The organism is Aminobacter sp. MET-1, assembly GCF_026521175.1.
In the GTDB taxonomy this organism is placed as follows: domain Bacteria; phylum Pseudomonadota; class Alphaproteobacteria; order Rhizobiales; family Rhizobiaceae; genus Aminobacter.
In genome coordinates this window covers 115,343-170,993 of record NZ_JAMSHL010000011.1, presented here as the reverse complement: position 1 = coordinate 170,993, position 55,651 = coordinate 115,343, and the positions used below count along the sequence as shown (strand labels likewise).

Here is a 55,651-nt window from a genome sequence, read left to right as displayed (position 1 = left end):
TGGCCGCGATTCGACGCAACCACCCCAGCTCGTGAACTGTTTGGTCTGGGTCTTGCCGGAGTTGGCGTAGACCTGCATGTCTTCATACAGCGAAAATCGGGTGAATGGCGCGCCATTGGCGGCGCCCCAGCCAGTGCCGACTTTCTTGAGCGTGGAACCGACGAGCTTGATCTCTTTTGTCGCTGAAAGCGTGATGGTGTTGGCGACGTCGAAGTTTTCGTAATGGACCGGCGATACGCCGTTTTGGTCCAGCCATGTTTCTTTGACATTGGCCGGGCCGACGTTCACCGACGCTGCAAATGGCACGATAGCGAACTGAACCGGTTTTTCGATCTGCTTCATTTGCTCGGCCTGCTTGGACATGTTGTCCACGAGCTGCGTCGCCGCCTGCTGAAGCAGGGCCATGCGCTTCTTGCCGGTGCCCGTGCCGGTGTAGTCCATCGAACCGGAGTTATCGAGAACGAGCGCGACCTCCAGGGTGTTCTTGAGGCGAATCTCCGACATAGCTGTAAAATTCAGCTGTGAGGAGGCGCTTTCCTTTCCGATCAGCGCGGCCGCTGCGGGGAGGAAATACGGGTCGTATTTCAGATTGGCTTCAAGCTTGAGCGTACCGCCGCCAGCACTGTTGTTTGGTAGCGTCACGGTGAGTGTGGTCTTGTTTGGGTCGATGCCGTTCAGGTTGATCTTGAAAAAATCGAGCGCATAAGCCTTGAGCTGATCGTCAGTCGCCCCGCCGATCAGTTGTCGCGCGGTTGCGATGCCCGCGGCATCGAGCGCGTTGCGCGTGATCTCACGCTGTCGCGACATCTCCGCATAGTCGATGGCGAGCGCCAGCGCTCCCATGATCGGCACCATGGCAGCAACGGTCATGATCGCGTAGTTGCCACGCGTGTCCTTCAGGAATTTGCGGATCATCAGATAGTCCCCAAGCACAAGCTCCGGACAATTCCATGGAAACGTTAAATTTGCGGTTCCTTAAATGACGCAAAATGCGGCGCTTGGATTAGCATGGCGATAACCAATCGATGCCAGGACCTGCGAGCCGTTATGCCACTGATGCCCAGACCGGCCGTAGCAAGATGCGGGCGAAAGCTCGTGACAGGCGCGCAGGGTTCGGATAATTCCGGGCTGCCCGGTCGCTCGACCTGGCTTTCCCTAGGGGATGGATCGAAGGACTGGCCATGGCGGGTATGCCGCAATCAATCGCGTCGCTTGAGGCACTCACTGGCGGCTACAGAGCCTTGCTCTGCGACGTCTGGGGCGTGATCCACAATGGCGTCAGCGCCTTCCCGGAGGCGGCCGCCGCCCTTGCTGCGGCCCGAGACAAGGGCGTGGCCGTGATCCTGATCACCAACGCTCCGCGTCCGCGCGACGGCGTGATCGCACAGCTTGCCAATCTCGGTGTTCCTGAAACAGCCTGGGACAGGGTCGTGACATCGGGTGACGTGACCCGTGACCTGATACGTTCCGGCCCGCGTAAGGTGTTCCATATCGGCCCCGAGCGCGATTATGCGCTCTATGACGGACTCGACGTCGAATTGGTCGAGGAATTCGAGGCGTCTGCGGTGGTCTGCACCGGCCTGTTCGACGACGAGATCGAGACGCCTGACGACTATGCGGAAATGCTGCGCCGCCTGCGCGCCCGCGATCTGCCTTTCATCTGCGCCAACCCCGATATCGTCGTCGAGCGCGGCCATCAGCTGATCTGGTGCGCCGGCGCGCTCGCTCGCGATTATGGCCAGCTCGGCGGACGCACGCTTGTCTCCGGCAAGCCGCACCGCCCGATCTACGAAGCAGCACTCCAGGCCGCCGGTGAAGTGCTCGGTCGCGAAGTGGCCAAGGCCGAGGCACTCGCCATCGGCGACGGCATGGTGACCGACGTCAAGGGCGCCGCCGACAATGGTATCGACGTCCTCTACGTGTCAGGCGGTATCCACGCCCGCGACTATGGCGAGCCGCACGATCCCGATCCGGCGCGGCTTGCGGCCTTCCTCGACAAGCACGGCTACGCGCCGGTTGCCACCATTCCGAGGCTTCGTTAGGCAGCAAGATGGCAGAGGCTTTTCTGCGCGTTTCTGGCGAGGAACCGGTCCCGGCACGGCTGCGCGGCGGGGTCGTTGCCATCGGCAATTTCGACGGTATCCACCGCGGCCATCAGGCCGTGTTGGAGCGCGCCCTTGAAGAAGCACGTCGCCGGGGCGTTCCGGCGCTGGTGCTTACCTTCGAGCCGCATCCGCGAAAAGTGTTCCGCCCCAACGTTCCGCTGTTTGTGCTGACGCCGCCGCATGTGAAGGCGCGCCTCATCGAGGCGCTTGGCTTCGACGGCGTCATCGAACGGCCGTTCACGCGCGCGTTTTCGAGCCAGTCGGCCGAGGATTTCGTTACGGCCATATTGCAGGACCAGCTCGGCATCAGCCATGTCGTCACCGGTTTCGATTTCCATTTCGGCAAGAACCGTCAGGGCGGCCCGGCCTTCCTGATGGAATCGGGCGAGCGCCACGGCTTTGGCGTGACGCTGGTCGATGCTTTCCGCGACGAAGGCGCCGAGATCGTTTCTTCGAGCCGCATTCGCGAATTGCTGACCCAAGGCGAGGCGGCGGAGGCTGCGGGCTTGCTCGGCTACCGCTATACGGTCGAGGCCGAGGTGGTTGGCGGCGCGCAGCTCGGCCGCACGCTGGGCTTTCCGACCGCCAACATGCAGCTTTCGCCGGAGACCACGCTGAAAGAGGGCATCTATGCCGTCCGTTTTCGCCGTGCCGACGGCACGCTTCATGACGGCGTGGCGAGCTTCGGCCGCCGTCCCACGGTCGGCGACAATCTCGCGCCACTGCTCGAGACTTTCGTCTTCGATTTCTCGGGGGATCTCTATGGCGAGATCGCCTCGGTGTCGTTCTTCGGTTACCTCAGGGGCGAGATCAAATTCGATGGCCTCGACCCGCTGGTCGCCCAGATGAAGCTGGACGAGGCCGAGGCGAGGGCGCTGTTGTCTGCCGTGCGCCCTCTCTCGGAACTGGATCGGGCCATCGCCTTCTAGGTGCGCCTCAGGCCGAAGCCGAAGCCGATATAGGTCACACCCTGGAAGATCAGGTCGATGGCCAGGAACAGGCCAAGGATCCACAGGCTGTTGACCGGCCAGCCGCTGGCGATGATCAGGCCGGCAAGCACGGTGATGATGCCGCCGGCGATGACCCAGCCCCAGCCCTCGACGCCACGTCCGCTGAAGCCGATCCAGATGCGCACGAGCCCGGATGCAATCAGGCTGATGGCGAGGAAGAGCGTCATGACGCCTGCCGCAAGCACCGGGTTGGCGAAGGCCAGGTAACCGGCAACGACATACAGGATGCCGCTGAGCAGCCACCAGAAGAAGGTGCCCCAGCCCTTCACGCCAAAGGCGTGGACGATCTCGACGATGCCGCCAATGATCATCATCGTTCCGACGAAGAAGATCGAAGCTGCCGTCGCTACCAGAAGGTTGCCGGCGGCAATCACGCCGAGCACCAGGAGTGCAACGCCCAACAGGACGAACCAGCCCCATTTGGAGCGCAACGCAGCGACGTCGCCGCCGGGCATTTGATCGGAAATTGCCATCGGTCCTTCTCCTTCAAAAGTTGCCTGTCATCTATGCATGGCCGCAAGCCACGCATGAACGCTAGTACCGGCAGTTGAGTCCGTCCAGCATTCTCATGCGTTTGCAACCGGCCAAACCTTGCGCCAGATCAAGAATTTAAATCAAATTTTACCGAACTTGCGCCAAACCCGGGGGTGTCCTGACTGATATGTTTCGTGTACGCGGGGTTGTGATGGTTACTTTCGCTCGTATTTCGGCGGCAGCCTCCGTGCTTGCCTTGTCTGCTGTTCCTGCGTCGGCAGGCGAGGGCGGCGCTTTCGGCTGGATGAAGGGCGACTGGTATCTCACTGTCGGCGCCACCGGCATGGTTGCCCCGAGCTTCGAAGGCTCGAAGAAATACATGCTGAGTGCCGTGCCCATCATCTCGCTCGGCAAGGCCGGCAGCGAGACACGTTTCTCCTCGCGCAACGACAACATCTCACTCGCCTTGATCGACGATGGCGGCATCCGCGCCGGCCTGAGCGGTAAGATCATCTTCGGCCGCGACGCCAAGGACGAGTTGCAGGGCCTGCATGACGTCAAGTGGGGCGGTGAGGTCGGCGGTTTCTTCGAATTCTATCCCACCGACTGGATGCGCGCCCGCGCCGAGGTGCGCCACGGGATCCGCTCGCACAACGGCGTCGTTGCCGACATTTCGGTCGACGCCTTCCATGACGTGACACCGGCCATCCGTGTTTCCGGTGGCCCGCGCGCGTCCTTCGCCACGGCGGATTATTTCGACGCCTATTATGGCGTCAATGCGCAGGAAGCAGTCGATTCCGGGCTCAGCGAATACAAGCCTGGCGGCGGCATGAGGTCGGCTGGCGTCGGCGGCGCGATTACCTGGAAAGCGACCGACAACATCACGGCCAGCTTGTTCGGTGAATATGCGCGGCTGATGGGGCCTGCTGCCGATTCTTCCATCGTCAAGGAGCGCGGCTCGCGCGATCAGCTGACCATCGGCGTGTCGACAAGCTACCGCTTCGACTTCAACCTTTGATTTCGGCGAATTAGACGCTTTATTCCGCGCCTCGCCTCCGCTAAAAGCGCGGCCATGAGATTTCTGGCGCCCGTCTTCGCGATTGCCATACGAATTACGGGCCCGGCCTTCCGGGCGCGTTGACGCGTCCGCAAGTCCGGGACGACTTTGCTTGTGCGCCGCATGGCGCCATTTTCCAGATCATGACAGTTTGAGCCCGTGGCAAGATTGCCGGGCAAGGCGATGGCAAGACAGATGACCGATACGTCCGCAAAGATCGACTATTCCAAGACCCTTTACCTGCCGCAGACGGAGTTTCCGATGCGCGCCGGCCTGCCGGAGAAGGAGCCGGTGACGGTCGCCCGCTGGCAGAAAATGGACCTCTACAAGCGCCTGCGCGAGAGCGCGGCCGGCCGTGAGAAGTATGTCCTGCACGATGGCCCGCCCTACGCCAACGGCAACATCCACATCGGCCATGCGCTGAACAAGATCCTCAAGGACGTCATCACCCGCTCGTTCCAGATGCGCGGCTACGACTCGAACTACGTGCCGGGCTGGGACTGCCACGGCCTGCCGATCGAGTGGAAGATCGAGGAGAAGTATCGCGCCGCCGGCAAGAACAAGGACGAGGTCGAGATCAACGAGTTCCGCAAGGAATGTCGTGAATTCGCCGCGGGCTGGATTGGCGTTCAGGCAGCCGAGTTCCAGCGGCTCGGCGTCGTCGGCGATTTCAAGAACCCCTACACGACCATGAACTTCCACGCCGAGGCGCGCATCGCCGGCGAACTGTTGAAGTTCGCCATGTCGGGCCAGCTGTATCGCGGCTCCAAGCCGGTGATGTGGTCGGTGGTCGAGCGCACGGCACTCGCCGAGGCCGAAGTCGAGTATCAGGACTACGAGAGCGACACGATCTGGGTGAAGTTCCCGGTGGCATCTGGCTCGGATGCTCTGGCCGGTGCGAATGTCGTCATCTGGACGACCACGCCCTGGACCATCCCTGGCAACCGTGCGGTCGCCTATTCGACGCGCGTCGCCTACGGTCTCTACGAGGTCACCGCCGCCGAGAACGACTTCGGCCCACAGCCGGGTGAAAAGCTGATCTTTGCCGAAGCGCTTGCCGAAGAAGCTGCGACCAAGGCCAAGGTCACTTTGAATCAGCTTCGCAGTATCTCTGGTGAAGAGCTTGGAAAGCTTGTGCTTTCGCATCCGCTCGAAGGCCTTGGCGGGGGCTATGAATTCCCGGTTCCGATGCTGTCTGGCGGCCATGTCACCGACGACGCCGGCACCGGCTTCGTGCACACCGCGCCCGGCCACGGCCGCGAGGATTTCGATGCGTGGATGGATGCGGTTGCCGAACTCGAGAAGCGCGGCATCGATCCTGCGATCCCCTTCACCGTCGACGATGCCGGCTTCCTGACCAAGGACGCTCCCGGCTTCGGTCCCGATCGCGAAGGTGGGGCAGCCCGCGTCATCGACGACCATGGCAAGAAGGGCGACGCCAACAAGGCGGTGATCGAAGAACTGATCAAGCGCGGAGCGCTGTTTGCGCGTGGCCGTCTCAAACACAGCTATCCGCACAGCTGGCGTTCGAAGAAACCCATCATCTTCCGCAACACGCCGCAGTGGTTCGTCTACATGGACAAGCAATTGGGCGATGGCACGACGCTGCGTAGCCGCGCGCTCCAGGCCATCGACGACACGCGCTTCGTGCCGTCAGCCGGCCAGACCCGTTTGCGCGCGATGATCGAGGATCGCCCCGACTGGGTGCTGTCGCGCCAGCGCGCCTGGGGCGTGCCGATCGCCATCTTTGCGGACGCCGACGGCAAGGTGCTGAAAGACGAGGCGGTCAATGCCCGTATCGTCGAGGCCTTCGAAGCCGAGGGCGCCGACGCCTGGTTCGCCGAGGGCGCGCGCGAGCGCTTCCTGGGTTCGCGCGCCAACGAGCCGTGGACGCAGGTGATGGACATCCTCGACGTCTGGTTCGACTCGGGCTCGACGCATGTGTTCACGCTGGAAGACCGTCCTGACATGAAGTGGCCGGCCGATGTCTACCTTGAGGGCTCGGACCAGCATCGTGGCTGGTTCCACTCGTCGTTGCTCGAAAGCTGCGGCACGCGTGGCCGCGCGCCCTACAACACGGTCGTCACCCATGGCTTCACCATGGACGAGGAAGGCCGCAAAATGTCCAAGTCGCTCGGCAACACGGTCGTGCCGCAGGACGTCATGAAGCAGTCGGGCGCCGACATCCTGCGCCTGTGGGTCATGACCACGGACTATTGGGAAGACCAGCGCCTCGGCAAGAACGTGCTGCAGACCAACATCGACGCCTATCGCAAGCTGCGCAACACCATCCGCTGGATGCTCGGCACGCTCGCCCATGACGACGGCGAGGAGATAGCGCTGGCAGAGATGCCGGAACTGGAGCGGCTGATGCTGCACCGGCTCTCCGAACTCGATGCACTGGTTCGCAAGGGTTATGACGACTTTGAGTTCAAGCGCATCACCCGTGCGCTGATCGACTTCATGGTCGTCGAGCTCTCGGCTTTCTACTTCGACATCCGCAAGGACGTGCTCTATTGCGACGCTCCGTCGAGCGTGCGTCGCAAGGCTGCCGTCCACGTCGTGCGCGAGCTGTTCAACTGCCTGGTCAAATGGCTGGCGCCGATGCTGCCCTTCACCACCGAAGAGGCATGGTTGGAGCGCCATCCTGAGGTCGAGTCTGTGCATCTCGAGCAGTTCCCCGACGTGCCGGCTGCCTGGCGCGACGAGGCGCTGGCAGAGAAGTGGCGCAAGATCCGCCATGTTCGCAGCGTTGTGACAGGCGCCCTGGAGCTCGAGCGTGCCAAGAAGACCATCGGCTCGTCGCTGGAGGCTGTTCCGGTCGTCTACATGAGCGATCCTGCGCTTGAAGAGGCTCTCGCCGGCATCGACCTGGCCGAAATCAGCATCACCAGCGATCTCGTCATCTCGCATGACGACGCACCTGCCGATGCCTTCGCCCTCCGCGAGGTTCCTGGCGTGGCTGTCGTGGTCGAAAAGGCGGAAGGCCGCGGGCTCGTGAAGTGCGCGCGCTCCTGGCGCTATACCGACGATGTCGGTTCGGACGCCGCTTTCGCTGACGTATCGGCGCGTGACGCAGTTGCCCTGCACGAGTTGCAGCGGCTCGGCCGGCTGTAGCCGGTGACGAAAATGCAACGACCGGGTGGTGATCGCCCTCCGGTCGTTGCCCTTGACCGGTCGTTAAGGTAAAAGCGCAAAACTCCGGCAGACAAATTGTCGCCGGAATTCCGTCGGATGAGCAAGACGGATCGGGGACCCGGCATCAGCCGGCATCTAGCGAGAGGCGTTCGAGTGAAAATCAATGGCATGACGGACCGCATCAGCGCGCGCGCAGCTTTGTTTGCGTCGCTCGCCGTTTCCGGCCTGGCGCTGTCGGGCTGCGTGAGCTCGCCGACCTACGGTACTGACAAGAGCGCTACCGAGCAGCTTGCGTCCGACCTGACCAACATCGTGTCGCTGAAGCCGAAGACCAACAACATCGAGTACAAGCCGCGCCCCGATCTGGTGAAGCCGAAAACCGGGACGGCTGCTGCACTGCCGGCACCGCAGGACAATATCGTCACCACTGCAAGTGCCGACTGGCCCGAATCGCCTGAGGCGCGCCGCGCCCGCATTCGCGACGACGCAACCAAGAATCGCGACAATCCGAATTTCGAGCCACAGGTCATCAACGACATGGCGTCGCTGAACGGCCCCGATATGAGCAAGTGGACGCCGGCCCAGCGCAAGATCGAGATCGAGCGTCGTTTGCGTGAGAACAAGCAGGGCAGCACCACGACCCGCAAATATCTCAGCGAGCCGCCGCTGGCCTATCGCCAGGCTGCGGCGACTGCGGCCCAGGACGAGCTCGGTGAAGACGAGATCAAGAAGGAACGCCGCAAGAAGAAGCTCGCCCAGAAGGGCAGCAGCTGGTGGCCGTTCTGATCCGGACTGCATGTGCAGACTGAGCGAACGCCCTGACTGGTTCAGGGCGTTGTCGTTTTTGGAAGGCGACTAGTCCTCGCGCCGGTCCTTGAAGAAGCCCTTAAGCATCTCGGAGGCGCGTGTTTCGCCGATGCCGGCATAGACGTCTGGCGCGTGATGGCAGGTCGGGGAGGTGTAGAAGCGGACGCCGCTGACCACCGCGCCGCCCTTGTCATCAGCCGCGCCGAAATAGAGCCGGCGCAGGCGGGCAAACGAGATCGCGGCGGCGCACATCGTGCAGGGCTCGAGCGTCACGTAAAGGTCCAGCCCGGTGAGCCGCTCCTGGCCGAGCCGCTCACACGCTTCGCGGATCGCCAGTATCTCTGCGTGTGCTGTGGCGTCGTTGAGTTCGCGGGTGCGGTTGCCGGCACGTGCAACAATTTCGGTGCCGCGCACGATCACTGCGCCGATCGGGACCTCGCCGCGCGCGGCTGCTGCCTCGGCTTCGGCGAAGGCCTGCGCCATGAAGTCCGGTCGTTTCACGCCTCAACCATCCTGTTACCCCTCGCTAACCCCTTAGCTTCCTGTTATCTAGCCGCCGAAAAGGGCAAAGGCCACCATGGACGACGATCGAAAGAAATTCCCGCGCAAGGGCGGCTCGAAGCCTGGCGGCGCAGGCAGCCGCGATGCGGGACCCAAGAAATTCGGCAAGCCGCGCAGCGAAGGCGGCGGCAAGCCCTTCGCCAAGAAGCCGTTCGTGAAGCGTGCTGAAGGTGCTGAGGGCGGTGAGCGTCCGAAGCGCGACTTCCGGCCGCGCGACGGCGAGGGACGTCCCGAGCGCTCGTCGGCACAGTTCCGCAAGGGGCCACGCCCCGAGGGCAAGCCCTACGAGAAGCGTGAAGGCGGCGACAGGCCCTATCGTGCGCGTACAGCTGAGGGGGGCGAGCGCCCGCACCGCGAGTTCCGCCCGCGCGACGGCGAAGCTCGCGCTGAGGGCGGCGAGCGCCCGTTCCGCAAGGGCCCGCGTCCCGAGGGCAGGCCCTATGAGAAGCGCGAGGGCGGCCGCTCCTTTGGTGGCGATAAGCCTTATCGTCCGCGTCCGACGGAAGGTGGCGAGCGTCCGCATCGCGAATTCCGTCCGCGCGACGGCGAAGCTCGCGCCGAGGGCGGCGAGCGTCCGTTCCGCAAGGGCCCGCGTCCCGAAGGCAAGCCTTATGAGAAGCGCGAGGGCGGCCGTTCCTTTGGTGGCGACAAGCCTTATCGTCCGCGTCCCGCTGAAGGCGGCGACCGTCCGCACCGCGAATTCCGCCCGCGCGACGGCGAAGCTCGCGCTGAAGGCGGCGACCGTCCGTTCCGCAAGGGGCCGCGCCCCGAGGGCAGGCCCTACGAAAAGCGCGACGGCGAGGCGAGGGCGTTCCGTCCGCGCCCCGATGGCGACCACCGCCCCAAGGCAGATGGATTCAAGCCGCGTTCGCGCGGTGCCGAGGACGCAGCGGAGCCGGGCGAGCGCATTGCCAAGCGCCTGGCGCGCGCCGGCATCGCCTCGCGTCGCGATGCCGAGGAGCTGATCGCCGCCGGCCGCATCAAGGTCAACGGCAAGGTGCTCTCGTCGCCGGCGTTCAACGTGATGCCCGACGATGTCATCTTCCTCGACGGTACCGAGATTCCGCCGATCGAGCGCACCCGGCTGTTCCTGTTCCACAAGCCGGCCGGCGTGGTGACAACCAATCGCGACCCGGAAGGCCGCAAGACCGTCTTCGACGTTCTGCCAGCCGAACTGCCGCGCCTGATGACCATCGGCCGTCTCGACATCAACACCGAGGGCCTGCTGCTGCTCACCAATGACGGCGGGCTGTCGCGCGTGCTCGAGCTGCCGGCAACCGGCTGGCTGCGCCGCTATCGCGTGCGCGTTCACGGCAAGATCGAGCAGAAGCAGCTCGACGAGCTCAAGGATGGCATTGCCATCGATGGCATCTTCTACGGTTCGGTCGAAGCGACGCTCGATCGCGAGCAGGGCTCCAACGCCTGGATCACCATTGGCCTGCGCGAAGGCAAGAACCGCGAGGTCAAGAACATCCTCGGTGCGCTCGGCCTCGAGGTAAACCGCCTCATCCGCATCTCCTACGGCCCCTTCCAGCTCGGCGAGCTGCCGGAAGGCCACGTCCAGGAGATCAAGGGCAAGATGCTGCGAGACCAGCTCGGCGAGCGTCTGATCGAGGAGTCGGGTGCCAATTTCGACGCCGACATCGTCAAGCCTTTCTCCAACAAACCGACGTTCCGCCGCGAGGAACGTCGCGACGACGATGCGCCGCGCGCGCCGCGTGCCGCCCGTCTCGACATCGGCGAGGGCGGCCTGATCAAGAACCGCAAGCGCGATCGCGAGCGTCACCGTGAGGAGGTGCTGGGCCGCCTGTCGACCGAGCGCCCCAGCTTCGGCGACAAGCCTGGATTTGGTGACAAGCCAAGGTTCAGCGACAAGCCCAAGTTTGGTGATAAGCCCAAATTTGGCGACAAGCCCAGCTTTGGCGATCGTCCAAAGTTCGGCGGCAAGAAGGGCGACGAGCGCGAGAAGAAGCCGTTCGAAACCCCCGGCGCACGCAAGGCCAATGTCTGGATGGCGCCGGGCGCACGTCCGCAGAGCGAAAAGGCCAAGGCTGACGCCGCGGCCAGGCCGCGCTCCGACAAGCCGCGCTTTGACAAGCCCAGAGGCGACAGGCCGGCCGGCGGCGTACCGCGTGGCGGCAAGCCTGGTGGTCCGCGCAAGGGCCGCGGCTGATGCGCGTAGTCGGCGGTGAATTGCGCGGCCGGGCTCTGGCCACGCCGCGCGATCACGCCATCCGTCCGACGACCGACAGGGCGCGCGAGGCCGTCTTCAATGTGCTCGCGCACCGTTTCGGCGATCGGCTCGAAGGCGCGCGGGTGCTCGACCTCTTTGCCGGCACAGGTGCGCTCGGCATCGAGGCGCTGTCGCGCGGCGCGTCCTACTGCGTCTTCATCGAGGAAACGGCCGAGGGGCGCGGCCTGATCCGCACCAATGTCGAGACCTTCGGGCTGACAGGCCGCACCAAGATCTTTCGCCGCGATGCAACTGGCCTTGGTGACGCCGGCACGCTGGGGCCGTTCGGCCTCGTCTTTGCCGATCCGCCCTATGGCAAGGGACTTGGCGAACGTGCCCTGCGCTCGGCCCGCGCCGGCGGCTGGCTGGCGCCGCGCGCGCTTTGCGTCGTCGAGGAAACGGCTTCGGTTGCTTTCGAGCCCGGCCCGGGCTTTTCGGTCGTCGACGAACGCTCTTATGGCGAAACCGTGGTTCGCTTCATCGAAGCCGAATAGCCATTGCGCCTGACTTCGGCCTTTTTCGGCGGCGAAGATTACCAACAATTCACTTCCCGCCGCATTTCGACGGAGCCTATAAGGCGAGCGCGTCCATATTCAGAGGCAATCGATGATATTCGGATTCATGCGAGCGAAAGGCTCGCTGCCGGCGGCACTCGCTCTTGGCCTGGCCTGGACAGCGCCGGCGTTGGCGGAGGCGCCCAGCAAGGAATGGGCCGTCTCCAGCTACACTCTTGATAATGGCATGCAGGTCGTGGTCATTCCCGACCATCGCGCTCCGATCGTCACCCACATGGTCTGGTACAAGGTCGGCAGTGCCGACGAAGCGCCCGGCAAGTCCGGCATCGCCCATTTCTTCGAACATCTGATGTTCAAGGGCACGACTAATCACAAGGCGGGCGAGTTCGGCCAGAAGGTGGCCGAGATCGGCGGCAGCGAAAATGCCTTCACCACTTACGATTACACGGCCTATCACCAGACGGTTACGCCTGCCGCGCTCGAAACCATGATGAGCTACGAGGCCGACCGCATGCGCAATCTCGTGCTGACAGACGCGGTGATCGGGCCCGAGCGCGACGTGATCCTCGAGGAGCGCCGTTCGCGCATCGACAGCAATCCCGGCGCGCTGCTCAGCGAGGAGGTCGACGCGACTCTCTTCCAGAACGAGCCCTACCGTTTCCCTGTCATCGGCTGGATGAACGAGATCGAGAAGCTCAACCGCACCGATGCGACCGAGTTTTACAACAAGTACTATGCGCCCAATAACGCGATCCTGATCGTGGCGGGCGATGTCGAGCCGGAAGCGGTCAAGGCGCTGGCCGAGAAGACTTATGGTAAGATCGCTCGCGGACCGGATCTGCCGCCGCGCGTGCGTCCCGCCGAGCCCGAGCAGAACACCAAGCGCACGGTCGAGCTGAAGGACGAGCGCGTGTCGGTGCCGAGCTTCTCGAAGGCGTGGGTCGTGCCGTCCTACCAGACGGCGAAGGACGGCGAGGCCGAGGCGCTTGACGTCCTGTCCGAAATCCTCGGCGGCGGCAACCGCAGCCGGCTTTACCAGAGCCTGGTGGTCAAGGACGGCATAGCCTCATCGGCGGGCGCCTATTTCGAGGGCACGATGGTGGGCGAAACAAGCTTCGGCGTTTTCGGCGCACCGCGCGGCGAGGAGGGGCTCGAACAGGTCGAGGCCGCGATCGATGTTGAAATCCATCGTATCATCAATGACGGCGTCACCAGGGACGAACTGGACAAGGCCAAGGACCGTTTTGTCCGCGCCATGATCTTTGCCCGTGACAATCAGTCGAGCATGGCCAACATCTATGGCAGCACGCTGGCAACCGGTGGCACGGTTGCCGACATTGAGCGCTGGCCAGAGCGCATCCGCGCGGTCACCGCTGAACAGGTCAAGGCGGTTGCCGCAAAGTACCTCAATCCCGACCATTCGGTCGCCGGCTATCTGCTGCCGGCTGATACGGCAGAGAAGTGACCCGATGAGCACGTTCATGGCAATGCGTTTCAGGCTCTTCGTTTCGGCAACGACCTTGACACTGGCGATGGTGTTTCTGGTCCTGCCGGCAGTGGTGGCGGCGCGCGCCGAGGTCCGCATTCAGGAGGTGACATCTGCAAAGGGCATCACCGCCTGGCTGGTGGAAGATTACTCGGTGCCGATCATCGCGATCCGTTTCCGCTTCGACGGTGGCAGTTCGCAGGACCCCGCCGGCAAGGAAGGTCTCGCCAATCTGATGACCGGTCTGTTCGACGAAGGTGCCGGCGACCTCGACAGCAACACCTTCCAGACCAAACTCGACGAAGCCGGCGCGGAAATGAGCTTCAACGAGAGCAACGACGCAGTCGGCGGCGCGATGCGGATGCTCGCAGACCGACAGGACGAAGCCTTCGAGCTTCTGAAGCTGGCGGTGGAGACACCGCGCTTCGACCAGGCGCCGATCGATCGTATCCGCGCCCAGGTCGTCTCCGGTATCGTTGCGAATGCACGAGATCCCGAGACGCAGGCCGCGCGCAAATGGGCCGAGGCGATCTACACCGATCACCCCTATGCCCGCCCGGATATGGGCACCGAGAAGTCGCTGGCGACGATCACTGCCGACGATCTGGTTGCCTTCCACAAGGCCAATTTTGCCCGCGACAATCTCCGTGTTGCCGTCGTCGGCGCCATCGACGCCGACACGCTGAAGAAGAGGCTGGATGAGCTTTTTGGCGACCTGCCCGAAAAGTCAGCGCTCAAGCCGGTCCAGAAGGTCGAACCCAAGCTCGGCCAGCAGATGCATGTCAAGTATCCGTTGCCGCAGACGTCGCTTCAGCTTGTCTATCCGGGCGTTCCGCGCGAGGAGCCTGACTTCATGGCTGCCGCGCTGATGGACCAGATTCTCGGCGGCGGCACATTCTCGTCCCGCCTGTTCGATGAGGTGCGCGAGAAGCGCGGGCTGGCCTACAGCGTCAGCTCGGCCCTGATCAACCAGAAGTACGCGTCATCGCTGGTTGTCTCGACTGCGACCCGCTCGGACCGCTCCGCCGAAACGCTCGGCGTGATGCGCGACGTCATCCGCAAGATGGCGGAGGACGGGCCGACGCAGGCCGAACTCGATGCCGCCAAGAAGTATCTTCTCGGCGCCTACGCCATCAACAATCTGGATTCTTCCAGCGCGATTGCCGGAACCTTGGTCGATCTCCAGGTGGACAAGCTCGGCATCGACTATATGCAGCGCCGTATCGACATCATCAATTCGGTCACGCTCGACCAGGTGAAGGCAGTTGCACGCAAGCTCCTGTCGGTCGATCCTGCGGTGATGATCCTCGGTCCCATGGCTGCGGAGGGCAAGGGTTGAGCAACACTTTCGCACTCGCCTTGGGGGGCGGCGGCGCGCGCGGGCTCGCTCATATCCATGTCATCGAGGCGCTGGATGAACTCGGCATCAAGCCGGTCGCAATAGCCGGGTCGTCGATCGGCGCCATCATGGGTGCCGGCATGGCCGCCGGCATGACCGGCAAGGAGATTCACGAACATTCGCGGCGCGCGCTCGGCAGCGCCTCCGAGTTGGCGTCGCGCATGTGGCGGGCACGTCCCGGCACGCTGTCGGAAATGGTCGAAAGCGGTATCCGGGTCACCCAGTTCAATGTCGAACGTATCGTCAAGGCATTCCTGCCGGAGTCGGTGCCTTCGACATTCGAGGAGCTGAAGATACCGCTCAAGGTCACCGGAACCGACTACTTCGGCCACAGCCTCGCGGTGTTCGACCAGGGCGACCTGTTTTCGGCGCTCGCTGCATCGGCGGCCATTCCTGCGGTCTTCAAGCCGGTGACGCGTGGCAACACGCTCTATATCGACGGCGGCATCTACAATCCGGTGCCGTTCGACCTGCTCGATGGCCTGGCCGACCACATCATCGCCATCGACGTCGTTGGCGCGCCGTTCGAAAACGGCCGCAAGATGCCCAATTCCATCGATCTGATGTTCGGCGCAACGCAGCTGATGATGCAGTCGATCATTGCCAACAAGCTGAGCCAGAGCCAGCCGGACATCTTCCTCAGACCCCCGGTTTCCCGCTTCCGGGCGCTTGATTTCCTCAAGATCGACCAGGTCATGGCCGAGACGGTGGCGCTCAAGGACGAACTCAAGCGCGCCGTGGACGAAATCCTGCAGTAGCGACTACTGCAGGGTCGAGGCCTTGCCTGTGGAGAAGGGCGACTGTGCTGCCGGCGGCGGCGCGGGCACCGGCTCTTCCACATGCATCGGCTCACTGGCGATCGCCCGCACCACGCGGAAGCAGACCAGCATCGACACGACGCCGAAGACCACGGCGCCAAGGCCCCAGCCGGCGATGACGCCGGTCGCGCCCCAGTAATGCGCGCCAACCCAGACGAAGGGCATGACTCCAAGTGTCGAGCGGCCCCAGTTGAAGACGGTCGAATAGGTCGGATAGCCGAGATTGTTGAAGGCAGCACTCGACACGAAGATCGCGCCGTTGAACAGGAAGCTGCCGGCAGCAAAGAGGCAGAAGAACACGACCAGATCGCGCGCCACGCCATGCACGCCGAAGGCGCTGGCAATGGGATGGGCGAAGGCGGCGAGCAATGCCCAGACCACAAGCACGTAGCCGATGGTGAAGAGCAGGCTGTCGCGCATGGTAGATGTCAGGCGATCGAATTTGCGCGCGCCGTAGTTCTGCCCGAGGATCGGCCCGACCGCGCCGGACAGCGCGAAGATGACGCCGAAAGCGACCGGCACCAGCCGGCCGATGATCGCCCAACCGGCCACCGCCTGGTCGCCGAAGGCGGCGATCTCGATTGTCACGAAGGCGTTGCCGACGGGGGTGGCGACCTGCGTCAACATCGCCGGCAGGCCGATGGCGAAGAAGGGCTTCACCGCCGCACGCAGTTCGGTCAGGTCAGGCAGCTTGATCAACTTGTGCACGACGTGGGCGCCATGAAGCCCGATGGCGAGCATCACGCAGCGCGAAAGAGCGGTGGAAATGGCCGCGCCGTCGAGACCGAGATCGAAGCCGAAGATCAGTAGCGGGTCGAAGATCGCCGCGGCGACGCCGGCGCCGAGCGTCACATACATGGCCCGGCGTGCGTCGCCGACGCCACGCAGGATGCCTGTGGCGCACATGCCGAGCGCCATGATCGGGAAAGACGGCATGACGATCTGCAGGAAGCGGGTGGAGAGATCGAGTGTCGCCCCTGTTGCGCCCAGCATCGAAAGCAGCGGGCGCAGGAACGGCATCGTAGCGACCGTGACCAGAAGCGTGGCTAGCCCCATGAACACCATCGAGGCGCCGCCCATGCGCGCGGCTTCGTCGCGCTGGCCGCGCCCGAGGCAGCGGGCAACGAGCGCGCCGCAGGCGATGGTGAAGCCTATCGAAATCGAGACGGTGAAAAACAGCAGTGTCGAAGCAAAACCGACGGCTGCAGCCAATTCCTCGATGCCGAGCATGGAAATGTAGAACAGGTTCAGCGCGTCGACGATGAAGATGGCGATCAGCCCCACCGAACCGGTCGCCGTCATCACGATGACGTGTCGCATGGTCGAACCGGTGGTGAATTTGGCCGGCATTGCGGCCTGCGGCTGACTGGACATGCTGATTTCCCAATGATTTCGACGGCGAGAAGCCGCTGCGAGGCCGTTTGATCACGCGTCCGCCCATTGCACAAGGCGGTCAGGGACAATAGATGGGTGGTACAGGCCGCGCGCCCCGGGTGCCGGAAGAGCCGCAAGCAATCGGAACACGCTCATGAACGATACCAACGACGCCGCGAAATTGGCCGACCGGGTGGCGAGCCTCGTCGAGGCTGCAAAAAGAGCCGGTGCCGACGCAGCCGATGCGGTGGCGGTGCGTGGACGCTCCACCAGTGTTTCGGTGCGTCTCGGCAAGGTCGAGGGCACCGAATCGTCCGAGAGCGAGGATGTTTCGCTCCGCGTCTTCATTGGCAAGCGGGTGGCGAGTGTCTCCGCCAACGCTTCGTCTGACCCGAAGACGTTGGCCGAGCGTGCGGTGGCCATGGCCAGGGTGTCGCCTGAAGATCCTTTCCAGGGACTGGCCGATGCGTCGCAGTTGGCCAAGTCGCAGGTCGATCTCGACCTGTTCGATGCAACTGTGGTTTCCGCCGAGCAGCTCAAGGAAGATGCGCTTGCGGCCGAGGAAGCCGCTCTCGCCGTCAAGGGCGTCACCAATTCGTCCGGAGCGGGCGCGGCCTCCGGACTGGGCGGCATGGTGCTTGCGACGTCGCATGGCTTCGTCGGCCATTATGTCGGCTCGCGCTTTTCACGCTCTGCCAGCGTCATTGCCGGCGAGGGCACGGCCATGGAGCGCGACTATGAATATTCCTCGCGTCCCCATTTTGCCGATCTGGACGCCGCCGATGAAATCGGCCGCAAGGCAGGTGAGCGCGCTGTCAAGCGACTGAACGCGCGCAAGGCGGCCACCGGCCCGGTCGATGTCGTCTTCGATCCGCGCGTTGCCCGTGGCATCGCCGGCCATCTTGCCGGCGCGATCAACGGTGCGTCGGTTGCCCGCAAGACCAGCTTCCTGCGCGACATGATGGGCAAGCAGGTGGCATCTGCCGCAATCACGGCAGTCGACGAACCGCTGAAGCGCCGTGGCCAGGCATCGCGTCCCTTCGACGGCGAGGGCGTCGAGGGCTCGACGCTGAAGATGGTCGAGAACGGCGTGCTCAATCACTGGTTCCTGTCGACGTCGGCGGCCCGCGAACTCGGTCTCGTCACCAACGGCCGCGGCGTTCGTGGTGGCTCGTCTGTTTCGCCGTCTTCGACCAATTTCTCCATCGAGCCCGGCGACAGGTCGCCCGAGGAGCTGATCCGTTCGCTGAAGAGCGGCTTCTACGTGACCGAGGTCTTCGGCCAGGGCGTCGATATGGTGACCGGCGAATACAGCCGTGGTGCTTCGGGTTTCTGGATCGAGAATGGCGAGCTTGCCTGGCCGGTGTCGGAGGTGACGATCGCCTCCAACCTGAAGGACATGTTCCTGCGCATGGTGCCGGCAAGCGACCTCGATCGCAACTATGGCACGGCGGCGCCGACCCTGCTGATCGAAGGCATGACCCTTGCCGGAAACTGAGATCGCAGACAAAGCCGACATCCTTGCCGACCTCGAACTGCTGCGCGATGCGGCAGCCGAGGCGGGTCGTATCGCCATGCGCTATTTCCGCCAGAGCCCGGAAGTGTGGTTCAAGGGCGGCAACTCGCCGGTCAGCGAAGCCGATTATGCCGCCGACCGCTACCTGCGCGAAACGCTGATGGCGGCGAGGCCCGATTATGGCTGGCTGTCGGAAGAGACCGCCGACAGTCTCGACCGCCTGAAAGCCCGCCGCACCTTCGTCGTCGATCCCATCGATGGCACGCGCGGCTTTGTCGAGGGCAGGACCGCCTGGTGCGTCAGTGCCGCGGTGGTCGAGAATGGCCGCTCGCTGGTTGGTGTGCTCGAATGTCCGGCGCGTGAAGAGACCTATTGGGCGACATCGGGTGGCGGCGCCTGGCTCAATGGCCGCCGGATTGCTGTTCGTGCTGCCGGTGAACGGCTCAGCATCGCCGGGCCCAAGCCGATGATCGACCGACTGCCCGAGGAGTGGCAGGTCAGGCTCGACCGCGAGGCCTACATTCCTTCGCTTGCCTATCGCGTCGCCAAGATTGCCAGCGGCGCGCTGGACGCCACCTTCGTCAAGCCCAACGCGCATGACTGGGACATTGCCGCCGCCGAGCTTATATTGAGCGAAGCAGGCGGCCGGCTGCTTGACAGCAGCGGGCACTTGCCTGCCTTTGCTGGCGAGAAAATCGTCCATGGGGCGCTGATGGCCGGCAGTGGCGAACTGCTCGACGCCATGGCCGAGGTGATCGCAGCCCACGACGGGCAATAGAAACTGGAAACTGTTCCAAAACGGCCCGCTTTGGTCTAGATCAGGCGGACCCCGCATATGATGAATCAAGGACTGAGATGGCCGAAGAAGACGGTAAGAAGCAGCTTTTGCACCTGGTATTCGGCGGCGAGCTGAAGACGCTCGGCGGCACGGAATTCCGCGACCTCGACGCGCTCGACATCGTCGGCATCTACCCCGACTACAAGTCGGCCGAACTGGCGTGGAAGGCCAAGGCCCAGGCGAGCGTCGACAACGCGCATATGCGCTATTTCGTCGTGCATCTGCACAGGCTGCTGGAGCCGGACGCGAAGGCGGCCGGCAACTGATGGAGCGGTCCCGCATGGCGTCGCCGGCCGTGAGGCCTGCGGCGAAGAAGAAGCGTGCCAAGTCGGCGACCAAGAGTTTCTGGCGCCGCATTCGCGAACCACTCGCCAAGTCGCGCTTTGCCAAGGGCGCGATTGCGAGCCTGTTTGCAGGTGCGCTGCGCTTCATCAAGCTGACCAACCCTTACGCGAAGGGCTCGTTCGAACTCGCAGGCGGCGACTATGCCGACAGCGAGCCGCTGATCATCGGGCTCTGGCACGGACAGCATCTTTTGGCCCCGGCACTGTATCCGAGCCAACGCGGCCTCGTCGCCATGGTCTCGCGCAGTGCCGACGCCGAGTTGAATGCGCTTGTCATCAACAAGTTCGGCATCGAGGCCGTGCGCGGCTCCGGCGGCCGCGACGCCAAGCGCGTTGAAAAAGGTGGCGCGACTGCCTTGATCGGCCTCAAGAAAGCGCTCGAGGCAGGCAAGAACGTCTGCATGATCGCCGACATTCCGCATGGCACGCCGCGCGACGCGGGCATGGGCATCGTGCTTCTGGCGCGCTTGTCCGGCCGCCCGATTGCGCCCGCAGCCATCGCCACCAGTCGTCGCAAGGTGCTGGAGAAGAGCTGGGATAAGACCACCATCAACCTGCCATTCGGCCGCTGCGCTATTTTCCTGGCGCCGTTGATCGAGGTTCCTGCCGATGCTGACGATGCCGAAATGGAGCGCAAGCGTCAGGAACTGACGGCCGCCATCAACTACGCCACCGAGCAGGCATACCGCATGGTGGACAGCGACAAATGAGCGAACGCTGGGCCCGCACGATACTGGGAGCCTACCGTTATGCGGGCGCTGCTGCCTATCCAATGGTCGGCGGTTACGTTGCTTGGCGCGCCTCCAAGGGCAAGGAAGACAAGAATCGCCGCCGCGAGCGCTATGGCGTAGCCAGCCGCGAGCGCCCGGAAGGGCCGCTGATCTGGTTCCATGCGGCCAGCGTCGGCGAAACCATTGCCGTGGTGCCGCTGATCGAGTCCATCCTCGACTTTGGCATCAACATCGTTCTGACCACCGGCACCGTGACCTCGGCCCAGGTTGCCGATGAGCGGCTCGGTGGGCGCGTCATCCACCAATATGTCCCGCTCGACCTCAAGCCGGCGGTGAGCCGTTTCCTCGACCACTGGCATCCCGACCTGGCGATCATCGCCGAATCCGAGATCTGGCCGATGACGATCCTGGAACTCGGCGCACGTCGCGTGCCGCAGATCCTCGTCAATGGACGCCTGTCGGACCGTTCGTTCAAGTCGTGGAAGAAGCGCTCCTTCATTGCCGAGGCCTTGTTCGAGAACATGGCGCATGTCGTGGCGCAGTCCGAGGTCGATGGCGAGAGGTTCCGCGCGCTCGGCGCCCGCCCGGTGACCGTTTCCGGAAATCTCAAGGTCGACACGCCACCTCCGCCTGTCGACGAACGCGCCCTGCATGCGGTCCAGCGCCAGATCGACCGCCGCCCGACCTGGGCCGCGGTCTCGACCCATGACGGCGAAGAGGTCATGGCGGCAGAGGTGCACGCCATGCTGCGCAACCGCCATCGTGGGCTGCTCACCATCATCGTGCCACGTCACCCTGAAAGGGCTCCTGCGCTGCTCGAGCAGTTCGCGACGATGGGCTTCAACGTGGCGCGGCGCAGCACCGGCGACCGCATCATGCCCGACACGGACATCCTGTTGGGCGATACGATCGGCGAGATGGGGCTTTACCTGCGGCTGACCGAGATCGCCTTCGTCGGGCGCTCGATGACCTCGACGGGCGGGCAGAATCCGCTCGAGCCGGCCATGCTCGACACCGCCGTGCTCGCCGGCCGCAACGTCCAGAACTTCCGCGACACCTATCAGCGGCTGATCGAGCGTGGCGGCGCCAAGATCGTACGCGACCGCGACATGCTTGCCGGCGCGGTCAACTTCCTGCTCGGCAACGAGATCGCTCGCCATGACATGATGGCTGCAGGGGCTTCGACGGTCGAGGAGATGCGCGGTGCGCTTGCCCGGACGCTGAAGTCACTCGAGCCCTTCATTCATCCCCTGATCGTTCAGTCGCGTCTCAAGGGCGCAGGCGGGAGGTAGAGATGGCCAGCGAAGCGCCTCCTTTCTGGTGGGAAAAGCCGGATTGGCGCGCCTTCGCGCTCTACCCGGCCTCGGCACTTTATGGTGTCGTCGCCGGACGCCGCATGAAGAAGGCCAAGCGCGAGAAGATGCCCGCGCCCGTGCTCTGCGTTGGCAACTTCACCGTCGGAGGCACCGGCAAGACCCCGGTGGCCATAGCGCTCGCCAAGCAGGCCAAGCGCATGCAACTGGTGCCCGGCTTCCTGTCGCGCGGCCATGGCGGAAGCTTCGCCGAACCGCACATCGTCGACGCCCATCACGACAGCGCCAAACATGTCGGCGACGAGCCGCTGCTTTTGGCCGAACACGCGCTGGTGGCGGTGTCGACCAATCGTGCCGCCGGCGCGCGCATGCTCATCGAGCGCGGCTGCAACTTCCTGATCATGGACGACGGCTTCCAGAGCGCGCGCATCCATATCGACTACGCATTGGTGGTGGTCGATGCGCGGCATGGCCTTGGCAACGGCCACATCATCCCCGGCGGCCCCATGCGAGCGCGGCTGACGGACCAGCTTTTCTACGCCGACAGCATTCTCAAGATGGGCGAGGGCGACAAGGCGGACGCCGTTGTGCGCAAGGCTGCCCGCGCCGGCAAGCCGATCTTCACGGCCTCGGCCCGTCCGCGCAACAAGAGGCAGTTCAAGGGGCGCCGCTTCCTTGCCTTTGCCGGCATCGGCCACCCGGAGAAATTCTTCGATACGTTGGCCAAGGCCGGTGGCACGGTGGCGCTGGCGAACACCTTTGCCGATCACCATTTCTACCTGCCGGACGAGCTGGACGATCTGGCCGCTGCCGCCCAGGCGGGTGAACTGGAGCTGATCACCACCTCCAAGGACGCGGCAAGGCTGCGTCATGGCGCGGCATCGCCGGAATTCCTCGAAAGCCTGAATGTGCTCGAGATCGATGCCGTCTTCGACGTCGAGAACGCGCCCGAGCGCATCATCGGCGAGACGCTCGAAGCCTGGCGGCGCCGGAAGGTCGGCGGCTGACGGCGCTTATTTGCGCTTGCGCAGGTCCGGATTCATTTCGATTTCACGTTCCAGCGAAACCGTCGCATCGCGATAGGGCTCCTGGCGCGCCACGCTCCAGTATTTGAGCTCGTCGAGCGGGATCGACTCGCCCGTGACAGCGCAGCGCACGAACGAGCCGGGGCTCGTCACCTGGAAATCGCCGTCGAGATAGCGGATACGGGCTTCGCGCGCGCCGGGGCCTTCGAAACGGTTCATCATGGGCTTTCGCTCAACTTCCTGGTGCCGATCTCAGGGGCGATCGTCGGCGGATCGCTGGAAATCTACAGTCTTTTTCGCCCTTTCTGAAGGGCAGGCTGCTCTGTGCCCGGCTTTTACGGTCACAAAATGTCGGAGGTCAAGCTAGCTGTCTTCCGACAGGAACCGTTCGATCGTCTCGGGCGCAAGCCTAGCATGACGGCCGATGCGCCGCGCCAGTTCGGCAGCTGCCGTTCTCGTTCGTCCGACTGGCCGATCGAGCCAGTAGGAGACGGGATTAAGCGCGCGCCGGCTGTCGACGGCGACGAGGTGTCCAGCCCTGAGTTGGTTTTCGGTCAGCGGCGGCCGGGCAAGCGCTATGCCGAGGCCGTGGCTCGCCGCCGAGAGCACCAGATTGTAGTCCTCGAACCGCCGGTCCTGCGGGCGAGGGCGATAGTCGAGGCCGTAGGCACCGAGCCATGAGCGCCAGCTCGCCGCGTCCGAATCGTGGATCAGCGGAAAGTCGAGCAGCCGTTCAGGGCTGCCATCGCCGATGCGCGCCGCAAGCTCGGGCGAGGCGATGGGGAAACAGTGCTCCTCGAACAGCTGCGTCGAGACACGTCCGGGAACCTTGCCGCGACCGCAGCGGATGGCGAGGTCGATGCCATCATCACCGAGATCCGCCTGTCGCATGTCGATGTCGAGCACGACCCTGAGCCTGGGCGTGCCGGTCTCGAGTTCCGCCAGCCGCGGCATCAGCCACAGCCCGGCAATCGACGGAAACGAACTCAGCCTCACCACGGCCGCGCCGCGCGGCTCGACCCAGCGGTCAGTGGTGTCCGAGATCAGAGAGAAGGCCTCGCTGGTGCGCAGATGCAGCCGGTATCCATCCGCCGTCAGCGCCACACCCCGGGCACCGCGCTCGAACAGTCGGAAGCCGAGCCAGTCCTCTAGCTTGGCGATCTGCCGGCTGATGGCGCCATGCGTCATATTGAGCTTCTCGGCGGCCGCCGAGAAGCTGCCGGCACGGGCCGCCGCCTGGAAGGCGCGCAACGTTTCGAGCGGCAGCATTGGTTCCGAGCTGTGATCCATGCTCACAGCTGAGCCTTGATTTATTCGTTTGTCAATCAGCTGGGGGTGAGCGAAATCTGGATCGTAGACCCGAACTCACGAGGCCCAGCCATGACCGTCCAGACCAGCACGTTGAATCCGACACAGGCGCCTTCCGCCGTGACCGTCCTCGCTGTGGTCGTGACGATCGTCGGCTGGGCCTCGTCCTTTCCGGCCATTCGCGCCGGGTTGGGCGCCATAGGGCCGATCGAGCTGGGCGCCCTGCGCTTCGCCATCGCCGCCGTCCCCTCGGCGATCTACCTGATGATCCTGAGACCGGCCTTACCGGCGCTGAATGAACTCTGGCGCTTCGCCTTCGGCGGCGCGATCTTCGTCGCGCTCTACACGGTGCTGCTGAACTACGGCGAGATGACAGTGTCGGCGGGTGCTGCGAGCTTCATCATCAACGTCAACCCGATCATCACGGCCGTGCTGGCGATGATCCTGCTGGGCGAGCGTTTTCCTGCATTGGCATGGGCCGGCACGTTCCTGTCGTTCACCGGCATCGGCATAATCGCGCTTGGCGAAGGGCAGGGGCTCACCTTCAACACCGGTGCATTGCTGATCCTGGGGTCGGCGCTGTGCACATCGATCAACAGCATCGTCCAGAAGCGCCTGTTCAGCCGCCATCGTCCGCTGACCGTGTCGGCATGGAACATGATCCTCGGCGCACTCTGCCTCGCGCCGGCGCTGCCCAGCGGTATTGCCCAAATGGCGGCTGCCGACGCCGAGCCGTTCTGGTCGGTCATCTATCTCGGCATCGTACCGAGCCTGATCGCTTATGCCAGTTGGTCGGTGGCCCTGTCGCGCTTGCCGGCGTCACGCGCCTCGAACTTCATGTACTGCGTGCCGCCTGTGGCCGTGCTCATCGGCTTCGTCTGGCTCGGCGAGACCCCTGGCCTCTTCGGTATAACAGGCGGTGGGCTGGCGCTGGCAGGCGTGGTGCTGGTCAATCTGAAGCGCTGAGAGCAAGTCAACACCGCCGTTTCACGCTCCCATTGCGGCGTCAGGTGACAACACCTGGCGCCGTGAAGCATCTAGCGGCGGCCGAACAGCTTCTCGATGTCCGCGAGCTTGAGCTCGATATAGGTCGGGCGACCGTGGTTGCAGGTGCCCGAACCTGGCGTCGCCTCCATCTGGCGCAGCAGCGCGTTCATTTCCTCCGGCCGCAGCCTGCGGCCCGATCGCACCGAGCCATGGCAGGCCATGGTGGCGGCGATCGCATGCAACCGTTCCTTCAGCGTGTCAGCCGTGTCGCTGTCGGCGATCTCATCGGCCAGATCGCGCACCAGCTGGGCGACATCGGTTTCGCCCAGCATGGCCGGCGTCTCACGCACGGCGACAGCCCCTGGGCCGAAACGTTCGACGCCGAGGCCGAAGCGGGCCAGCATTTCCGAATGCACCGCCAGCCGCTCGGCGTCTTCTTCCGGCAGGTCGACGATCTCGGGCAAAAGCAACATCTGCGAGGGGATCGGGCGTGAGTTCAGCGCGTTCTTCAGCGCCTCATAGACCAGCCGTTCATGTGCTGCGTGCTGGTCGACGATGACAAGCGAATCCCTGGTCTGCGCCACGATGTAGTTTTCGTGCACCTGCGCGCGGGCGGCGCCCAGTTCCGTCTGCAACAGCGCCTCGATCACTTCCGTCTGGCCGGCGCGGGCGTCGGCGCTGTGCAGCGGCCCGGCGTCGAAGCTCGCCTGCACCGCCTCGGCGAAGCCCGTGTCGAGCGGTCGGAACGGCGAGTGCGCGACATCGTAGTCGGCGACAGGCGCGCCACGGAAATCGGATCCGAAGCTTGGCGAAGACGAGGCTCGAAACTCGGGATTGTAGCTGCGGTGGTTGGCCGAAGGGCCGGGATGGCCATAGCTTGGCCCGCCGGGCCGGAACGCCCCCATCATCGCCTGCGTGCCCGTCGTTGCCGGCCGGATGCCTGCATTCGCCAATGCCTGGCGGATCGCGCCGACGATCAGACCGCGAACCAGCCCGGGATCACGGAAGCGCACGTCGGCCTTGGCCGGATGGACGTTGACGTCGACATAGGCCGGGTCGAGTGTCAGGAACAGAACGGTCACCGCATGGCGGTCGCGCGGCAAGACGTCGGCATAGGCGCCGCGGATCGCCGAGGCGATCAGCTTGTCGCGCACAGGCCGGCCGTTGACATAGGCATATTGCTGCAGCGCGTTGGCGCGTGTGTAGGACGGGATCGAGACGTGGCCTTCGAGCCGAACGCTCTCGCGCGCAGCATCGATGGCGATCGAATTGTCGGGGAAGTCGGTTCCCATCACCTGGGCAATGCGGCCGATCCGTCCGTCCGTGTCATCGCCGGTGGCCGAAAGCTCGAGCGTCGAGCGGTCGGTACCCGACAGCGTGAAGCGCACGGCGGGGAAGGCAATGGCGATGCGCTTGATCGTATCGGCGATGGCTGTGGCCTCGGCCCGCTCGGTCTTCATGAATTTGAGCCGGGCCGGGGTGACGTAGAACAGGTCGCGCACCTCGACCGTCGTGCCGCGATTGCTCGGGGCCGGACGCACGGCAGCGATGCGGCCGCCCTCGACCGAAATCTCGGCGCCGCTGTCGGCTGCCTTGGTGCGCGAGCGGATGGTGAGTTTCGACACCGAGCCGATCGACGGCAGCGCCTCGCCGCGGAAGCCGAGCGAGCGGATGTCGTGGATGTCGTCGGAAAGCTTGGAGGTGCAATGGCGCGAGATTGCCAGCGCCAACTCGTCCTCCGGCATGCCGGACCCGTCATCGACGACACGGATCAGCCCGAGCCCGCCGCCCGCGGTCGCCACCTCGATGCGCCCGGCGCCGGCGTCGAGCGCATTCTCGACCAGTTCCTTGACCACGCTGGCAGGTCGTTCGACGACCTCGCCTGCGGCGATCTGGTTGATCATCGTTTCGGAAAGCTGGCGAATGGGCATCGGAAGACTATAGCGGGATTCGGTTGGGCTGGGACAGGTGCATTGCGGGGAGCTGGGCCATCCACAGTGAATTGGCGACATAGGCTTGGGCGGCCAAGGCAGCATGGCAGAGCAGACGAGGCTGCACCTGCTGCGTCCGACTCACGCCTGCGCTGCCAGCCAGTCGCGCACCTTTTCAGCGCTTTCGGTAAGGGCACGATTCTTCGGCCAGGCGACGTGAAACCCCTTGTTCGTCGTCATGACATGGTCGGACAGCCGGACCAGCAGCCCCGCCGCAATCAGCCGGTCGGTCAGGTGGCGCCAGCCGAGCGCGATGCCCTGGCCTTCCATGACCGCCTGGATGACAAGCACGTAGTCGTTGATGACCAGTCCGCGCTTGGCCACTGCGCCGTTGAGGCCGGCCGACTGGAACCATTCGTTCCAGGTCGCGGCCGGGCGGTAGGGCTCTTCGAGGTGGATCAGGTGGTGCAACGTGATTTCGGCAGGCGTCTTGGGCATGCCGGCGCGCGCCAGATAGGCCGGCCCGGCGACCGGATAGACCTCCTCGTCGGCGATCGGCAAAAGCTCGTAATCCGGCCAGTCGGCAGCGTCGCCACCTCTGATGCCGAGCGGAATGCCCTCGGCGACGAGATCGAGGTCGCGGTCGGCGGTCTGGATGCGCAGGTCGATGCCGGGGAGGTCGTCGCGAAACTTCTGCAGTCTGGGCATCATCCAGAACGAGGCAAAGGCGGTCGAGGCCGACAGCGTCACATGCATGCCGCCGGCCCGCGCCCTCAATTCCTCCGCCGATTTGCGGATATGCGACAGGCCGAGTGTGACGTCGGCATGGAAACGCTCGCCGGCCTCGGTCAGCAGCACCTGTCGGTGGCGGCGCTGGAACAGCTTGGCGCCGAGCTGGTCCTCCAGCCCGCGGATCGCATAGGACACGGCGGCCTGTGTCATGCCGAGCTCGCGTCCGGCGGCGGTGAAGCTCGCCAGTCGCCCGGCGGCTTCGAAGATGATCAGGCTACCTGCCGAGGGCAAAAGGTGGCGAAGGCTTTGCATAAGTCATGCTTATGCAAATGATGAAGATTTTCAAGCGTCACAGCACGTGGTCCAAAGGCTAGCTTCATGCAGGAACGTGTTGGAGCCGTGCATGGACGTCGTCGCCCCCGATATTGCAACTGAACCAACCAAGCGTCGCGAACGCGGCGGCCGCAACGCCCGTCGCGAGCAGCGCGCGCACGGACCCGAGGCGCATGGCCGGCCCTATATCCTCAGGAACATCCCGACCTACGACATCCTCTCCGAGGAAAATCTGGTTCGCATCGAAGAGACTGCCGACAAGATCCTTGCCGAGATCGGCATCGAGTTTCGCGACGATCCGGTGTCGCTGGACCATTGGAAACGGGCAGGGGCCAAGGTCGAAGGCGTCCTGGTGAAATTCGAGCCTGGCCTGCTGCGCGAAGTGCTGAGGACTGCACCCGCGACCTTCACCCAGCATGCGCGCAACCCCGGGCGTTCGATCGAGATCGGCGGCAAGAGCGTGGTGTTTTCGCCTGCTTATGGCTCGCCCTTCGTCATGGATCTCGACAATGGCCGCCGCTACGGCACCATCGAGGATTTCCGCAACTTCGTGAAGCTGGCGCAGTCTTCGCCCTGGCTGCACCATTCGGGCGGTACCATCTGCGAGCCGGTCGACGTGCCTGTCAACAAGCGCCATCTCGACATGGTCTACAGCCACATCCGCTATTCCGACCGCGGCTTCATGGGGTCGGTGACCTCGGAGGACCGCGCGGAAGATTCCATCGACATGGCGCGCATTGTCTTTGGCGAACAATTCACCGACGAGAATTGCGTCATCCTCGGCAACGTCAACGTCAACTCGCCGCTGGTCTGGGACGCGACCATGACCACCGCACTGCGCGCCTATGCCCGAGCAAACCAGGCGGCTGTCATCGTGCCCTTCATCCTCGGCGGCGCCATGGGGCCGGTGACCAATGCCGGCGCGATCGCCCAGTCTCTGGCCGAGACCATGGCCGGCTGCGCGCTGACCCAGCTCGAACGTCCCGGCGCGCCTGTCATCTTCGGCAATTTCCTGTCCTCCATGTCACTGCGCTCGGGCTCACCGACCTTCGGCACGCCGGAACCGGCCATCGGCTCGATGGTCATCGGGCAGCTGGCAAGGCGGCTGAAGCTGCCGCTGCGCTGCTCCGGCAATTTCACCACCTCGAAGCTGCCCGATGCCCACGCCATGAACGAAGGCACCATGTCTATGCTGGCGGCGGTCCATTGTGGCGCGAACTTTATCCTGCATTCGGCAGGCTTCCTCGATGGGCTGTTGTCGATGTCCTACGAGAAGTTCGTCATGGACGCCGACTTCTGCGGTGCCCTGCACACCTATCTCGACGGCGTGAAGATCGACGACAACCAACTGGCGCTCGACGCCTTCCGCGAAGTGGGGCCCGGCAGCCATTTCTTCGGCTGCGCCCACACCATGGCCAACTACGAGACAGCGTTCTGGGATTCGGCCATAGCCGACAACGAGCCTTACGAAAAATGGGAGGCCGCCGGCTCGGTCGACGCAGCCGCCCGCGCCAACAGGCGCTGGAAGACCATGCTCGCCGAATACGAGGCGCCGCCGCTCGATCCTGGCATTGACGAGGCGCTGCAGGACTTCATGACGCGCAAGAAGGCCTCGATGGAAGACGCCTGGTATTGAGGCTGCAGGCTATGGATGACACGGCCTTCGATCCCGTCGCAGCTCTGAAGCGCTATCACACGGCAATTGACGTCCTCGACTTCGCCGCCATCGAAGCCTGCTTCGCGCCTGAAGCCTGTTATGTCTCCGATGGCGTCGGCTCAATCGTTGTCGGTTGCGACGCGATCATGGCGGCGTTTCGCGGCTACTTCGCCGTGTATGGCGACCAGGTTTCCAAGGACGAAGAGGTGGCGGCACTTTCGCCGCGCTCTGCCTGGTCGCGCTGGCGGCTCGAGGCGACGCATGCCGTCACCGGCGTCCGCCTCATCAGGTCGGGCGAGGAGACGGTGCATTTTGGTGCCGAAGGCAGGATCGTGCGTGTCGAGGTGAAAGATGACGTTGCAGCGCAAGGCAGCCGTCGATGATGCGTGCTATTGAGGGCTATCAATACAACGCTGAGGCCGCGATGAAAGCCGCTTTTGCAACTGCCCTTCTGCCGCTGCTGGTCACGCCGGCCATAGCTGGAACTGCCGTCGAAGCCGTCAGGCCGTTCTACGATCGCATCGGCCTTGAGCTTGATCCCGCCGAACGCGGCCGCTTCGTCGATCCGGCCAAGGCTGTGTTCGACGCTCGCGATCAGCTCGAAAAGTCGGGGCAAGGCGATTGCCTCGACGCCAATATGCCGCTCGACAGCGCAGCCTACAACAAGGCCGAACTCGACAAGAGTCTGAAGATCATCGGGTCGGAGACTGCAGACACGGCGATCGTGGTCGCGGCCTTCACGGCAGCCGGCGAACCGCATCGCATGCAGTGGAAGCTGAAGAAGGTCGATGGTCAATGGAAGGTCGCCGACCTGTTGTCGGTGACCAATGAATGGGCGCTCAGCCAGTACCAATGCGAATGAGCGCCCGTCCCGTTGTCCGGACCTTAGCCGCGCCCGCGATAGGGCGCGACGCCGGTTTCGGGAAGCCACGAGCCCTCGGGCGGCGTGCCGGTCTGCCAGAACACGTCGATGGGGATGCCGCCGCGCGGATACCAGTAGCCGGCGATGCGCAGCCACAAGGGCTTTGTCGCTTCGACAACACGGCGGCCGATCATGATGGTGCAGTCCTCATGGAAGGCGCCGTGGTTGCGGAACGACACCATGAACAGCTTCAGCGACTTGGATTCGACCAGCAGCTGGTCGGGGGCATAGTCGATGACGATGTGGGCGAAGTCGGGCTGGCCGGTGACTGGGCACAGCGATGTGAACTCCGGGCAGGTGAAGCGCACGATGGCGGGCGGGCCGTCGGCGCGGCCGTAGGGCACGGTTTCGAGGACGGCGGTTTCTGGCGAGGTCGGCGTCTGAACATGGGCGCCGAGCTGCGTGAGGGTGTCGGTGATGGTCATTGGGCTGCTCTTGGGTCGCCCTTGGCTCATTGCGCCGACGCGGGCACGGGCGACAGTCGCGCCGGCAACGGGTTTTGGTGGCGCTTATTAGCGCTTGATGATGCAGGAAGGCAATGACTAGCAACGATCCGCTTCTCCAGCCCTACCAGCTCAAGCACTTGCGGCTCAAGAACCGCATCATGTCGACGAGCCATGAGCCGGCCTATTCCGAGGACGGCATGCCCAAGGAGCGCTACCGGCTCTACCATGCCGAAAAGGCCAAAGGCGGCATGGCGCTGACGATGACGGCGGGCTCGGCGATCGTGTCGCGCGACAGTCCGGCCGCCTTCGGCAACCTGCATTCCTATGACGATGCGATCGTGCCCTGGATGGCCGAGCTGGCAGATGCCTGTCACGAGCACGACTGCAAGGTGATGATCCAGCTGACGCATCTTGGCCGGCGTACCGCCTGGAACAAGGCCGACTGGCTGCCGGTGCTGAGCGCCTCGCCGGTGCGCGAGGCCGCCCACCGCACATTCCCCAAGACCGCCGAGGACTGGGACCTCGACCGCATCGTCGCCGACTATGCCTCGGCCGCCCAGCGCATGCAGGCGGCAGGCCTCGACGGTATCGAGTTCGAGGCCTATGGCCATCTGCTCGACGGCTTCTGGTCGCCGGCCACCAACCATCGCGACGACGACTATGGTGGCTCGCTCGACAACCGCCTGCGCTTCACCTGGCGGGTGATCGATGCGGTGCGCGCGGCCGTCGGCCCGGATTTCCTTGTAGGCATCCGCATGGTCGCCGACGAAGACATGGACAAGGGCTTGTCGCGCCAGGAGGGCGTCGATATTGCCCAAAGGCTGGCCTCATCGGGAAAATTCGACTTCCTCAATATCATCCGCGGCCATATCGACACCGATGCAGCATTGACCGGCGTCATCCCCATCCACGGAATGGCGGCCTCGCCGCATCTCGATTTCGCCGGCGAGGTCAGGGAAGCGACCAAGTTCCCGGTCTTCCATGCCGCCCGCATCTCGGATGTCGCCACGGCTCGTCATGCGATCGCGGCCGGCAAGCTCGACATGGTCGGCATGACGCGTGCCCATATAGCCGACCCGCATATCACTGCGAAGGTCGAGGCGGGCGAAGAGCACCGAATCCGGCCCTGTGTCGGCGCCACCTACTGCCTCGACCGCATCTATGAGGGCGGCGGTGCGTTGTGCATCCACAACGCCGCCACCGGCCGTGAGGCGACGATCCCGCATGTCATTTCCCGCACCGATGGGCCGCTGCGCAAGGTCGTTGTGGTGGGGGCCGGGGCGGCTGGCCTTGAGGCGGCGCGTGTGCTCGCCGAACGCGGCCACAAGGTGACGGTTCTGGAAGCATCGAGCCAGGCCGGCGGCCAAATTCGGCTGGCAGCCCAGAATCCGCGCCGGCGCGAGTTGATCGGCATCGTCGACTGGCGGTTGGCCGAGTTGGAGCGCCTCGGCGTCGAGATCCGCTATGACATCTGGGCAGGAAGCGACGACGTTCTGGCGCTGGGCCCCGACGCGGTGGTGATTGCCACCGGCGGCCTGCCACAGAACCCGCCGTTGGATGCGGGCGATGACCTGGTGACGTCGAGTTGGGACATCATCGCCGGTAGCGTCAAGCCGGCCGAAAACGTGCTGCTTTATGACGACAATGGCGGCCATCAGGGCATGACGGCGGCCGAACTGATCGGCAAGGCTGGCAGCAAGCTCGAGCTTTTGACGCCCGAGCGCTTCTTTGCTCCCGAAATCGGCGGCATGAATCATGTGCCCTACATGGAAGCGTTCCACCGCAATGGCGTGAAGATCACCATCAACACGCGGCTCAAACAGGTCCGGCGCGACGGCAATCAGCTGGTGGCAACGCTCGCCTCCGACTTTGCCAAGGGCTGGAGCGAGGAGCGCCGTGTCGACCAGGTTGTGGTCGAACACGGCACGCTGCCGCTCGACGACCTCTATCTCGAGCTCAAGCCGTTGTCGAAGAATTCAGGCGCGATCGACTATGAGCGCCTGATTCATGGCGGCGACATTTTCCCAGACAGGAATACCGACGGCCGCTTCCTGCTGCTGCGCATCGGTGACGCCGTGCAGGCGCGCAACATCCACGCCGCCATCTATGACGGCATCCGCTTCGGCCTCAGGATCTGACGGCTTCCGCCGTCAGCCAGCGGACGAATTCGCGCAGGCCCGGCCGGTCCTCGCTGCCTGGCCGGAAGGCAAGCCGGTAGGGTGCTTCACCGGCAATGCGGTTGGGCGAGGCCATGACGAGCCGGCCCGTGCTGAGTTCGCGTTCGGCCAGCACTTCCGGTACCACCGCCACGCCGAGGCCGGCGACCGCTGCCTCGACCACCATGGAAAACTGCTCGAAGCGGTGGCCGCGCAAAGTGGTGCGCGGGTCGATGCCGGCGGCTTGGAACCATTGCAGCCACAGGGTCGGCCGCGTCGACTGCTGCAGCAGCGGCAGCGCGGCAAGCTCCGCGTCGTCGAGGGCGGCGCGGCCATCGAGCAGAGCCGGCGCGGCGACCACGACGAGGACCTCGTCGAACAGCCTGACGATACCCGGCTGTCCCGTCTCCGCCGGACCGCGTTGGATCGCGGCGTCGAAGGCTTCGGTTTCGAAGTCGACGGTTTCCAGCCGCACGGCGAGGTCGATGGCGACTTGCGGATGGGTCGCGTGAAAGCCGGCGAGCCTCGGGATCAGCCAGCGATCGGCCAAGGTCGGCAGCACGGCGATGCTGAGCACGTCGGACTGGCCGCCGAAGGCCATGGTGCGCACTGCCGCTTCATGCAGGCTGTCCAGGATGGCTTCGGCATCGCGGGCAAAGCGCCTGCCGGCATCGGACAACGCCAGCCGTTGTCTGACCCGATGGAACAGCGCCACCCCCAGCCGGTCCTCCAGCTGGCCGATCGAACGGCTGACCGAGCTCTGCGTCAGGCCGAGCTGATCGGCGGCGCGAATTGTCGTGCCGAGGCTGGCGCAGGCGCGGAACGCCTCAAGCTCTGCAATCGTTGGCACATAGGTTCGGCGCATCGGCGGAGCTGACTCTAAGTTGATCGAATTTGCGCATAAACTGTCCGAGATTACTTGTTAGCGAAAAGTGCCGAAGCGGTCTAGGATGGGCAAAAATCACCCATTCTCCGGAGGAACCATGAGCGCATCCACACCGGCCGGCGGCGGCAGCTTTGTCTGGGCCGACCCGTTCCTGATCGAAGACCAACTGACCGAGGACGAGCGCATGGTGCGCGATGGCGCAGCCGCCTTCGCCGCCGACAAGCTCGCGCCGCGCATCGAGGAAGCCTATCTCGACGAGAAGACCGATCCGGCGATCTTCCGCGAAATGGGCGAGGCCGGCCTGCTCGGCATCACCGTTCCCGAGGAATATGGCGGCCTTGGCGCCGGCTACGTGACCTACGGTCTGGTGGCACGCGAGGTCGAGCGCATCGATTCGGGCTACCGCTCGATGATGTCGGTGCAGTCGTCGCTGGTGATGTACCCGATCTATGCGTACGGCTCCGAGGAACAGCGCAAGAAGTACCTGCCCAAGCTCGCCTCGGGCGAATGGATCGGCTGCTTCGGCCTGACCGAGCCGGACGCAGGCTCCGATCCTGGCGGCATGAAGACCCGCGCCGAGAAGACGGCCAACGGCTACAAGATCTCCGGTTCGAAGATGTGGATTTCGAACGCGCCGATCGCCGACGTCTTCGTCGTCTGGGCCAAATCATCAGCCCATGACAACCAGATCCGCGGTTTCGTGCTCGAGAAGGGCATGAAGGGCCTGTCGGCGCCGAAGATCGGCGGCAAGCTGTCGCTGCGCGCCTCGATCACGGGCGAGATCGTCATGGAAGGCGTCGAAGTCGGCGAAGACGCACTGCTGCCGAACGTGTCGGGCCTCAAGGGTCCGTTCGGTTGCCTTAACCGCGCCCGCTATGGCATCTCCTGGGGCGTCATGGGCGCTGCCGAGGATTGCTGGCACCGTGCTCGCCAGTACGGCCTCGACCGCAAGCAGTTCGCCAAGCCGCTCGCGGGCACCCAGCTCTACCAGAAGAAGCTGGCCGACATGCAGACCGAGATCGCGCTCGGCCTGCAGGGCAGCCTGCGCGTCGGCCGCTTGATGGACGAGCACAAGTTCGCCCCCGAGATGATCAGCCTCGTCAAGCGCAACAATTGCGGCAAGGCGCTCGACATCGCCCGTGTCGCCCGCGACATGCATGGCGGCAACGGCATCCAGATTGGCTACCACGTCATGCGCCATGCGCAGAATCTGGAGACGGTCAACACCTATGAAGGCACGCATGACGTGCATGCGCTGATCCTGGGCCGTGCCCAGACCGGCCTGCAGGCGTTTTTCTAAGGCTTAGATACAAGCTCATACGGTTAAGGGCGGCCGCGAAGCACTGCTTCGTGGCCGCTTTCTTTTTAGCCTTTTTCGGTCATCGAATTGGATTCGCGTGCAAAAAGGTTTTCGCTTTCAGGTTTAGAGGTTGCGAATATATTTCGACTTAAGCGCGTATTGTTTCAAGTTTCTGAAACATGCGTCGCCTTGCTCGGCTTCAAGCTGTTACACGGCGTCGATATCTCCGTGACTGTCCGCCGCTTTTGGCGGGCGGGAGAACGGGGATATCAATGATCGCTGACAGGGCTGAGAATGCCGGCCAGGCACTATGGTTTGGCGACAATCTGATGACCGTCCGCGTGGCGGCTGGTTCCGGCGATGATGACATCAGCATCGTTGAGTGCCGTATGCCGCGTGATGGCTCCACGCCTCTCCATGTCGAACTCAGTGGTGACGAGATCGTCCACGTCATCGAGGGCACGCTGCGCTTCCGTGTCGATGGCAATTATTTCTTCTGCCATTCGGGCCAGACGGTCGTGGCCCCCAAGGGACTGCCGCACACCTTCCGCATCGAGCCGGGCGAAGGCGGCACCTGCCTCGTCGTCACCCAAGGCGATGAATTCGAGCGGATGGTCCGCGAAATGTGCCTGCCGGCATCAGCAGGCCATCCGGTAAGGACCGAGCGCGCGCCGCAAGCCGGCCAGGACTTCTTCGACGGCCCGGCTACGAGCAGATTTCAGGTCGTCGGCGCCCCGCTACCATAGCGCCGATGCTCGGCTGGGCGGGTGCGGGGGCGTGTCCGTCCAGCCATCACCATCAGGCCTTGCAGGCGAACACCTGATCGCCCAGGGCCGATGCGTCGACCTCGACGCCTAGACCTGCCCCTTGAGGCGGGCGCATCATGCCATCTGCTATGATGAAGTCGCCGCGCGCGTTCGCGGCCGTCACCCAGTTGTGGAAGTCGACTGTGTGTTGCCGGAGATGCTCGGGCGTTGACATAAGCAGGCCGGAATAGGCCGCGGTGTCGATCTGAGCGCCGCCGGTGTCCTCGATTGTGACCTTGAGATTCCTGGCAATGGCGATGTCGCGCAGCAGCTTGGCCTTGGTCAGGCCGCCGACGCGTGCGAGCTTGATGGTGATGCCGTCGACCAGCCCGTCGCCTATTGCCCGGATCAGCACGTCAGCGCCGTCGATCGTCTCGTCCAGCACCAGCGGCCGGTCGGTAGCGCGGCGGATCGCAAGGTTCTCCTCGTAGCTCGCGCAAGGCTGCTCCAGCGTATAGTCGAGATTACGCGTCGCCATCAGGAAGCGGCGTGTCTCCGCCGTGCCCCAGCTGGCATTGGCGTCGCAGAATAGCACCGTATCGGCAGGAACGGCGGCGCGCACCGCTTCCAGCCGAGCGATATCCTCGTGGACGTCGAGCCCGACCTTGACCTGCAGGCGGCGGTAGCCTTCGGCGATGTATTTCGTCGCCCGCGCCGCCATCGCGTCCGGCGCCTGCTGGGCGACGGAGCGATAAAGCGCCAGGCTCTCTCCTTCTGCTCCCCCAGACATGGTTGCGAGCGAAAGGTTGGAGCGCTTACCGGCCAGGTCCCAGAGCGCCATATCGATGGCCGACTTGGCATAGGGATGGCCCTTGAGCAAAAGGTCCATGCGCCGGTTCAACGCCTCGATTCCTGAGGCGTCGCCGCCCAGCAGCTGCGGCGCCAGTTCCTTCATTGCCTCGCGGGCGCCTGCCGCAAAGGCCGGGTCGTAGAAGCTGCCCAGCGGCGCCATCTCGCCATAGCCGACGGTACCGCCGTGGCATGCAATCTCGACAATGGTTGAATCGAAGCCTTCGGCGCTGCGTCCGCCCGAGCAGCGGTAGGTGCCGTCGCGAAACGGCTGCCACTGCCGGAATATGCGAATGCTCGAAATGCTGGCGTCGGCCATGTTGTCCCCTCGGCGCTGGCTCTGATCCACCCGAGGATAACGTGGCTGCGATGGCGTTGCGGCCAAGGAAACGGCGCTTGCCGGCGTCGCATTCGTGACAAGGTCTCGCTCGTGTCGATCCGCGATATAGGTTCGTATGGAGTGCGAATTGTTTCAGATTTTGGATACGGACTTCGGTTTCGCCGAATTCGAACGGATACGGTCGGCCCTTAGAGCGAGCCCACCGCGGCTTCAAGACCGCGCTGCTCGAAAGGAAATCCAGTGACCATCCATGCGAAGACAGAAAATGACGGCGAACTGCTGTGGTTCAACGGCACTCTCGCCACTATCATGGTATCCGGTCAGGCGGGAGCCGACACCATCAGCGTCATCGAGCACCTGATGCCCTATGGCGCCTCGCCGCCGCTCCACATTCACCACAACGAGGACGAGGTCTTCCACATCCTCGAAGGCGTGGTGCGCTTCAACGTCGGCGGCAAGGACCTTTACGGCCGCGCTGGCCAGACCATGCTGGCGCCGAAGGGCGTCCCGCACAGCTATCGTGTCGAATCCGCCGAAGGCGCTCGTTGCCTGACCATCACCACGCGCGGCGATTTCGAACGCATGGTGCGCGAAGTCAGCGTTCCCGCCGCAAAGGCGGAAATCCCGCCGCAGGTCGCCCCGACCGCCGAGGTCATCCAGGCACTCACCGAAGCATGCGCACGCAACGGCATCGACATTGTCGGTGCGCCGCTATCCTGATCGATCCGTCGGGCCGGCCGCTTTTCGGCCGGCCTATTTCGTCGTCGACTGGAATTTGCCCATCAGATAGGGGCCGGAGAATACCGGCTGGTATTTCGGTGTCTCGCCAGAGGCTAGGCACTGTTCGAGACAGACGATCTCGGCGTCCCAGTTGGGCTGGTGGAAGAACGCCAGCGATTGACGGCGGTCCATGCCGCCGTCCTCGGGCGAGGGGTTGACCACCCGGTGCATGGTCGACACCCAGCGGTCGTTGGTCCACAGCGCCATCAGGTCGCCGATATTGATGATGAAGGCGCCTGCCACGGGCGGAACCGCCGTCCAGTTGCCGTCGGGCGTGATCAGCTCCAGGCCCCTGGAGCCGGCCTGCGGCAAAAGGATCGTCAGGCTGCCATAGTCGGTGTGGGCGCCGGCGCGCAACTGGCCCGGCTTGGGCGGGACCGTCTGTTCAGGATAGTTGAGCGCGCGCAGCGCGCTGATCGGAGCATCGATGAAGCGCTCGAAATAGACTTCCGGCAGCTTCAGCGCGACCGCGAACAGCCGCATGACCCGCCCGGCAAGATCTTCCAACGCCTGATAATAGGCCTTCCAGGCATCGACGAAGCCTTCCGGAGCGCCAGGCCAGATCGTCGGCGCATAGCAGAAGGCCAGTGCGTCCTTGTCGGTCATGCCTTCAGGCACGCGCTGCGGACCGCCGTTGAAGCTTTCCTTGAGGTCGGGCGGGCTGTCGACGTCGCGTGAACGGGCCAATGCTTCGAGTTCTGGCCCGAGATAGCCGTAGGGATAGCCTTTGTAGGGCGCTTTCGACTTCTGTTTGTCTTCCGGCGCCAGGTCGAAGAAGTCACGCGCCTTCGTCCACACTGCATCGATCACCGTCTGCGGCACGCCATGATTGGTGATGGCTAGGAAGCCGGTGGAGCGGCAGATGGCGTCGACCTCGGCACCCAGGCGCTGGCGCTCGCCCGGATCGGCCCGTTCGAAATTGCCCAGATCGAATACTGGAAACTGTCCGCCGGCCATTGCATGCTCCGCTTGGTACCAATTGTTCGGCGATGCTATCGGCGCCTTGGCGGGCGATCCAGCGTGGCCGAAACGTATTCCACGGATGATCGACCCCTTGGGTCGTATTTCCGGTAGTATCGGCTAGGTCTTGCCGCCACATTCGGCCAACTTCGAACGGGACGTGACGCGATGAGCAATGCTTTCCTCTCCCATCTCCAGGCGGAACTGTCCGGGCTTAAATCATCCGGCCTCTACAAGTCCGAACGCGTCATCACCTCGACCCAGTCGGCCGAGATCGAGGTATCAGGCGGCCAGAAGGTGCTGAACTTCTGCGCCAACAACTATCTCGGCCTCGCCGACAGCGAGGAGTTGCGCGACGCTGCCAAGGCAGCACTCGACCGCTACGGCTACGGCATGGCCTCGGTGCGCTTCATCTGCGGCACGCAGGAGGAACACAAGCAGCTCGAGGCAAAGATCTCCGGCTTCCTCGGCATGGAGGACACGATCCTCTATTCCTCCTGCTTCGACGCCAATGCCGGTCTGTTCGAGACATTGCTGGGCGAAGAGGACGCGATCATCTCCGATGCCCTCAATCACGCTTCGATCATCGACGGGGTGCGGCTCTCCAAGGCCAAACGTTTCCGCTATGCCAACAACGACATGGCGGCGTTGGAGGAAGAGCTTAAGAAGGCCGAAGGCAGCCGCTTCAAGCTCATCGCCACCGACGGCGTGTTTTCGATGGACGGCATCATCGCCAATCTGAAAGGCGTCTGCGATCTCGCCGAAAAATACGACGCCATGGTGATGGTCGACGACAGCCACGCCGTCGGCTTCGTCGGCAAGAACGGCCGCGGCACGCCGGAACATTGCGGCGTCGAGGGCAGGGTGGACATCATCACAGGAACGCTGGGCAAGGCACTCGGCGGTGCCTCGGGCGGCTACACCTCGGGCAAGCGCGAGGTCGTCGACTGGCTGCGCCAGCGCTCGCGGCCCTATCTGTTCTCCAACACGCTGGCACCGTCTATCGCCGGCGCTTCGATCACCGTGCTGGACATGATCGCCTCGGGCGGCGCCCTGCGCGAAAGGCTCTATGCCAATGCTGCCCGCTTCCGTTCGGGCATGGGCAAGCTCGGCTTCAAGCTGGCCGGAGCCGATCATCCGATCATCCCGGTCATGCTCGGCGATGCGTCGCTGGCGCAGGACATGGCGGCCAAGATGCTGGAGCGCGGCATCTATGTGATCGGATTCTCGTTCCCGGTTGTGCCCAAGGGGCAGGCGCGCATCCGCACCCAGATGTCGGCAGCGCATTCGGCTGAAGACATCGATCGGGCGGTTGCGGCATTCGGCGAAGTTGGCCGCGAACTGGGCGTGATTTCCTGAGGCCGCGAAAGCGATTCTGGATCAAGGGATTCGAAGGAAAAGACGATGTCGAACATGATGCGCGCACTGGTGAAGGCCAAGGCCGAACCCGGTATCTGGATGGAAGACGTCCCTGTTCCCGAGATCGGCCCCAATGACGTGCTGATCAAGGTGCGCAAGTCGGCCATCTGCGGCACCGACGTCCACATCTACAACTGGGACCAGTGGGCGCAGAAGACGGTGCCGGTGCCCATGGTGACCGGTCATGAGTTCGTCGGCACGGTCGCCGATTTCGGCGCCGGCGTGACGGACTACAAGGTCGGCCAGCGCGTTTCGGGCGAGGGCCACATCGTCTGCGGCCATTGCCGCAACTGCCGCGCCGGGCGTGGCCATCTCTGCCGCAACACGCTTGGCGTCGGCGTCAACAGGCCCGGCTCCTTCGCAGAATATGTGGCGATCCCGCAGCACAATGTGGTGCCGATCCCCGACGACGTATCAGACGAGATTGCCGCGATCTTCGACCCACTCGGCAATGCGGTGCATACCGCACTGTCCTTCGATCTCGTGGGCGAGGACGTTCTGGTGACGGGTGCCGGGCCCATCGGCATCATGGGCGCGATGGTTGCCCAGTGTGTCGGCGCCCGCAAGGTGGTCATCACCGATATCAATCCGACGCGGCTGGCACTCGCCCGCAAGATGGGCATCCATCATGTCGTCGATGCTTCCAAGGAGAAGCTGGCCGATGTCATGCGTGACGAAGGCATGATGGAAGGTTTCGACGTCGGTCTTGAAATGTCGGGTTCGGCGGCCGCCTTCCGCGACATGATCGACACGATGAACAATGGCGGCAAGATCGCCATCCTGGGTATCGCCCCGACCGGCTTCGAGATCGACTGGAACAAGGTCATCTTCAAGATGCTGCATCTCAAGGGCATCTATGGCCGGGAGATGTTCGAGACCTGGTACAAGATGATAGCGCTTGTGCAGGGGCCGCTCGATGTGACCGGCCTCATCACGCATCGCATCGGCATCGACGACTACAAATCAGGCTTCGATGCCATGCGCAGCGGCAACTCGGGCAAGGTTGTGATGGACTGGTAGGGAAAGTTTTTTCACTACAGGTCGAATTTTTCGAACAAACCCGCGTTGCCAGCGTGGCGGCGGATTTGCTATCCAGGCGGGCCTTTTCGCCCGGGGGACCGACTTGCGCCGCCACATCCGCAGCCTTACCGCACGCCATGAGCCCAAGGGGCACTTCGTCTCGCATCTGAAATCGGGTTCGGGCGCCGTGGTCGGCATGGCAACGATTGGCGGTCTGGCCTCGTTCACCGGCATTCCCATGCTGATCGCGCCCCTCGGGGCGACTGCTGTCTTGATGTTCGGGCAGCCGGCGAGCCCGCTTGCGCAGCCGATGAATGTCTTTGCCGGCTATCTCATTGCGACCTTGATCGGCGTTGCCGCAGCGCTCGCCTTTCCGGGACTTTGGGAAGTGTCGGCCCTGGCCGTCGGGGTTTCCATCGCGCTGATGCTGATGCTGCGCGTCACGCACCCTCCTGCAGGTGCGATCCCGCTCGTCGCCACGGCCTCGCCCGACAGGGGTGTGATGCTGTTCGTCATCGTGCTGATCGGCTGCGTCAGCCTGCTGGCACTGGCGATCCTGCATCACTGGATTCCGCCGCGCGCCCAATATCCGCGCCGCGTCGACTGACGCTTTCGCCTTGCCTTGATGCTTGCCGGCGCACTACCGTCGGCGAGAGCAAGGAGGCGTTTATGAATCTTGGAATCCAACTGCCCGCATGGGGCAGGGGCGCATGAGCGACCGCATCGTTCTGCTCGGCACCAAGGGCGGCCCGGCGATCAGGCCCGGCGGCCCGTGGCCTACCTCCACGCTGCTTGAACTGGGCGGTCGCCGTATCGTGGTCGATTGCGGTCTGGGCGTGACGCGTGGTGTGACCGACGCGGGGCTGAGCCTCAAGCAACTCGACCTCATCTTCATCACACATTTGCATTCCGACCATGTGCTCGAGCTTGGGCCATTGATCCACACGGCCTGGACAGCGGGCCTGTCGACTCCGATCAGGGTGTTTGGACCCGCCGGCTTGAATCGATACTGGCGAGGATTTGTTCAAGCGCTTGAATTCGATATCGAAACCCGCATCGACGACGAAGGGCGGCCTGACCTCAGGGACATGGTCGAGATCGTCGAATTCGGCGAAGGCTACGTGCTCGGCGATGGCGGGTTGAAGGTGACGGCGCTACGCGTCGATCATCCGCCTGTCACCGAATGCTTTGCCCTGCGCTTCGAGCATGACAGCACAAGCGTGGTTGTCTCCGCCGATACGGCATTCTTTCCCCCACTCGCGGAATTTTCGCACGGTGCAGACGTTCTCATTCATGAGGCGATGCTTGAGGCCGGTGTCGAACGGCTGGTTGCCCGCACCGGCAATGGCACGCGGCTGAGGCAACATCTGATGGCGAGTCACAGTCTGGCCGAAGAGGCCGGTACGATCGCTGCGCGCGCCGGCGTCGGCCGGCTGGTGCTCAACCACCTGATCCCGGCCGACGATGCCGAGATCGGCGAGGTCGATTGGGTCGCGGCTGTCAGGAAAACGTGGTCCGGTCCCTTGACGATCGGTCACGACGGGCATGTTCTTGATCTCGGGGGAAACTGAACGGGAATCGGGAGGAACGACATGAAATTGGCTACGCTCAATGATGGTTCGCGCGACGGCAAGCTGGTCGTCGTCTCGCGCGATCTGACCCGCTACACCGACGCTTCTTTCCTGGCGCCCAACCTGCAGGCCGCTCTGGACGACTGGCGCCGCATCTCGCCGCATCTCGCCTCGCTGGCGAGTTCGCTCGAGGTCGGTTCCGTTCCTTCCGCCCGCTTCCACGAACATGATGCCGACGCACCGCTGCCGCGCATCTACCAGCGCGTGGGTGGCGGCACTTCGTTGACCGGGCCGCGCGACGCGATCGAACTCACCGGCAAGACACGCGATGCCCATGTCGAGGCTTCAGTGGCTGCCATTGTCACCGATGTGGCGCTGGCTGCGCCTGCCGCCGGTGCCAGGGAGGCGGTGGCGCTGCTGGTGCTCTCGGCTGATACGGTCGTCGATGGTGGCCATTCCGGTACCTCGACGTTGTCGCCTGTGGCCGTGACACCGGACGAGCTCGGCGATGCCTGGGATGGCGCGGTACATCTGACGTTGCAGGCGGGCACGCGCAGCGTCGCAACCGGCGGCTGGACGAGCTTTCCGAAGCTGATCGCCGAGGTCGCAGCAAGCAGGCCGCTTTCGGCCGGTGCCGTCGTCAGAAACGGGGTCGAGACGATTGCCGTTTCGCTGGGCGACAAGGTCCGCGTCGAGATGAAGGACAAACAGGGCCATTCGATCTTCGGCGCCATCGAGCAGTCGGTCGGTCGCTACGAGCCGCCATTGCCGTAAGGCAGGCAAGCAGCCGGGACGGGTCCATGGACATGTCAGATCATTTCCGCCGCATGGCACGCAACAATCTGTGGTCCAACGACCGCATCTACCGCGCCGTGACGGCCCTCGAGCCCGGCGAGTTCGCGGCCACGCGCACCAGCTTCTTTCCCTCGGTCCAGGAAACGCTGAACCACATCCTCGAGGTTGACCTTTATTATCTCGACATGGTCGAGGAGGCGGGCGAGGGGCGCAGGATCTTCGACCGCTTCGTCGCGTTCGAAGACGCATCGGCCCTTGCCGGGGCGCAGCTGGCATTCGATCGCAGGCTTGTCGCCTTCTGCGACCGGCTGACGGAGGCCGATCTCGACCGGCGCGTGATTTCAGACAGGGGCGAAGCCGGGCAAATCCCGGAGCGTATCGGTGACCTGCTGGCGCATCTGTTTATCCACCAGATCCATCATCGCGGGCAGGTGCATGCGATGCTGTCGGGCACCTCCGTCGCTCCGCCGCAGCTGGACGAATTCTTCCTCGACTACGATCTCGGCTTCCGCAAGGATGAAGTCGAGCGACTGGGGCTTTAGCTCCCAGTCGCCTTTCAGGCTTGCGCTCAGCCTCGGCTTTGCTGGATCGCCATGTAGAGATTGGTGCAGCGGGTACCCGAGCGGCAATAGGCGAAGACCGGGCCTTCCATCTCGTCCAGCGCGCCGGCCATGTCGGTGACGTTGTCGGCGGTCATCTGGCCGCTGATAACGGGGATGTGGCGGAAGGCGAGGCCTGCGGCTTCGACGGCATTACGGATGCTGGCTGCCGAGGGCTGGCCGGGTTGCTCGTCGTCGGGACGATTGCAGATGACGCTCTTGAAGCCGGCCGCCTTGATGGCGGCAACTTCGTCAGCGGTGATCTGGCCCGAAACCGAATAGTCGTCGGTGATCTGGCGAATTTCCATTGTAGTCCTCACAAACTGGGCCGCGGCGCGGCAGGTCGGCGCCAGTCTTGCCACTGTCGGTGCGGCAGGGCAACCGCCTGCAGGTGGTAGTCACGCCGGAGTGACGGGCCGGCCTGCGCCGGCCCGACGGGGTCAATGGGTTTCGCCGGAGCCGCCGACAGCCACGAGGTTGAACGGCTTGCCTTCGACCGCAATATCGGCGGTCCGTTCGAAGGTACTGGCATCGACGGTGTGTAGGACGCTCCTCAGCGGGTCCGAGACAATGATACGGTCGCCGGCAACTGCAATTCGCGGGCGCGGTTCGCTCCAGTGACCGTCCATGCTGTAGGGCTCGGTCAGCTTGAGCGCGGCGTCGATCTTGCCGGCGACGACGTCGATGCGCTGCAGATTGCCGTCTTCGGTGAAGACATAGGCATATTTCGCTCTGATCGGGTCGACGACAAAGTGCACCCGACGCGTCGGCAGGTCGATCAGCCGGAACGCCTCCTTGGCCTTGGGATCGATCAAGACGACGGCGCTCGGCCCGTAATTGCCGAGGAAGTATTGAAGACCGCGGCCGCCGACCAGCGTGGTCGATTTGCCGGCAGGCAGTGTTGCATCATAGGGCAGGAAGTCGATGGCCGGCTTGCCGGCTTGTTCCCTTGCGATCAGCAGCCCCTTGGCGCAGGCGATGGCGATCAGATTTCCGGAAGAAGCTTCGCCGTGCAGGTCAGGGCAGGTATTGATATCGCCCACCTTGGCGCCCGAGCGGTCGGTCACCGTGATGCCGACGGGCAGTTCGTCCGGCTTTTCGAAATTGGGTTCGGTCGCCAGTACGTGGTCGCCCATGGCGATGGCCACGCCATGATGAGGGGCCGCGGTTGCGACTTCCCTGATGGCCGGCTTGCCTTCGAGCACATTGGCCTCGTCGACGATGCGGACTTTGCCTTCGCCGTCGAAGAACAAGGCGATGTCGCCGCCGTGGTCGACGACATGCGACGGCTTCTTGCCGTCGAAGCTGACGTCGAGAAGCCTGGGGGCCTCGACGCTGATGTCGCCGTGGTCGCCATGGTCTCCGAAGGCGATGCCGCTCGAGATCACCGCGACCGTGTCACCCTTGCCTTGGACGGCGAACACGGTGCGGCCGCTGTCGCTGCGGTAGAGGCTGGCCGGTGCCTTGGTGTCGAAGCTCGCGAGCCGCTCACCCGTCTGGGCGTCGATAGCATGGACCACTGATGCCGCCTGGTCCGAGACGAAGAGGCGCCAGGCGGTCTTCTCCTCGGCATGGGCGAGTGATGCGGCAGCCAAGATGGACAAGGCCGATGCGGCTGAAAGCAAATGCTTCATCAAAGTCTCCAAATGTTATTACGTAACAGATTGAAGTCAAGCAAAACGTCGACTTCCTGCTGCTTGTCGAGGCAGGGTGAGGCTGCTAGCCGGCGGATGCCGGTCCGCTTGCTTGAATCAGTTTGGCTGGACCTCGCGCTATCCGATTGAAAGCACGAGGTAATTGCGTGATCGCTCCGCTGTCAGCTGCCTGAAATGGCGGCTTTGATCGTCGAGATGTTGTTCTTCATCATGTCGATATAGGTCGACGCAGGGCCATCGGCCTTGGACAGCGCGTCCGAATAGAGCGTGCCGCCGACTTTGATGCCGGTCTCGCCGGCGATCTGCTCAACAAGGCGCGGATTGGTGATGTTCTCGACGAAGATGGCCGAGGCCTTGTCGTCGCGCACCTGCTTGATGAGGGCCGCGACGTCGGCGGCCGATGCCTCGGCCTCGGTCGAAATGCCCTCGGGCGCCAGGAAGGTCAGCCCATAGGCGTGCTCGAAATAGCCGAAGGCGTCATGCGAGGTGATGATGGTGCGCTTCTCCTCCGGGATTGAGGCCACCGCAGCCTTGACCTCGGCATCCTCGGCGTCGAGCTTGGCAGTGTAGGCCTCGGCGTTGGCCTTGTAGGTGTCGCAGCCGGCGGCATCCGCCGCGCAGAACGCATCGGCAATGTTCTTCACATAGACCTTGGCATTGCTGATCGACTGGAAGGCGTGCGGATCGAACTCGCCGTGATCGTGGCCGTGGCCGCTGGCTTCGCCATGGCCATGCTCGTCTTCCTGCATCTTCAGTGGCTCGATGCCCTTGGTCAGTTCGACGACCGACGCCTTGGTGGCGCTCGCCTCGACAAGCCGCTTGAGAAAGCCTTCGAAATTGAGGCCATTGACCAGCACGACGTTGGCCTTGGACATGCTGACGGCATCGGCAGGCGAGGGCTCGTAGACATGGGCGTCGCCGTCGGAGCCGACCAGCGTGGTCAGTTCGATGCGGTCGCCGCCGACATTTTGGGCGAAGTCGCCGATGATCGAGAAGCTGGCCACAACCTTCATCGGCTCGGCCGATGCCGAAGCGGACCAGATCGAGCTTAATGTTATAACGCTCATCGCGGAGGCGAAACCAATCTTCCTGAGCATGAAGTTCTCCTGGTTGAGGGGATGAAGGGGTCAGGCGGTGCGGTGACGATGGCGGCGCAGCTTGGTGTTGAAGACACCGCGCGTGCCGAAAAGGATGGACGCCAGGTAGATCGCACCTGCCGACAGGATGATGGCCGGGCCGGAGGGTAGGGAGGCATGATAGGAGATCAGCAGGCCGGCGACCGACGAGACGGCGCCGAAGCCGAAGGCGAGCAGGCACATGGGCTCGACGCGCGCGGTCCAGAAGCGGGCAGCCGCGGCCGGCAGCATCATCAGGCCGACCGAAAGCAAGGTGCCGAGCGCCTGGAAGCCGCCGACAAGATTGAGCACGACCAGACCGAGGAAAATGAAATGCACTGGCGTGCCCAGTCGGCTGACCGAGCGCAGGAACAGCGGGTCGAGGCATTCTGCCACCAGCGCGCGCCAGAAGATCGCAAGCGTCAACAACGTGATGCCTGAGATCAGGGCAATCAGCGTCAATGCATCGTCGTTGAGCGCCAGAACGGTACCGAACAGCACATGCATCAGGTCGACGCTCGAGCCGCGCAGCGACACGATGAGCACGCCGAGCGCCAGCGAAATCAGGTAGAAAGCCGCCATCGAGGCGTCTTCGCGCTGCACGGTGAAGCGCGACACCGCACCAGCGCCGAGTGCCACGATGACGCCGGCGATCAGACCACCGATGGTCATCGGCACGATCTGCAGCCCATAGAGCAGGAAACCTGCGGCGGCACCCGGCAGGATGGCGTGCGCCATGGCGTCGCCGGTCAGGCTCATGCGGCGCAGCATGAGGAACACGCCAACCGGGCAGGCGCCCAGCGCCAGCATCAGCGAGCCTGTCAGGGCGCGCTGCATGAAGCCGAACTCGACAAATGGAGCGATCAGGAAATCATACATGCTCAGGCTGCCCGTGGACCGGATTCGTGGTCGGGATGGTCGTGGACTTCGCCGTGCTCATGATGATGATGGTCGTCATGGCCATGCGAATGAGTATGCGAGTGGCCGTGATCGGGCTCGCACCATGGCGCATCGTCATGCCAGGCTTCATCGAAACGCCGGGCTTTCAGGAGGTTTTCAGGCCTCAGCGCTGCCTGCGTGTCGCCCCAGGCGACCGGACGGCGGGCGAGCAGCATCGTATCGGGAAAGTTGGCGCGGACGAGTTCGAGGTCGTGGGCGACGACCATCACCGTCCGGCTCTCGCCATGCCAGCGCTTGATGAGGGCGATGAGGTCGCCCACCGTCTTGGCATCGACGGCGTTGAACGGTTCGTCGAGCAGGATCAGGTCGGCGTCCTGCACCAGCACCCGGGCAAACAGCGCCCGCTGCAACTGGCCACCGGACAAGGTGTCGATCGGTCGGGCGTCGAAGCCTTCGAGGCCAACTGCCATCAGCGCTTCGGTCACTGCAGCGCGGTCCTCGCGGTTGTAGCGTCCAAGCAGGCCGCGCATGGGCCAGAGGCCAAGCGAAACCAGGTCGACGACGCGGGCCGGGAAACTGCGGTCGAGTTCCGATTGCTGCGGCAGATAGGCGATGCGCTTGCCGGGCGCCAGCGTGCAGCTGCCGGCCATCGGCTTCAGCACGCCGACGATACCCTTCATCAGCGTGGACTTGCCCGAGCCGTTGGCGCCGACCACCGCAGTCAGCGAACCGACCTTGATCGAGCCCGTCAAATGGTGGACCGCCGGATGGCTGTTGTAGCCCAGCGTCAGGTCCTTGAATGTCAGGGCGTCGGTCATCGGCTCGTCCCGGAGCGGTCGTAGAAGTCGCTTCTGGATATGTGATGTTATTACATTAGTCAACGCAGCGCTGCGACAAAGCGGTGCATTTCCTTTCCAAGGTCGCAACCGACCGTGCTGGCCTATGGAATTCGGCCTTTGCGGCCTTGCGCCAAGGGGGGCGCAAAATCTAAGAAGGCGCACCTTTAACGGAAGGAGACCACCATGAGCGTTCGTCGTATCGATGTCGGCCCTCGCATGAGCCAGATCGTCATCCACAACAGCACCGTGTACCTGGCTGGCCAGGTCGGCGCCCCCGGCGAGAGCGTTGCCGCGCAGACCAAGGCGATCCTCGCCGAGATCGACGCGCTGCTGGCCAAGGCCGGCACCGACAAGACCAAGATCCTCCAGGCGATCATCTGGCTCGACGACATGTCGACCTTCGCCGAGATGAACTCGGTTTGGGATGGCTGGGTGCCGCAGGGCAACACGCCTGCTCGTGCCACCGGCGAAGCCAAGTTGGCCGGCCCTGAATACAAGGTCGAGATCATCGTCACGGCCGCTGTCTGACGATCGCTTTCGGTTTCATGCCGAACGAGCGCCGCGCATCCCTTGGATGCGCGGCGTTTCTGTTTTGGGGCTTAGCTGTCTGAAGGGGTGAAGCGGGCGACGACGGCGTGCGCGTTAGCCGGGTAGGTGAAACGCACATGCGTGACGGGGCGCTCAGCGCTCCAGGTGCGGCGTTCGACGACGAGACAGGGAGAGCCGTTGCTAAGGTTGAGCTCGGCGGCGATTTCCGTGTCCGCAGCGGTCGCGCGGATGACATGCTCGGCCGAACTCCAGGGCACGCGGCCGATCAGCCACGGCCCGGGTGCTGCCTCCGCGAATTTTTCCTCCGCGGCCTCCGGCACGGCCGACAGGCTGATCAGCCGGTCCTCCATGCAAAAAGGTCGCGAGCCGGCGAAGTGCAGGCATTGCAGCGCCAGGACCTGGCCCTGCACATCGAGGCCCAGCCGCTCGCGGTCGGTGGTGTTGGCGCGCCGCCGGGTCTGGGCGATCAGTTCATAGCGATAGGGTAGGCCGAGCGCCTCGACCTCGATGCGGATGTCGTGGATTTCGAGCACCGCCGCCTGCGATTGCGGCCGGCGCACGAAGCTGCCGGAGCGCCGGCGCCGCTCGATCAGCCCGGCCTTGGCCAGCTGCGACAGCGCCTTGTTCACTGTCATGCGCGAGCAGCCATACTCTTCGGTCAACTCATGCTCGAAAGGAATGCGATAACCCGGCTCCCATTCGCCAGAGACGATGCGGTCCCTGATGTCGGTGAGGATGCGCTGGTAGAGTGACGGCGAGGCGTCTCCGCCAGCCGCATTCTCAGAGCCCCCGGCATCGCCAGTCGAATCAGTCACCGAAGCTCCTTTGCTTATCCCGCTGTCAGTTCAATCATCACGGCGCGGAACCTGGCCGCAATAGCCTCGCGGCGGAAATGTGCGCCGCCAGTGACCACCTTGCGCCCGCGGACCCACACGCTGTCCGTCTTGCCTGCGCCGGCAAAGATCCAGGCGTCGAGAATTGCGTCGCCACTTTTGCCGGCAAGCGTCGGGTGACTGGCGTCGAGCGAGACCAGATCGGCCGCAGAGCCTTTGGCGATACATGCGGGACCTGCACCCAGTGCCCGGCCGCCACCAGCGAGTGCTGCGTCGAACAGCGCGCGGCCGGTCGACTGGCCGGCTGAGGCCAGCACATTGCGGGCGCGGTGGGCGAGGCGCTGCGAGTATTCAAGCATGCGTAGCTCGCCGCCGACGCCGATCTCGACATTCGAATCCGAGCCGACGCCAAACCTGCCGCCATGTTCGGCAAACAGCGGTGCCGAAAAGACGCCGTCGCCGAGATTGGCCTCGGTGATCGGGCAAAGACCGGCCACCGCACCCGAGCGGGCCATGGCGATCGTTTCCGCCTCGGTCATGTGGGTGGCGTGGATCAGGCACCAGCGCCTGCCGACATCGGCGTTGGCGAGCAGCCATTCCACTGGGCGCGCGCCCGACCAGGCGATGCAGTCCTCCACTTCCTTGACCTGCTCGGCGATGTGGATGTGGATTGGACCTGATGTCATCGCGGTCACGGCGGACAGTTCCTCTGGTGTTGCGGCGCGCAGACTATGCGGGGCAAGGCCGAGTACGGCGCCATTGACGGCTTCAAGTGCTTCGCCGGCCTTCTCAAGAAGCTGGGCGAAGCGATTCGCATCGTTGATGAAACGGCGTTGTCCCGCATTGGCCGGCGCGCCGCCAAAGCTCGAATGGGCGTAGAACACGGGCAGCAGCGTCAGGCCGATGCCGGTCTCCACGGACGCCGCGGCGATACGCTCGGCCATCTCGGCGATGTTGGCGTAGGGACTGCCGTCGCGATCATGGTGCAGGTAGTGGAACTCGCCGACGCGGCTGAAACCCGCCTCCAGCATCTCGACATAGAGTTGCGCTGCCACTGCCTCTACCTGCTCAGGCGTCATCGACAGCGCGAACTTGTACATCACCTCACGCCAGGACCAGAAGCTGTCCGCCGACGGCCCGCGCATTTCGGCCAGGCCGGCCATTCCGCGCTGAAAGGCGTGGCTGTGCAAATTGGGCATGCCGGGAACAAGGATCACGTGACGCTCGTCGCCAGGCTGGGTGGCGGCGTCCGGCTCGATGGACGAGATCATCCCGCCCTCGATCCCGAGCCTCACATTGTCCCGCCAGCCATCCGCCAGCAGCGCCCGCTCGGCATAGATCGTCGCCATCGTTTTTCCTCACCCTGTTTGCGACCCGCACGATACCACTTGCAACGTGTTTCGATATGTATATACATAATCTCAATTGGAGGAAATGAAAAAGATCATGGCTGGAGAGCGATCTACGACAAGGATCTGGCGCAATGCACGGCTCGCGACCCTTGTCGAAGGTGTGCCGGATCTGGGCAAGGTGGAACACGGCGCGATCATGGCTCGCGATGGGCGCATCGTCTTCGCTGGGTCGGAGGCGGACATGCCGGCCGGGTTGAAAGCGGGGGCCGAGATCATTGATTGTGCGGGTCGCTGGATCACGCCGGGCCTGATCGACTGCCACACCCATCTCGTCCATGCTGGCAACCGCGCCAACGAATTCGAGATGCGCCTTGCAGGTGCGACCTATGAAGAAGTGGCACGGGCAGGAGGCGGCATCGTCTCCTCCGTCAAGGCGCTGCGCGGTGCCTCGGAAGCCGATCTGATCGCCCAGACCTTGCCGCGTCTCGATGCTCTGATCGCCGAGGGCGTGACGACGGTCGAGATCAAATCGGGCTATGGCCTCGATATCGACAACGAAGCCAAGGCGCTGCGCGCTGCACGCCAGCTGGCTGACAAACGTCCGGTCACCGTCCGCACCACCTTCCTCGGCGCCCATGCGCTGCCGGCCGAAGCCGGTGGCAACAAGGACGCTTACATCGACCTTGTCACCGGTCCGATGATGGATGCCATAGTCTCTCAGGGGCTCGCCGATGCCGTCGACGGATTTTGCGAAGGCATCGCGTTTTCGCCCGACCAGATGGCCCGCGTCTTCGATGCCGCCAAGGCCAAGGGCCTGCCGGTCAAGCTGCACGCCGACCAGCTGTCCAATCTCGGCGGCGCGGCACTCGCGGCGAGCTATGGCGCGCTGTCGGCCGACCATCTCGAATACACCGATGAGGCGGGTGCGGTCGCCATGGCCAAGTCAGGCACAGTTGCGGTCATCCTGCCCGGCGCTTTCTACTTCATCAGAGAGACGAAAAAGCCGCCGGTGGACCTGTTCCGCGGGCACGGGGTGAAAATGGCGGTCGCCACCGACAACAATCCCGGCACGTCGCCGCTGACGTCGCTGCTTTTGACCATGAACATGGCGGCGACGTTGTTTGCCATGACCGTAGAGGAATGCATCGCCGGCATCACCCGCGAAGCCGCCCGCGCGCTCGGGCTGCTCGCCGAGACCGGCACGCTCGAAACAGGAAAATGGGCCGATCTCGCCATCTGGAACATCGAGAGCCCGGCCGAACTTGTTTATCGCATGGGGTTCAACCCGCTCCATGCCCGTATCTGGAGAGGAAAATGACCACGCTCGTTCTCAAGCCCGGCAACGCCACGCTGGCCGAATGGCGCGCCATCTATCGTGGTGCTGTACCCGAACTCGATCCGTCCTGCCGCCCCAGGATCAGGGCCAGCGCCGAGACGGTGGCAAGGATCGTCGCCAAGGGCGAGCCGGTCTACGGCATCAACACCGGCTTCGGCAAGCTCGCCAGCGTCCGCATTCCGGCCGCCGATCTCGAAACGCTCCAGCGCAACATCGTGCTCAGCCACGCCGCTGGCGTCGGCGAGGCGATGCCGGTCGCGGTCACCCGCCTGATGATGGCTCTCAAACTTGCCAGCCTGGCGCAGGGCGCCTCAGGCGTGCGTGAAGAAACCATCGACCTGTTGCAGGCAATGCTGGCCCGCGACGTCATTCCTGTCGTGCCCGCCCAGGGCTCAGTCGGCGCCTCGGGCGATCTGGCCCCGCTGTCGCACATGACCGCGACCATGATCGGTGTCGGCGATTGCCACACACCGCACGGCATCGTGCCGGCCAAGGTTGCCTTCGTCACCCACGGCTTGGAGCAGATCACGCTCGGCGCCAAGGAGGGCCTGGCCCTTCTCAACGGCACGCAGTTCTCGACCGCCTATGCACTGGCCGGCCTTTTCGAGGCCGAAAACCTCTACCAGTCGGCGCTTGTCACCGGCGCGCTGTCGACCGACGCCGCCAAGGGCTCGGACGCCCCCTTTGATCCGCGCATCCATCTGCTGCGCAAACATCGCGGCCAGATCGAGACCGCCGACACGCTACGCAACCTGATGGTCGGCAGCGCCATTCGCGAGAGCCACCGCGTCGGCGACGAGCGCGTGCAGGATCCCTATTGCCTGCGCTGCCAGCCCCAGGTGATGGGTGCGGCCCTCGACGTGCTGCGCAAGGCGGCCGACACGCTCGCCACCGAAGCTAACGGCGTCACCGACAATCCGCTGATCTTTGCCGAGGACGGTACCGCGCTTTCGGGTGGCAACTTCCATGCCGAGCCGGTCGCCTTCGCCGCGGACATGATTGCACTTGCCGTCTGCGAAATCGGCTCGCTGTCCGAACGCCGCATCGCCATGCTGGTCGATCCGGCACTGTCGGGCATGCCGGCGTTCCTGACACCCAAGCCCGGGCTCAACTCCGGCTTCATGATCCCGCAGGTCACCGCTGCAGCGCTTGTGTCCGAGAACAAGCAGCGGGCCTATCCGGCATCGGTCGATTCCATCCCGACCTCGGCCAACCAGGAAGATCACGTCTCCATGGCCGCCCATGGCGCCCGCCGGCTGTTGCAGATGATCGAGAATGCCAATGGCGTGCTCGGCATCGAGCTTCTGGCGGCAGCGCAGGGCTGCGATTTCCATGCTCCGCTGGCTTCGAGCGACGCGCTCGAAGCCGTGCGCAAGCTGGTGCGGGCGCAGGTACCGTATCTCGATGACGACCGCCATTTCCATCCCGACATGGAGAAGGCCATCGCCATGGTGCGTGGCGGTGCGATTGTCGGGGCGGCCGCAGGCGTCGGCCTGCCGCAGATTTCGGGAGCACAGGCATGACCGACTGGCTGACAGTCAAGCGCGGCGACGCGCCATTGCTGGTGAGCCTGCCGCACACCGGCACCGAGCTTGCTGGGCTGGACGACCGTTTCGTCTCGCCCTGGCTTGCGCGGCGCGATACCGACTGGTGGATCGAGCAGCTTTACGCTTTCGCTGCCGATCTTGGTGCGACCATGGTGCGGACTACGATCTCGCGTTCGGTTATCGACGTCAATCGCGACCCCTCTGGCGTGACGCTCTATCCGGGCCAGAACACCACGGGGCTGTGCCCGACAACGACCTTCGACAATGATCCGCTCTACAAGCCGGGGCAGGAGCCGGACGAAGCTGAGATCGTCGAGCGCCGTGCGCGCTACTACGATCCCTATCACGCCGCGCTCCAGGCCGAAATCAAGCGGTTGCGAGCCATGCATCCGACCGTCGTGATCTATGATTGCCACTCGATCCGTTCGGTTCTGCCGTTCCTGTTCGAAGGTCGGCTGCCGGTGTTCAACCTGGGCACCAACGACGGCAACAGCACCGATCTGGAGCTGCAGGACAAGGTTGCGGCGATCATTGCTGCAAGCGAGAGGCCCTGGGTGGTCAACGGCCGCTTCAAGGGCGGCTGGATCACCCGCCGCTACGGCCGTCCGGCCGATGGCGTCCATGGGCTCCAGATGGAAATCGCCAATCGCGGCTACCTGCTCGAGCCGGAAGGCAAGGGCGAGCTGTCGAACTGGCCGGTGCGCTACGACGCCGATTTTGCAGCGCCGACCCGCGCCATCCTCACAGACATCCTCAAAACCGCGCTCGCCTGGGCGGGCAGCCGACACCGCTAGGGAGGTTTTCGCATGACCCAACATTCCCGCATCGACAATGCCCGCGTCATCCGCGCCGCCACCGGCACGGAATTGTCGGCCAAGAGCTGGCTCACCGAAGCGCCGCTGCGCATGCTGATGAACAACCTCGACCCGATGGTCGCGGAAAAGCCGAGCCAACTCGTCGTCTATGGCGGCATCGGCCGCGCCGCGCGTGATTGGGAGAGCTTCGACCGCATCGTCGCTGCGCTTCGCCAGCTCGAGGCTGACG

At 64.1% G+C, this 55,651-nt stretch carries 54 protein-coding genes (2 of these 54 cut by a window edge); 35 read left to right on the top strand and 19 right to left on the bottom strand.

Features of this window, described 5'->3' with window-relative positions:
• Positions 1-915: the 5' portion of a pilus assembly protein TadG-related protein gene (locus NDO48_RS16965; protein ID WP_018427187.1), read on the bottom strand. Its footprint begins 954 nt before the window's first position; only the first 915 of its 1,869 coding nucleotides appear in the window; its start codon is at positions 913-915; its stop codon lies off the left edge, out of view.
• A 266-nt stretch (positions 916-1,181) separates the two neighbouring features.
• Here NDO48_RS16965 and NDO48_RS16960 point away from each other — a divergent pair, with 266 nt between their 5' ends.
• Complete coding sequence (locus tag NDO48_RS16960; RefSeq protein ID WP_267321836.1) at positions 1,182-2,042, top strand: TIGR01459 family HAD-type hydrolase; 861 nt, start codon at positions 1,182-1,184, stop codon at positions 2,040-2,042.
• Positions 2,043-2,050: 8 nt separating this feature from the next.
• Positions 2,051-3,034, top strand: a complete 984-nt coding sequence (locus NDO48_RS16955; RefSeq protein WP_267321835.1) for a bifunctional riboflavin kinase/FAD synthetase — start codon at positions 2,051-2,053, stop codon at positions 3,032-3,034.
• Here the strand turns inward: NDO48_RS16955 and NDO48_RS16950 are convergent.
• Positions 3,031-3,588, bottom strand: a complete 558-nt coding sequence (locus tag NDO48_RS16950; RefSeq protein ID WP_051091897.1) for an HdeD family acid-resistance protein — start codon at positions 3,586-3,588, stop codon at positions 3,031-3,033. The two genes, NDO48_RS16955 and NDO48_RS16950, sit on opposite strands and share 4 nt — an antisense overlap.
• A 212-nt stretch (positions 3,589-3,800) precedes the next feature.
• On the opposite strand from NDO48_RS16950, the gene NDO48_RS16945 reads away from it, so the two are divergent.
• The 3 genes from NDO48_RS16945 (at position 3,801) to NDO48_RS16935 (ending at position 8,570) form a co-directional block, all read left to right on the top strand.
• Positions 3,801-4,607, top strand: coding sequence for a MipA/OmpV family protein (locus NDO48_RS16945; RefSeq protein ID WP_267321834.1), 807 nt, complete (start codon positions 3,801-3,803; stop codon positions 4,605-4,607).
• Between the two features lie 234 nt (positions 4,608-4,841).
• Positions 4,842-7,763, top strand: coding sequence for an isoleucine--tRNA ligase (gene ileS / locus NDO48_RS16940; protein WP_267321833.1), 2,922 nt, complete (start codon positions 4,842-4,844; stop codon positions 7,761-7,763).
• Positions 7,764-7,952: 189 nt separating this feature from the next.
• Positions 7,953-8,570 (top strand): hypothetical protein, encoded by a 618-nt coding sequence (locus NDO48_RS16935; RefSeq protein ID WP_026227021.1) that lies wholly within the window; start codon positions 7,953-7,955, stop codon positions 8,568-8,570.
• 69 nt (positions 8,571-8,639) lie between these two features.
• Here NDO48_RS16935 and NDO48_RS16930 read toward each other — a convergent pair whose 3' ends face one another.
• A complete protein-coding gene (locus NDO48_RS16930; protein WP_267321832.1) occupies positions 8,640-9,092 on the bottom strand; it encodes a nucleoside deaminase in 453 nt (150 codons plus the stop codon).
• A 76-nt stretch (positions 9,093-9,168) separates the two neighbouring features.
• Between NDO48_RS16930 and NDO48_RS16925 the strand changes: the two genes are divergently transcribed.
• The 5 genes from NDO48_RS16925 to NDO48_RS16905 all read left to right on the top strand — a co-directional run bounded on the left by NDO48_RS16925 (position 9,169) and on the right by NDO48_RS16905 (position 15,543).
• The gene (locus tag NDO48_RS16925) at positions 9,169-11,325 is read left to right on the top strand and encodes a pseudouridine synthase (protein WP_267321831.1); all 2,157 of its coding nucleotides are present in this window, start codon (positions 9,169-9,171) and stop codon (positions 11,323-11,325) included.
• Positions 11,325-11,879: a 16S rRNA (guanine(966)-N(2))-methyltransferase RsmD gene (gene rsmD / locus NDO48_RS16920; RefSeq protein WP_018427196.1), complete on the top strand. Its 555-nt coding sequence runs from the start codon at positions 11,325-11,327 to the stop codon at positions 11,877-11,879. Before NDO48_RS16925 ends, rsmD begins: the two co-directional genes overlap by 1 nt.
• Positions 11,880-11,991: 112 nt before the next feature.
• A complete protein-coding gene (locus NDO48_RS16915; RefSeq protein WP_267321830.1) occupies positions 11,992-13,365 on the top strand; it encodes a M16 family metallopeptidase in 1,374 nt (457 codons plus the stop codon).
• A 4-nt stretch (positions 13,366-13,369) separates the two neighbouring features.
• On the top strand, positions 13,370-14,725 hold the full coding sequence (locus NDO48_RS16910; RefSeq protein ID WP_267321829.1) for a M16 family metallopeptidase: 1,356 nt from the start codon (positions 13,370-13,372) through the stop codon (positions 14,723-14,725).
• Complete coding sequence (locus NDO48_RS16905) at positions 14,722-15,543, top strand: patatin-like phospholipase family protein (protein ID WP_267321828.1); 822 nt, start codon at positions 14,722-14,724, stop codon at positions 15,541-15,543. Before NDO48_RS16910 ends, NDO48_RS16905 begins: the two co-directional genes overlap by 4 nt.
• Before the next feature lie 3 nt (positions 15,544-15,546).
• On the opposite strand, the gene NDO48_RS16900 is transcribed toward NDO48_RS16905, so the two are convergent.
• A complete protein-coding gene (locus NDO48_RS16900) occupies positions 15,547-16,977 on the bottom strand; it encodes an MATE family efflux transporter (RefSeq protein ID WP_267321827.1) in 1,431 nt (476 codons plus the stop codon).
• Between the two features lie 154 nt (positions 16,978-17,131).
• On the opposite strand from NDO48_RS16900, the gene NDO48_RS16895 reads away from it, so the two are divergent.
• The 6 genes from NDO48_RS16895 (at position 17,132) to lpxK (ending at position 22,726) form a co-directional block, all read left to right on the top strand.
• Positions 17,132-18,475 carry a TldD/PmbA family protein gene (locus tag NDO48_RS16895; protein WP_267321826.1) on the top strand — a complete coding sequence of 448 codons (1,344 nt, stop codon included), beginning with the start codon at positions 17,132-17,134 and terminating at the stop codon, positions 18,473-18,475.
• Positions 18,462-19,271, top strand: a complete 810-nt coding sequence (locus tag NDO48_RS16890) for a 3'(2'),5'-bisphosphate nucleotidase CysQ (protein WP_267321825.1) — start codon at positions 18,462-18,464, stop codon at positions 19,269-19,271. The genes NDO48_RS16895 and NDO48_RS16890 overlap by 14 nt, the downstream gene beginning before the upstream one ends.
• 77 nt (positions 19,272-19,348) lie before the next feature.
• Positions 19,349-19,597 (top strand): DUF4170 domain-containing protein, encoded by a 249-nt coding sequence (locus NDO48_RS16885; protein ID WP_018427203.1) that lies wholly within the window; start codon positions 19,349-19,351, stop codon positions 19,595-19,597.
• Positions 19,597-20,385, top strand: a complete 789-nt coding sequence (locus NDO48_RS16880; protein WP_416377207.1) for a lysophospholipid acyltransferase family protein — start codon at positions 19,597-19,599, stop codon at positions 20,383-20,385. Before NDO48_RS16885 ends, NDO48_RS16880 begins: the two co-directional genes overlap by 1 nt.
• Positions 20,382-21,698 carry a lipid IV(A) 3-deoxy-D-manno-octulosonic acid transferase gene (gene waaA, locus NDO48_RS16875; RefSeq protein WP_267321823.1) on the top strand — a complete coding sequence of 439 codons (1,317 nt, stop codon included), beginning with the start codon at positions 20,382-20,384 and terminating at the stop codon, positions 21,696-21,698. The genes NDO48_RS16880 and waaA overlap by 4 nt, the downstream gene beginning before the upstream one ends.
• Before the next feature lie 2 nt (positions 21,699-21,700).
• Positions 21,701-22,726, top strand: coding sequence for a tetraacyldisaccharide 4'-kinase (lpxK, locus tag NDO48_RS16870; protein WP_018427206.1), 1,026 nt, complete (start codon positions 21,701-21,703; stop codon positions 22,724-22,726).
• 6 nt (positions 22,727-22,732) lie between these two features.
• Here lpxK and NDO48_RS16865 read toward each other — a convergent pair whose 3' ends face one another.
• The gene (locus tag NDO48_RS16865; RefSeq protein WP_267321822.1) at positions 22,733-22,966 is read right to left on the bottom strand and encodes a DUF2093 domain-containing protein; all 234 of its coding nucleotides are present in this window, start codon (positions 22,964-22,966) and stop codon (positions 22,733-22,735) included.
• A 141-nt stretch (positions 22,967-23,107) separates the two neighbouring features.
• Positions 23,108-24,034 carry a LysR substrate-binding domain-containing protein gene (locus NDO48_RS16860; protein WP_018427208.1) on the bottom strand — a complete coding sequence of 309 codons (927 nt, stop codon included), beginning with the start codon at positions 24,032-24,034 and terminating at the stop codon, positions 23,108-23,110.
• A gap of 90 nt (positions 24,035-24,124) precedes the next feature.
• On the opposite strand from NDO48_RS16860, the gene NDO48_RS16855 reads away from it, so the two are divergent.
• Positions 24,125-25,018: a DMT family transporter gene (locus NDO48_RS16855; RefSeq protein ID WP_018427209.1), complete on the top strand. Its 894-nt coding sequence runs from the start codon at positions 24,125-24,127 to the stop codon at positions 25,016-25,018.
• A 71-nt stretch (positions 25,019-25,089) separates the two neighbouring features.
• On the opposite strand, the gene mutL is transcribed toward NDO48_RS16855, so the two are convergent.
• Both mutL and NDO48_RS16845 read right to left on the bottom strand, forming a co-directional pair.
• Complete coding sequence (gene mutL / locus NDO48_RS16850) at positions 25,090-26,970, bottom strand: DNA mismatch repair endonuclease MutL (RefSeq protein WP_018427210.1); 1,881 nt, start codon at positions 26,968-26,970, stop codon at positions 25,090-25,092.
• 141 nt (positions 26,971-27,111) lie between these two features.
• A complete protein-coding gene (locus NDO48_RS16845; protein WP_018427211.1) occupies positions 27,112-28,014 on the bottom strand; it encodes a LysR substrate-binding domain-containing protein in 903 nt (300 codons plus the stop codon).
• A gap of 91 nt (positions 28,015-28,105) precedes the next feature.
• Here NDO48_RS16845 and NDO48_RS16840 point away from each other — a divergent pair, with 91 nt between their 5' ends.
• The 3 genes from NDO48_RS16840 to NDO48_RS16830 are packed head-to-tail and all read left to right on the top strand — an operon-like array spanning position 28,106 to position 30,554.
• A complete protein-coding gene (locus tag NDO48_RS16840) occupies positions 28,106-29,671 on the top strand; it encodes a trimethylamine methyltransferase family protein (protein WP_018427212.1) in 1,566 nt (521 codons plus the stop codon).
• 11 nt (positions 29,672-29,682) lie between these two features.
• On the top strand, positions 29,683-30,075 hold the full coding sequence (locus tag NDO48_RS16835) for a nuclear transport factor 2 family protein (RefSeq protein WP_018427213.1): 393 nt from the start codon (positions 29,683-29,685) through the stop codon (positions 30,073-30,075).
• Positions 30,072-30,554 carry a hypothetical protein gene (locus NDO48_RS16830; protein ID WP_018427214.1) on the top strand — a complete coding sequence of 161 codons (483 nt, stop codon included), beginning with the start codon at positions 30,072-30,074 and terminating at the stop codon, positions 30,552-30,554. Before NDO48_RS16835 ends, NDO48_RS16830 begins: the two co-directional genes overlap by 4 nt.
• A gap of 23 nt (positions 30,555-30,577) precedes the next feature.
• On the opposite strand, the gene queF is transcribed toward NDO48_RS16830, so the two are convergent.
• A complete protein-coding gene (queF, locus tag NDO48_RS16825) occupies positions 30,578-31,039 on the bottom strand; it encodes a preQ(1) synthase (protein ID WP_267321821.1) in 462 nt (153 codons plus the stop codon).
• Positions 31,040-31,152: 113 nt separating this feature from the next.
• On the opposite strand from queF, the gene NDO48_RS16820 reads away from it, so the two are divergent.
• A complete protein-coding gene (locus NDO48_RS16820) occupies positions 31,153-33,198 on the top strand; it encodes an FAD-dependent oxidoreductase (RefSeq protein ID WP_018427216.1) in 2,046 nt (681 codons plus the stop codon).
• Here the strand turns inward: NDO48_RS16820 and NDO48_RS16815 are convergent.
• Positions 33,188-34,081, bottom strand: coding sequence for a LysR family transcriptional regulator (locus NDO48_RS16815; RefSeq protein ID WP_018427217.1), 894 nt, complete (start codon positions 34,079-34,081; stop codon positions 33,188-33,190). The genes NDO48_RS16820 and NDO48_RS16815 overlap by 11 nt on opposite strands.
• Before the next feature lie 118 nt (positions 34,082-34,199).
• Between NDO48_RS16815 and NDO48_RS16810 the strand changes: the two genes are divergently transcribed.
• Both NDO48_RS16810 and NDO48_RS16805 read left to right on the top strand, forming a co-directional pair.
• Positions 34,200-35,402 (top strand): acyl-CoA dehydrogenase, encoded by a 1,203-nt coding sequence (locus tag NDO48_RS16810; RefSeq protein ID WP_018427218.1) that lies wholly within the window; start codon positions 34,200-34,202, stop codon positions 35,400-35,402.
• 272 nt (positions 35,403-35,674) lie between these two features.
• Positions 35,675-36,148: a cupin domain-containing protein gene (locus NDO48_RS16805; RefSeq protein WP_267321820.1), complete on the top strand. Its 474-nt coding sequence runs from the start codon at positions 35,675-35,677 to the stop codon at positions 36,146-36,148.
• Between the two features lie 52 nt (positions 36,149-36,200).
• Here the strand turns inward: NDO48_RS16805 and NDO48_RS16800 are convergent, their stop codons facing one another.
• Complete coding sequence (locus NDO48_RS16800; protein ID WP_018427220.1) at positions 36,201-37,316, bottom strand: mandelate racemase/muconate lactonizing enzyme family protein; 1,116 nt, start codon at positions 37,314-37,316, stop codon at positions 36,201-36,203.
• A 261-nt stretch (positions 37,317-37,577) separates the two neighbouring features.
• On the opposite strand from NDO48_RS16800, the gene NDO48_RS16795 reads away from it, so the two are divergent.
• A complete protein-coding gene (locus NDO48_RS16795) occupies positions 37,578-38,057 on the top strand; it encodes a cupin domain-containing protein (protein ID WP_267321819.1) in 480 nt (159 codons plus the stop codon).
• A 33-nt stretch (positions 38,058-38,090) separates the two neighbouring features.
• Here NDO48_RS16795 and NDO48_RS16790 read toward each other — a convergent pair whose 3' ends face one another.
• On the bottom strand, positions 38,091-39,074 hold the full coding sequence (locus tag NDO48_RS16790) for an isopenicillin N synthase family dioxygenase (protein WP_267321818.1): 984 nt from the start codon (positions 39,072-39,074) through the stop codon (positions 38,091-38,093).
• Positions 39,075-39,245: 171 nt separating this feature from the next.
• Between NDO48_RS16790 and NDO48_RS16785 the strand changes: the two genes are divergently transcribed.
• The 6 genes from NDO48_RS16785 to NDO48_RS16760 all read left to right on the top strand — a co-directional run bounded on the left by NDO48_RS16785 (position 39,246) and on the right by NDO48_RS16760 (position 44,424).
• Positions 39,246-40,436, top strand: a complete 1,191-nt coding sequence (locus NDO48_RS16785) for a glycine C-acetyltransferase (protein ID WP_018427223.1) — start codon at positions 39,246-39,248, stop codon at positions 40,434-40,436.
• A 45-nt stretch (positions 40,437-40,481) separates the two neighbouring features.
• Positions 40,482-41,516: an L-threonine 3-dehydrogenase gene (gene tdh, locus NDO48_RS16780; RefSeq protein ID WP_018427224.1), complete on the top strand. Its 1,035-nt coding sequence runs from the start codon at positions 40,482-40,484 to the stop codon at positions 41,514-41,516.
• A 103-nt stretch (positions 41,517-41,619) separates the two neighbouring features.
• Entirely contained in the window at positions 41,620-42,123 is a 504-nt protein-coding gene (locus NDO48_RS16775; protein ID WP_018427225.1) for an HPP family protein, read from the top strand.
• A gap of 103 nt (positions 42,124-42,226) precedes the next feature.
• Positions 42,227-43,087, top strand: coding sequence for an MBL fold metallo-hydrolase (locus NDO48_RS16770; protein ID WP_018427226.1), 861 nt, complete (start codon positions 42,227-42,229; stop codon positions 43,085-43,087).
• 21 nt (positions 43,088-43,108) lie between these two features.
• Positions 43,109-43,861: a fumarylacetoacetate hydrolase family protein gene (locus NDO48_RS16765; RefSeq protein WP_018427227.1), complete on the top strand. Its 753-nt coding sequence runs from the start codon at positions 43,109-43,111 to the stop codon at positions 43,859-43,861.
• 26 nt (positions 43,862-43,887) lie between these two features.
• Positions 43,888-44,424, top strand: a complete 537-nt coding sequence (locus tag NDO48_RS16760) for a DinB family protein (protein WP_018427228.1) — start codon at positions 43,888-43,890, stop codon at positions 44,422-44,424.
• 26 nt (positions 44,425-44,450) lie between these two features.
• Here NDO48_RS16760 and NDO48_RS16755 read toward each other — a convergent pair whose 3' ends face one another.
• The 5 genes from NDO48_RS16755 to aztA form a co-directional block, all read right to left on the bottom strand.
• Positions 44,451-44,789, bottom strand: a complete 339-nt coding sequence (locus tag NDO48_RS16755; RefSeq protein ID WP_018427229.1) for a TIGR01244 family sulfur transferase — start codon at positions 44,787-44,789, stop codon at positions 44,451-44,453.
• A gap of 132 nt (positions 44,790-44,921) precedes the next feature.
• Positions 44,922-46,115 carry a zinc metallochaperone AztD gene (gene aztD / locus NDO48_RS16750; RefSeq protein WP_018427230.1) on the bottom strand — a complete coding sequence of 398 codons (1,194 nt, stop codon included), beginning with the start codon at positions 46,113-46,115 and terminating at the stop codon, positions 44,922-44,924.
• A 182-nt stretch (positions 46,116-46,297) separates the two neighbouring features.
• Positions 46,298-47,233 carry a zinc ABC transporter substrate-binding protein AztC gene (gene aztC, locus NDO48_RS16745; protein ID WP_026227027.1) on the bottom strand — a complete coding sequence of 312 codons (936 nt, stop codon included), beginning with the start codon at positions 47,231-47,233 and terminating at the stop codon, positions 46,298-46,300.
• Positions 47,234-47,263: 30 nt separating this feature from the next.
• Entirely contained in the window at positions 47,264-48,130 is an 867-nt protein-coding gene (gene aztB / locus NDO48_RS16740; RefSeq protein ID WP_018427232.1) for a zinc ABC transporter permease AztB, read from the bottom strand.
• 2 nt (positions 48,131-48,132) lie between these two features.
• Positions 48,133-48,969: a zinc ABC transporter ATP-binding protein AztA gene (gene aztA / locus NDO48_RS16735; RefSeq protein WP_018427233.1), complete on the bottom strand. Its 837-nt coding sequence runs from the start codon at positions 48,967-48,969 to the stop codon at positions 48,133-48,135.
• Positions 48,970-49,173: 204 nt separating this feature from the next.
• Between aztA and NDO48_RS16730 the strand changes: the two genes are divergently transcribed.
• Positions 49,174-49,518: a RidA family protein gene (locus NDO48_RS16730; RefSeq protein ID WP_018427234.1), complete on the top strand. Its 345-nt coding sequence runs from the start codon at positions 49,174-49,176 to the stop codon at positions 49,516-49,518.
• Between the two features lie 71 nt (positions 49,519-49,589).
• On the opposite strand, the gene hutC is transcribed toward NDO48_RS16730, so the two are convergent.
• Together hutC and NDO48_RS16720 are read right to left on the bottom strand one after the other, a co-directional pair.
• Entirely contained in the window at positions 49,590-50,354 is a 765-nt protein-coding gene (hutC, locus tag NDO48_RS16725) for a histidine utilization repressor (RefSeq protein WP_018427235.1), read from the bottom strand.
• A gap of 14 nt (positions 50,355-50,368) precedes the next feature.
• Positions 50,369-51,721 carry a formimidoylglutamate deiminase gene (locus tag NDO48_RS16720; protein ID WP_018427236.1) on the bottom strand — a complete coding sequence of 451 codons (1,353 nt, stop codon included), beginning with the start codon at positions 51,719-51,721 and terminating at the stop codon, positions 50,369-50,371.
• 85 nt (positions 51,722-51,806) lie between these two features.
• On the opposite strand from NDO48_RS16720, the gene hutI reads away from it, so the two are divergent.
• The 4 genes in view from hutI to hutU are tightly spaced (at most 12 nt apart) and all read left to right on the top strand, a layout consistent with a single transcriptional unit that may run on beyond the window.
• Positions 51,807-53,042 (top strand): imidazolonepropionase, encoded by a 1,236-nt coding sequence (gene hutI / locus NDO48_RS16715; protein WP_018427237.1) that lies wholly within the window; start codon positions 51,807-51,809, stop codon positions 53,040-53,042.
• Positions 53,039-54,583, top strand: a complete 1,545-nt coding sequence (gene hutH, locus NDO48_RS16710; RefSeq protein WP_018427238.1) for a histidine ammonia-lyase — start codon at positions 53,039-53,041, stop codon at positions 54,581-54,583. Before hutI ends, hutH begins: the two co-directional genes overlap by 4 nt.
• Positions 54,580-55,401 carry an N-formylglutamate deformylase gene (hutG, locus tag NDO48_RS16705; protein WP_018427239.1) on the top strand — a complete coding sequence of 274 codons (822 nt, stop codon included), beginning with the start codon at positions 54,580-54,582 and terminating at the stop codon, positions 55,399-55,401. The genes hutH and hutG overlap by 4 nt, the downstream gene beginning before the upstream one ends.
• A gap of 12 nt (positions 55,402-55,413) precedes the next feature.
• Positions 55,414-55,651, top strand: the beginning of a protein-coding gene (hutU, locus tag NDO48_RS16700) for a urocanate hydratase (RefSeq protein WP_267321817.1). It continues 1,439 nt past the right edge of the window; the window shows 238 of its 1,677 coding nt (coding positions 1-238); it begins with the start codon at positions 55,414-55,416; its stop codon lies beyond the right edge, outside the window.

What these genes read in the sequence shown, in the direction of transcription:
- NDO48_RS16960 (WP_267321836.1), top strand. Translation starts at nt 1,182, where the DNA reads ATGGCGGGTATGCCGCAATCAATCGCGTCGCTTGAGGCACTCACTGGC.
- NDO48_RS16955 (WP_267321835.1), top strand. Translation starts at nt 2,051, where the DNA reads ATGGCAGAGGCTTTTCTGCGCGTTTCTGGCGAGGAACCGGTCCCGGCA.
- NDO48_RS16950 (WP_051091897.1), bottom strand. Translation starts at nt 3,588, where the DNA reads ATGGCAATTTCCGATCAAATGCCCGGCGGCGACGTCGCTGCGTTGCGC.
- NDO48_RS16945 (WP_267321834.1), top strand. Translation starts at nt 3,801, where the DNA reads ATGGTTACTTTCGCTCGTATTTCGGCGGCAGCCTCCGTGCTTGCCTTG.
- ileS (WP_267321833.1), top strand. Translation starts at nt 4,842, where the DNA reads ATGACCGATACGTCCGCAAAGATCGACTATTCCAAGACCCTTTACCTG.
- NDO48_RS16935 (WP_026227021.1), top strand. Translation starts at nt 7,953, where the DNA reads ATGACGGACCGCATCAGCGCGCGCGCAGCTTTGTTTGCGTCGCTCGCC.
- NDO48_RS16925 (WP_267321831.1), top strand. Translation starts at nt 9,169, where the DNA reads ATGGACGACGATCGAAAGAAATTCCCGCGCAAGGGCGGCTCGAAGCCT.
- rsmD (WP_018427196.1), top strand. Translation starts at nt 11,325, where the DNA reads ATGCGCGTAGTCGGCGGTGAATTGCGCGGCCGGGCTCTGGCCACGCCG.
- NDO48_RS16915 (WP_267321830.1), top strand. Translation starts at nt 11,992, where the DNA reads ATGATATTCGGATTCATGCGAGCGAAAGGCTCGCTGCCGGCGGCACTC.
- NDO48_RS16910 (WP_267321829.1), top strand. Translation starts at nt 13,370, where the DNA reads ATGAGCACGTTCATGGCAATGCGTTTCAGGCTCTTCGTTTCGGCAACG.
- NDO48_RS16900 (WP_267321827.1), bottom strand. Translation starts at nt 16,977, where the DNA reads ATGTCCAGTCAGCCGCAGGCCGCAATGCCGGCCAAATTCACCACCGGT.
- NDO48_RS16895 (WP_267321826.1), top strand. Translation starts at nt 17,132, where the DNA reads ATGAACGATACCAACGACGCCGCGAAATTGGCCGACCGGGTGGCGAGC.
- NDO48_RS16885 (WP_018427203.1), top strand. Translation starts at nt 19,349, where the DNA reads ATGGCCGAAGAAGACGGTAAGAAGCAGCTTTTGCACCTGGTATTCGGC.
- NDO48_RS16880 (WP_416377207.1), top strand. Translation starts at nt 19,597, where the DNA reads ATGGAGCGGTCCCGCATGGCGTCGCCGGCCGTGAGGCCTGCGGCGAAG.
- waaA (WP_267321823.1), top strand. Translation starts at nt 20,382, where the DNA reads ATGAGCGAACGCTGGGCCCGCACGATACTGGGAGCCTACCGTTATGCG.
- lpxK (WP_018427206.1), top strand. Translation starts at nt 21,701, where the DNA reads ATGGCCAGCGAAGCGCCTCCTTTCTGGTGGGAAAAGCCGGATTGGCGC.
- NDO48_RS16865 (WP_267321822.1), bottom strand. Translation starts at nt 22,966, where the DNA reads ATGATGAACCGTTTCGAAGGCCCCGGCGCGCGCGAAGCCCGTATCCGC.
- NDO48_RS16860 (WP_018427208.1), bottom strand. Translation starts at nt 24,034, where the DNA reads ATGGATCACAGCTCGGAACCAATGCTGCCGCTCGAAACGTTGCGCGCC.
- NDO48_RS16855 (WP_018427209.1), top strand. Translation starts at nt 24,125, where the DNA reads ATGACCGTCCAGACCAGCACGTTGAATCCGACACAGGCGCCTTCCGCC.
- mutL (WP_018427210.1), bottom strand. Translation starts at nt 26,970, where the DNA reads ATGCCCATTCGCCAGCTTTCCGAAACGATGATCAACCAGATCGCCGCA.
- NDO48_RS16845 (WP_018427211.1), bottom strand. Translation starts at nt 28,014, where the DNA reads ATGCAAAGCCTTCGCCACCTTTTGCCCTCGGCAGGTAGCCTGATCATC.
- NDO48_RS16840 (WP_018427212.1), top strand. Translation starts at nt 28,106, where the DNA reads ATGGACGTCGTCGCCCCCGATATTGCAACTGAACCAACCAAGCGTCGC.
- NDO48_RS16835 (WP_018427213.1), top strand. Translation starts at nt 29,683, where the DNA reads ATGGATGACACGGCCTTCGATCCCGTCGCAGCTCTGAAGCGCTATCAC.
- NDO48_RS16830 (WP_018427214.1), top strand. Translation starts at nt 30,072, where the DNA reads ATGATGCGTGCTATTGAGGGCTATCAATACAACGCTGAGGCCGCGATG.
- queF (WP_267321821.1), bottom strand. Translation starts at nt 31,039, where the DNA reads ATGACCATCACCGACACCCTCACGCAGCTCGGCGCCCATGTTCAGACG.
- NDO48_RS16820 (WP_018427216.1), top strand. Translation starts at nt 31,153, where the DNA reads ATGACTAGCAACGATCCGCTTCTCCAGCCCTACCAGCTCAAGCACTTG.
- NDO48_RS16815 (WP_018427217.1), bottom strand. Translation starts at nt 34,081, where the DNA reads ATGCGCCGAACCTATGTGCCAACGATTGCAGAGCTTGAGGCGTTCCGC.
- NDO48_RS16810 (WP_018427218.1), top strand. Translation starts at nt 34,200, where the DNA reads ATGAGCGCATCCACACCGGCCGGCGGCGGCAGCTTTGTCTGGGCCGAC.
- NDO48_RS16805 (WP_267321820.1), top strand. Translation starts at nt 35,675, where the DNA reads ATGATCGCTGACAGGGCTGAGAATGCCGGCCAGGCACTATGGTTTGGC.
- NDO48_RS16800 (WP_018427220.1), bottom strand. Translation starts at nt 37,316, where the DNA reads ATGGCCGACGCCAGCATTTCGAGCATTCGCATATTCCGGCAGTGGCAG.
- NDO48_RS16790 (WP_267321818.1), bottom strand. Translation starts at nt 39,074, where the DNA reads ATGGCCGGCGGACAGTTTCCAGTATTCGATCTGGGCAATTTCGAACGG.
- NDO48_RS16785 (WP_018427223.1), top strand. Translation starts at nt 39,246, where the DNA reads ATGAGCAATGCTTTCCTCTCCCATCTCCAGGCGGAACTGTCCGGGCTT.
- tdh (WP_018427224.1), top strand. Translation starts at nt 40,482, where the DNA reads ATGTCGAACATGATGCGCGCACTGGTGAAGGCCAAGGCCGAACCCGGT.
- NDO48_RS16770 (WP_018427226.1), top strand. Translation starts at nt 42,227, where the DNA reads ATGAGCGACCGCATCGTTCTGCTCGGCACCAAGGGCGGCCCGGCGATC.
- NDO48_RS16765 (WP_018427227.1), top strand. Translation starts at nt 43,109, where the DNA reads ATGAAATTGGCTACGCTCAATGATGGTTCGCGCGACGGCAAGCTGGTC.
- NDO48_RS16760 (WP_018427228.1), top strand. Translation starts at nt 43,888, where the DNA reads ATGGACATGTCAGATCATTTCCGCCGCATGGCACGCAACAATCTGTGG.
- NDO48_RS16755 (WP_018427229.1), bottom strand. Translation starts at nt 44,789, where the DNA reads ATGGAAATTCGCCAGATCACCGACGACTATTCGGTTTCGGGCCAGATC.
- aztD (WP_018427230.1), bottom strand. Translation starts at nt 46,115, where the DNA reads ATGAAGCATTTGCTTTCAGCCGCATCGGCCTTGTCCATCTTGGCTGCC.
- aztC (WP_026227027.1), bottom strand. Translation starts at nt 47,233, where the DNA reads ATGCTCAGGAAGATTGGTTTCGCCTCCGCGATGAGCGTTATAACATTA.
- aztB (WP_018427232.1), bottom strand. Translation starts at nt 48,130, where the DNA reads ATGTATGATTTCCTGATCGCTCCATTTGTCGAGTTCGGCTTCATGCAG.
- aztA (WP_018427233.1), bottom strand. Translation starts at nt 48,969, where the DNA reads ATGACCGACGCCCTGACATTCAAGGACCTGACGCTGGGCTACAACAGC.
- NDO48_RS16730 (WP_018427234.1), top strand. Translation starts at nt 49,174, where the DNA reads ATGAGCGTTCGTCGTATCGATGTCGGCCCTCGCATGAGCCAGATCGTC.
- NDO48_RS16720 (WP_018427236.1), bottom strand. Translation starts at nt 51,721, where the DNA reads ATGGCGACGATCTATGCCGAGCGGGCGCTGCTGGCGGATGGCTGGCGG.
- hutI (WP_018427237.1), top strand. Translation starts at nt 51,807, where the DNA reads ATGAAAAAGATCATGGCTGGAGAGCGATCTACGACAAGGATCTGGCGC.
- hutH (WP_018427238.1), top strand. Translation starts at nt 53,039, where the DNA reads ATGACCACGCTCGTTCTCAAGCCCGGCAACGCCACGCTGGCCGAATGG.
- hutG (WP_018427239.1), top strand. Translation starts at nt 54,580, where the DNA reads ATGACCGACTGGCTGACAGTCAAGCGCGGCGACGCGCCATTGCTGGTG.